The organism is Caballeronia sp. LZ008, from assembly GCF_031451435.1.
In the GTDB taxonomy this organism is placed as follows: Bacteria; Pseudomonadota; Gammaproteobacteria; order Burkholderiales; family Burkholderiaceae; genus Caballeronia; species Caballeronia zhejiangensis.
The window spans coordinates 2,050,333-2,090,891 of the sequence record NZ_JARUXK010000001.1 but is presented as its reverse complement, the minus strand read 5'-3'; the positions used below and the strand labels follow the sequence as shown (position 1 = coordinate 2,090,891).

Sequence of the window (40,559 nt, the reverse complement as noted above, 5' to 3'; positions counted from 1 at the left end):
ACTACAATCACCACCGCATCAAGCTGAAGCTGAAAGGGCTGAGTCCTGTGATGTACAGAACTCAGCCCTTAGCGGCCTAGCCCAAAACTGTCCAACTTTGCGGGGTCAGTTCATGAAGCGGGGATTTTTTATGCGGGAAGCGCCGCAAGCGCCGCCGCGGTGTCGTCGATGACTTCGCGCCATTGCCCCGGCGCGCGCTGACGCACGAGCCGCGCGCCCGGATACCACACGCATTCGGCGCTGCCGATGCCCCAGCGCCAGTCGGCGGCGAACGGCAGCATTACCCAGAGCGGCTTGCCGAGCGCGCCCGCGAGGTGCGCGACGGACGTATCGACGGAGACGACGGCGTCGAGCCGATCGACGATCGCGCCCGTATCGGCGAAGTTTTCGAGCCGGTTTTCCAGCAGATGAATCGATGCCGCGTTCGGATGCGCGCCCAGCAAGTCACGCTCGCGGCCCGTGACGAACGGCTGCAGCACGACCCAGTCGATGCCTTCGAGCGCGAACAGCGGCGCGAGCTCGGCGACAGGGATCGAGCGCGTTTCGCCCGGCTGCATCCGTCCGGACCAGGCGATGCCGATCTTGCGCTTGTGCTGGCCACCGATCGAGCCGCGCCACTTGCGTCGGTATTCGGCGGGCACGACGAGATAGGGCGCGCGCGCCGGGATCGCGTCGAGCGCGGTCATGCCGAGCGCGAGCGGCAGGCTTAACAGCGGACAGAACGCGTCGGCGTGCACCGGGACGCCATCGGACTTGCTCTTCAGTTCCAGGCGCGCGGCATGCGCGGCAGGCGCGAGCAGCGGCACGAGCGTGGGCTGCACTTCGAGCACCAGCTTGCCGGCGAGCTTCGCCGCGAACGGCACGAAACGCGCGAACTGCAAGGTGTCGCCAAAGCCCTGCTCGGCGCGCACGAGCAGCGTGCGGCCCGGCATCGGTTCGCCGTTCCAGCGTGGCAGGCGCGGCGGCGGCTCGCTGCCGGGCGTCTGCAGACGCCACTCGTAACCGGCGAGACCGCGCGCGTAATCGCCGATGGCGAGCAGGGCCAGCGCCCGGTTCAGATGCGCGGCGGGCATCGAAGGATCGATGCGCAACGCTTCGTCGAATGCGCGCAGCGCCGCCTGATGCGCGCCGAGCGCAAGCCGCGCGTTGCCGAGGCACAGCCAGGCGACGCCGTATTTCGGATCGAGCCCGACCGCGCGCTCGAAGTGCGCGATGGCGTCATCGTGACGGCCCAGCTTCGCGAGCGCGTGACCAAGCCCGAAATAGCCCGGCGCGAAATGCGGATGCAAGGCGACGGCTTTCTGCAGCGCTGGCAGCGCGTCTTCCGGATGGCCGTGCGTTTCGAGGAGATTGCCGAGATTGAAGTGCGCGGCGACGTAGTTGGGCTCGGCGTCGAGCGCGGCGCGAAAGTGCGCGATCGCGCCGAGGGTATCGCCGAGCGCGTTCAACGCCATGCCGAGATTGTTGTGCGCGCCGGCATGACGGGGACGCAGCGCGAGCGCGCGCCTGAACGCCTGCGCGGCGTCCTTGAAGCGCTGCAGCGCGGAAAGCGAGTTGCCGAAGTTGTTCCACGCGGCGGCGTCGTTCGGCTGCAGGCGCAGCGCCTTTTCGAACGCGTCGGCGGCGTCTTCGTGACGGCCGGCCGCCGTGTAAGCGTTGCCGAGGTTGTACTGCGCGAGCGGAAAGCCCGGCGCGAGCGTGAGCGCGTTGCGAAAGCGCTCGATCGCGTCGTCGAGACGGCCGAGCGCCTTCAGCGCGTTGCCGAGATTGAGCTGCAGGCCGGCATCGGTCGGGCGCAGGTCGACCGCGCGGCGCACGAGCTCGGCCGCTTCCGCGTGCTGGCCCTGTTGATGGCGCAGCACGCCGAGATAGTGCAAGGCGTCGACATGATGGGGTTCGGCGGCGAGCGCGGCCTGATAGTCGCGCTCCGCGTCGGTCAGGCGACCGACGCGATGGGCCGCGAAACCGCGGGCGAATACGGTGTCCATGACGGGGAAACTGCTGTCCCGGAAAAGCAAACCTCGCATTTTCCCACACCGGCGACAGCGCCCTGTCAAAGCGACGTTGACTTGTTGCGGCGATGGCACTTAACATATGAACATCTATTCATATGTTGACGATGTCCGTGGCTTCCGATCCGGTTTCCGATTCTTCCGCCGCCGTCCCGATCACTTCCGATGACCGCGTCGTGCCGCTCGCCGATCTGTTCCGTCTGCTCGGCGACCCGACGCGCCTGCGCATCGTGCTCGCATGCGTCGAACGCAAGCGCGCGGTGGGGGCGATCGCGGAGTTGCTCGGGTTGTCCGCGTCGCTGGTGAGCCATCATCTGCGGCTCTTGCGCGCGGCGCGAATCGTGCGGGCCGAACGCCAGGGCAAGCAGGTTTTCTACGTGGCGGCGGATCGCCATATCAGCACGATGCTCGCCGAGCTGCGAGAGCACATCGCGGAGCCGCAGGCCGATGCCGCGGACATCGAATGACACTCACCGAACAACGAGCACGCCGATGAGCACGCATCAGCACGACAAACACGAGCATCACGACGGGCACGAGCACGAGCACGGGCACGGGCACGGGCACGGCGGACATGGACATCACCATCATCACGCGCCGCAGGAAGGGCAGGGCCGCACGTTCGCGCTCGCGGTCGGCCTGAATCTGCTGATCGTGATCGTGCAGGCCATCTACGGCTTTCTCGCGCATTCGACCGCGCTGCTCGCCGACGCCGGCCACAATCTCTCCGATGTGCTCGGCCTGCTGCTCGCGTGGGGCGCCGTGTGGCTCGGCAAGCGCCGGCCGAACGCGCGCTATACGTTCGGTCTCGGCAGCTCGTCGATTCTGGCGTCGCTCGCCAACGCCGCGCTCCTGCTGTTCGCGTGCGGCGCGATCGTCCTAGAAGCGATCGAGCGTCTCTTCAACCCGGCGCCCGTCGCGGGCCTCGACGTGTTCATCGTCGCGACGCTCGGCATGGTCGTGAACGGCTTTTCCGCGTGGCTCTTCATGCACGGCAGCAAGGAAGACCTCAACGTGCGCGGTGCGTTTCTGCACATGGCCGCCGATGCCGCCATCTCCGCCGCCGTCGCGGTGAGCGGCCTCATCATCCTGTTCACGGGCGCGAGCTGGCTCGATCCGCTGATGAGCCTGATCGTCGTGTCGGTGATCGTCTACGGCACCTGGGGACTCGGGCGCGACGCGATGCGCCTCGCGATGGCCGCCGTTCCGCCTTCGGTCGACATGTCGCGCATCGAGCGATATCTGACCGGGCTTCCCGGCGTGCGCGACGTCCACGACCTGCACGTCTGGGCGCTCTCGACGACCGAAAACGCGCTCACCGTGCATCTCGTGATGCCGCAAGGCCATCCCGGCGATGCGTTCGTGCAGGACGTCGTCACGACCTTGCGCAGCGAATATTCGATGCATCACGCGACCGTGCAGGTCGAGTTCGGCGAGGCATGCCAGGCGTGCGTGTTCAGCGAGCGCGGCCACGCCCACTGAGCGAGCGGTTCGCGGGCGTACACTAGAGCGCGTGACGTTTCAGGGAGGACCGACTGCATGTTCGCGCCAAAGCTGAATCCGAACGACAAGCTGGACGTGGCGCCCGTTCTCATCGTCGGCGCCGGTCCGACGGGCCTCGCCGCCGCGATGAGTCTCGCGCGCGCGCACATTCCGGTGAGGCTCGTCGACCGCGCGCGCGAGCCGTCGCCGCATTCACGCGCGATCGGCATTCAGGCGCGCACGCTCGAACTCTTCGAACAGCATCGCGTCGTCAAGCCGTTTCTCGAGCTCGGCCATCGCGCGCGCGTCGCGAATCTCTATTCCAACGGCCAGCGCCTCGCGCGCCTCGATTTCGATCCGCTGCAGACGCGTTATCCGTATCTGCTCTTTCTCGAACAGTCCCAGACCGAACGTCTGCTCGCCGAGCATCTGGCGGGCTGTCGCGTCGATATCGAGCGCGGTGTCGAAGTGGTCGATGTGTCGCAAGGCTCCGCCGGTCTGCACGCGACGCTGCGCCATCCGAACGGGCGCGACGAGCTGCTGCGGCCTTCGTATCTGATCGCCGCGGACGGCGCGCACAGTTTCGTGCGGCATCGGCTCGGCATCGGTTTCGACGGCAAGACGTTCGATCAAACGTACCTGCTCGCCGATCTCGATGCGGACTCCGACTGGCCCGACGACGAATTTCACATCTTCGCCTCGGGCGAAGGCTTGGCCGCGCTCTTTCCGATGGGCGGCGACCGCGCGCGCCTGATCGCCGATCTGCCCGCGCCTGCCGCAAGCGCGGTCAACGCGGCCGGCGCGAAAGCCGGCCCGACGCTCGACGAATGCCGCGCGCTCGTCGAGCGGCGCGTGCATCACAAGATCGCGCTGTCGAACATGACGTGGTCGTCGTACTTTCATCTGAATAGCCGCATGGTCGACAAGCTTCGCGTGGAGCGCGTGTTCCTGGCCGGCGATTCGGCGCACGTGCATAGTCCCGCCGGCGCGCAGGGCATGAACACCGGCATTCAGGAAGCGTTCAATCTCGGCTGGAAGATCGCTCGCATGCTCGCGGGCAACGCGCCCGAGCGGCTGCTCGACACTTATCACATGGAGCGGCATCCGATCGAGCGCGACGTGCTGCGCCAATCGAGCATGCTCACGCAGATGGCCGGCGCCGAGCATGGCCCGATGAAGCTGATGCGCGATCACGTGATGCCCGCGCTCGCCGCGATCGGTCCGTTGCGCGACGCGATGCGGCGCACGGTCAGCGAGCTGTCGATCAACTATCGCAAGAGTCCGCTCACGCTGGAGCGTCTGCTCGACGGCGGTCCGCGCGCGGGCGAGCGCGCGCCCGATGCGCGTGTGCATGTCGTCGACGGGCCGCTCGGGCGTTTGCCGGGCGTGGGCTGTCTTTACGATCTGCACGATCCCGGCTGCTTCTCGCTGTTTCTGCTGGTGAATCCGTCGGGCGAGGACGATATCGCGCTCGCGCCCGCGACGATCACCGTCGCCCACGCGATGCGCGATCCCGATCTCGACGGCCTCGCGCAGTCCGTCGAAGCGATCCTGCCGAACGCGGTGCGCGTGTGGCGCATCACCGATACGCAAGGCGACGGCGCGAACTCGCTCACCGACAACTATGGCCGCACGCGCCCCGCGTTCTATCTCGTGCGTCCCGATGGCTATATCGCGGCGCGCGGGCGGGCGCCGTCGGATGTGCACGCGCTCTTGCGTCACTGCGAAACGTGGTTCGGCGCGCAGGAGACGAACATCGAGCGGCAGCCGCAACGCGAGTATCGGGAGGATTGAAAAAGCCCTGCGGTGCAGGGCTTCGAGGAGTTTCAGGCGGTCGCAGCTTTCGGCGTCAGATCTATTCGATGCAGACTGAGCGCCTCGCGCACGATCGGCTCCATCGTCGCGCTCGCTTCCGGATTGTCGAGCGCGGCGAGAATCGCGAGCCGCATGCGCGGCTCCCAGAACCGGCGGATGTGGTCCGCGACGCTATCGACGGCTTCGGGGCGGTCCGGCATCGAATCGAAGAATTCGCCGATGCGGTTCGCCATCTCGATCAGGTTATCGACATCCATTGCTTATTTTCCTGAAGAAGTCGTGGCGAGGTTGAGCAGTTCGAGCTGCTGCGTGTTGAAGCGCGAATACTCCTTCTGCCATTGCGACGGCTGCTCGACCGGCATCACCTGCACCGCCGTCACCTTGTACTCCGGACAGTTCGTCGCCCAGTCGGAAGAATCCGTCGTGATGACGTTCGCGCCCGACTCGGGGAAGTGGAACGTCGTATAGACGACGCCCGGCTGCATGCGCTCCGAGATCTTCGCGCGCAACACGGTCTGCCCCGCGCGCGACTCGATGCCGACCCAGTCGTCCATCTTGATGCCGCGATCTTCCGCGTCGACCGGATGGATCTCCAGGCGATCCTCGTCGTGCCATTGCGAGTTTTCGGTACGACGCGTCTGCGCGCCCACGTTGTATTGCGACAGGATGCGCCCCGTCGTGAGCAGCAGCGGATATTTGCGCGTGACCTTTTCCGGCGTCGCGACGAACTTCGTAATGACGAAGCGTCCCTTGCCGCGCACGAATTCGTCGATGTGCATGGTCGGCGTGCCGTCCGGCGCGCGCTCGTTGCACGGCCACTGGATGCTGCCGAGCTCGTCGAGACGTTCGTACGAGACACCGTGGAACGTCGGCGTGAGACGCGCGATCTCGTCCATGATCTCGGACGGGTTCGCGTAGTTCATCTCGTAGCCGAGCGCGCGCGAAAGCTTGATGGTCACTTCCCAGTCGGAGAAGCCCGCGAGCGGCGGCATCACCTTGCGCACGCGCGAGATGCGGCGCTCGGCGTTGGTGAAGGTGCCGTCCTTTTCGAGGAAGGTCGAACCGGGCAAGAGCACGTGCGCGTACTTCGCCGTCTCGTTCAGGAAGATGTCCTGCACGACGATGCATTCCATCGACGACAGCGCATCGGCGACGTGCTGCGTGTTCGGATCCGACTGAACGATGTCCTCGCCCTGGCAATAAAGGCCCATGAAGGTGCCGTGCATCGCGGCATCGAACATGTTCGGAATGCGCAGGCCGGGTTCCGGCTGCAGCTTCACATCCCACGCTTCTTCGAAGAGCGAGCGCGTCGCAGCATCGCCGATATGCCGATAGCCCGGCAGCTCGTGCGGGAACGAGCCCATGTCGCACGAGCCCTGCACGTTGTTCTGGCCGCGCAGCGGATTCACGCCGACGCCTTCACGGCCGACATTGCCGGTCGCCATCGCGAGGTTCGCGATGCCCATGACCGTCGTCGAGCCTTGCGCGTGCTCCGTGACGCCGAGGCCGTAATAGATCGCGCCGTTGCCGCCCGTCGCGTACACGCGCGCGGCTTCGCGCACCAGTTTCGCGGGCACGCCGGTGACGCTTTCCATCGCTTCGGGCGAGTTCTCTTCCGTCGCGACGAAATCGCGCCATTGGCCGAACGCGCGCTCCTCGCAGCGCTCGGCGATGAAATCGTCCTTCAGCAAGCCTTCCGTGACGATCACGTGCGCGAGCGAATTAACCATCGCGACGTTCGTGCCGGGGCGCAATTGCAGGTGATACTGCGCCTTGACGTGCGGCGTATCGACGATATCGATGCGGCGCGGATCGATCACGATCAGCTTCGCGCCTTCACGCACGCGCCGCTTCAGCCGCGAGCCGAAGACGGGATGGCCGTCGGTCGGATTCGCGCCGATCACGATGATCACATCCGACTGTTCCACCGATGCGAACGTCTGCGTGCCCGCCGATTCGCCGAGCGTCGTCTTGAGGCCGTAACCGGTCGGCGAATGGCAGACGCGCGCGCAGGTATCGACGTTGTTGTTGCCGAACGCCGCCCGCACGAGCTTCTGCACGAGATACGTCTCTTCGTTCGTGCAGCGCGACGACGTGATGCCGCCGATCGAATCGCGTCCGTACTTGTCCTGAATGCGGCGGAACTCGCTCGCCGCATAGTTGAGCGCTTCGTCCCACGACACTTCGCGCCACGGATCGGTGATCTTCGCGCGGATCATCGGCTTCTTGATGCGGTCCTTGTGCGTCGCGTAACCCCATGCGAAGCGGCCTTTCACGCACGCGTGGCCTTCGTTCGCCTGGCCGTTCTTGTTCGGCGTCATGCGCACGACGGTGTTGCCCTTCATCTCCGCCTTGAGCGAGCAGCCGACGCCGCAATACGCGCACGTCGTGATGGCGGAATGCTCCGCCTGGCCGAGCATGATGACGCTCTTTTCCTGCAGCGTCGCGGTCGGGCACGCGGCGACACACGCGCCGCACGACACGCATTCGCTTTCCATGAACGGCACGTTTTCGCTCGCGGCGACGCGCGATTCGAAGCCGCGTCCGGCGATGGTCAACGCGAACGTGCCTTGCGTTTCCTCGCACGCGCGCACGCATCGATTGCAGACGATGCACTTCGACGGATCGTAGGTGAAGTACGGGTTCGACTCGTCCTTCTTGTCCTTCAGATGGTTTGCGCCTTCGTAGCCATAGCGCACTTCGCGCAAGCCGACGACGCCCGCCATGTCCTGCAACTCGCAATCGCCGTTGGCGGGACAGGTGAGGCAGTCGAGCGGGTGATCGGAGATATAGAGCTCCATCACGTTCTTGCGCAGCGATTGCAGCTTGTCGCTTTGCGTGCGTACTTTCATGCCCGCTTCGACGGGCGTCGTGCACGATGCCGGATAGCCGCGCTTGCCTTCGATCTCGACGAGGCACAGGCGGCACGAACCCCACGGTTCGAGCGAATCGGTGGCGCAGAGCTTCGGCACGTTGACGCCGGCTTCGATCGCGGCGCGCATCACGGACGTGCCGGCCGGAACCGTGACGCTTTCGCCGTCGATTTCCAGCGTCACGTCGACATCCGCATGACGCAGCGGCGTGCCGTAGTCGGTTTCGTCGAACGGATCGCGGCGCTGCACCGATGCCGCGCTCTTGCACGCGCAGTTGCCGGAGCCGCAGCCGTTGATGGTGTTGGACATGTTTGTCTCCTTTTCTTTACGCCGCCTTCTGCGCGGGCGTGCGGGGCAAGCCGAAATCTTCGGGGAAGTGATCGAGCGCGGACATCACCGGAAACGGCGTCATGCCGCCCATCGCGCAAAGCGAGCCGGACACCATCGTGTCGCACAGTTCGCGCAAGAGCGTGATCTGCTTCACCGACGTATCGCCCTCGCGAATCTTCGCGATGACTTCCTCGCCGCGCGTCGAGCCGATGCGGCACGGCGTGCACTTGCCGCACGATTCGAGCGCGCAGAAGTGCATCGCGTATTGCGCGAGCTCGGCAAGGTTCGATGTGTCGTCGTGAACGACGAGCCCGCCGTGACCGACCACCGCGCCGACCTTCGCGTACTCCTCGTAATCGAGCGGAATATCCCACTGGCTTTCCGGCAGATACGTGCCGAGCGGACCGCCGACTTGCACCGCGCGCGCGGGACGTCCGCTCGCGGTGCCGTCGCCGTAGGTATAGATCAGCTCGCGCAGCGTCACGCCGAACGCGAGTTCGACGAGTCCGCCTTGCTTCACGTTGCCGGCGATCTGGAAGGGCAGCGTGCCGCGCGAACGGCCCATGCCGAAGTCGCGATAGAAGGCCGCGCCCTTCGCGAAGATGATCGGCACCGTCGCGAGCGTGATGACGTTGTTGATGACCGTCGGCTTGCCGTACAGACCCGTGAGCGCGGGAACCGGCGGCTTCGCGCGCACGATGCCGCGCTTGCCTTCGAGCGATTCGAGCAGCGCCGTTTCCTCGCCGCACACGTACGCGCCCGCGCCCTTTGCGACATACAGCTCGAACTCGTGCGACGTGCCGAGCACGCTCGCGCCGAGCCAGCCCGCGTCGCGCGCCTTGTCGATCGCACGGTTCAGCGTCGCGATCGAATGCGGATACTCGCTGCGCACATAGATGTAGCCCTTGGTCGCGCCGACCGCCACGCCCGCGATGATCATGCCTTCGATCAGCATGTACGGATCGCTTTCCATGACGAGGCGGTCGGAGAACGTGCCGGAGTCGCCTTCGTCGGCATTGCAGACGATGTATTTCTGGTCCGCCAGCGCGCCGCGCACGGTCTTCCATTTGATGCCCGCCGGAAACGCCGCGCCGCCGCGTCCGCGCAGGCCGGAATCGAGCAGCGCTGCGCAGACGGCGTCGCCGTTCATGTCGAGCACGTTGCGCAGGCCATGGAGTCCGCCGAGCGCGACGTAATCGTCGATCGACAACGGATCGGTAATGCCGATGCGCGCGAACGTCAGACGCTGCTGGTTCTTCAGATACGGAATCTCATCGACGATGCCGACGTTCTTTTCATGCGCGCTGCCTTCGTGGAAGCCCGCATCGAAGAGCGAGACGACGTCTTCCACGTCGACGTTCGAATAGCCGATGCGCCCGTCCGGCGTCTCGACCTCGACGAGCGGTTCAAGATAGAAGAGGCCGCGCGAGCCGTTGCGCACGAGTTGGACGTCGAGGCCGCGCTTCAGCGCTTCGCTCGCGATGGCTTGCGCGACGGCGTCCGCGCCCAGCGCGAGCGCGGCGGAATCGATCGGTACATAGATGCGGGTCATGCCGTCACCTCCGCGACTTTCGTCTGCGCCGCTGCATACAGGCGGTCGAACTTCGCCGGCGTCACGCGCGCGTGCAGTTCGCCGTTGATCGTCATCGCCGGGGAGAGCGCGCATTGACCGAGGCAGAACACGGATTCGAGCTCGGTCTCTTCGGCATGGCCGCTGTCGAAGCGGCAACCCGTGTGTCCTTCGATGTGATCCTTCAGCGCTTCCGTGCCCATGCTGCGGCACGCTTCCGCGCGGCAAAGCTGCACGGTCACGCGCGCGGGCGGGGCGGACCGGAAGTGATGGTAATACGTGACGACGCCATGAACTTCTGCGCGCGACAGCGACAGCGTTTGTGCGAGCGGCGCGATCGCCGTCTCCGGCACATAGCCGACTTCGTCCTGGATGGCGTGAAGAATGGTCATCAACGTCGCGCCTTGTACTGCGTGGCGACGCACGATTTCAGCGGATGCAGCGGCGGAAAGCTGCGGATGTGTCATGGGGCTCCTCCAACACTCGGCATATGTTTTGTTGGTACATATTTGGACGGATATAATTACGGGTGCCGAGCCTGTAAAAGAACAATAGGCGTCGTGATATATCTTGGCAATAGGAAGGGGGAGTGCATATGGTGGACGTCGAATGCCGCGCAGAGCTGATCCTGCGCGATGCGGATGGCCGGGAAACCAGTCTCAGCGCGGTTGTGCCGCTTTTGAAGCTCGTCGCGCAGACGGGCAGCATCGCGAACGCCGCGAGCGCTAAGGGTTTGTCCTATCGTCACGCGTGGGGTTTGTTGCGCGAAATCGAAGCGCGGCTGGGCGGTGCGCTCATCACCAAATCGCGCGGTCGCGGCTCGGTGCTGTCCGAACTGGGCGAATCGGTATTGCGCGCGCAGCGCGTGTGCGGCGAGCGGCTCGAAACGCCGTTGCAGGCGGTGGCGAACGATGTGGCCATCGAGCTGAACCGGCGTCTCGCGGGCGGCGTCAGCCAGGTGCGGATTCACGCGTCGCACGGTTACGCGGTCGCGGCGCTCGTGCGCGCGCTGGGCGATCAACGCGTGCCGGTCGACATCAAATATCGCGAGAGCGCCGAAGCGGTGAGCGCCCTCGCGCGCGGCGAGTGCGAACTGGCGGGCTTTCACTTGCCGATCGGCGAATTCCGTTCCACTTGCGCGGACATTTATCGGCCGTTTCTGGACCGGAACAGGCATCAGCTCATCCGGCTCACACGCCGCACTCAAGGGCTGTTTCTGCCGAAGGGCAATCCGAAGCAGATTTCCGGCTTGCGCGATCTCGCGCGCGGCGACGTGCGCTTCGTCAATCGTCAGCCGGGTTCGGGCACGCGCATGCTGCTCGATCTGTCGTTGCGTAGCGTGGGCGTCGATCCCGATCAAATCAACGGCTACGCGACCACCGAGCTCACGCATTCGGCGATCGCCGCGTTCGTCGCGAGCGGCATGGCCGATCTCGGCTTCGGCGTGCAGCCCGCCGCTCATCATTTCGCGCTCGATTTCATCCCGATCATCGACGAGGATTACTTCTTCGCGTGCGAGCGCGCCCGGCTCGACGAGGCGCAGCTCGCGTCGGTGCTGCGCATTTTGCGCAGCGACGGCTTCACGGAGAGCGTCGCTCATCTGGAGGGCTACGATCCGGCGCACTGCGGCTTGCTCGTCGATGTCGACGAAGGCCTGCACGGCTGAAACGGAAACACGCTGTAAAAGAGCGGGGCGGACGCAAAACTGCCATCGACGGCGAATTGAGCTAACCTAACGCTTTGCTGTCGACTTCACTGCCATGAAACTCTCGTTGCTTGCTTGTTCTTCCGCCGCGCTCGTCGCTGGCGCGATCTATATGGTTCCCGTCGCCTTTGCCCAGAACTCGCCGGGCGTGCCGGGCGGCGTGCTGCAGGACCAATTCCGTTTGAACGAGCATCCGCAGATGCAGTTCGCGGCGTCGGCACCGTCGGCGAAATACCAGCAGGGCAAATCGGCCATGCGCCGCCGTGGCGATAACGGCGATCCGAACGGCTGCAATCTGAAGTGTCCGCAGGACGGTTCGAACTAAGGCAAAAAAAAAGACCTCGCACGGAGCGAGGCCAAGGTACTTGGAATGACACCTGGCCCGCCGCAAACCGCCGACGTTCCGAAGTGCAGCTTCAGAATAGGCTGAGGCTCGGACGGCGAGAATCGGAGTTTTCTGAGTAAACCGGCTTCCGATCTGTTGGTCATTGACACAAAGCAACAGCATTCGGACCGCTCCGATACGAACGCAGCGCGTGGCCGCCTATTCTCTCGGACGTAGCGATGGTTGTCTCTGTCCTCGCTATGTCTCTCAAGGATGTTTGCCCCGCCCCCGTGCGGGGCTTTTTTTTCGTCTGTCGTTGTGCCTGCCGTGCGGCCAAAGAAAAACCCGCGATGCTTGCGCGATCGCGGGTTTCACGGGGGTGTTTTGGTGGAGGCGGCGGGAATCGAACCCGCGTCCAGAAGCGCTCTACGACCAGTTCTACATACTTAGTTCTGTCATTTGATTTAACCGTAACGACGCGGACGAACACGCTGCGTTACGGCGATTCACTAGATTTTCGACTCGGGCGTCGTGACGCCACCAAAGCTTATCTGACGTATATGACCTCTCGTGGTATTGCTACCCTAACCCGTCAGCGAATTAGTGAGAGGACGGCTAGCCCTTAGGCTGCCAGTGCGAACGTATCGTCGTTTGCAGTTACGTTTTTCCCATTGATTAACGAGGTGACGGGTCCTCGGTATGCCCTGACCGCTTCACAACCCCTGTCGAAACCAGGTCGCCCCCAAGCGGAAGAGAAATTATCCCACGAAAAGCCATATGAGGCGAATCGCGGGACTTTCAAGTCAGGCGATGTCACGCAGCAGATGCTGCAACTCCTCAGGCGAATCGACGACGTGATTGGCGTGCCAGCGGCGCGGCGGAATATCGTCGCCGCAATAGCCGTAGGCTGCCGCCACGGTGATCATGCCAGCCGCGAAACCGGCCTGCACGTCGCGCAAATCGTCGCCGACATAGACGATGCGCTCCGGCGCGACATCCAGCAGCTCGGCCGCGTGCAGGAGCGGTGCCGGATGCGGCTTCGAATGCGGCGTCGTGTCGCCGCAGACGAGGCAGCCCGCGCGCGTGTCGAGTCCCAGCAAGGCCACGAGCGGCGCGGCGAACCGCGTCACCTTGTTCGTGACGATGCCCCAGCGCACGCCGCGCGCATCGAGTTGATCGAGTATCTCGGCGATGCCCGGAAAGAGCGTTGTCTCGATGCACAAATCGGCTTCGTAATTGGCGAGGAATTCCTCGCGCATCGACGCGAAGTCGTGATGCTCCGGCCCGATCTCGAACGCGCCGCCGAGCAGACCGCGCGCGCCCCCCGACGCGAACGGCCGCAACGTTTCGAGCGGGCGCATTTCGAGGCCGCGATCGTGCCGCATCTTGTTCACCGCGGCGACGAGGTCGGGCGCGGTGTCGGCGATCGTGCCGTCGAGGTCGAACAGCACGGCCTGGCACAGCCCGAGGCCATCGCCTTCTGCGAGGCGCTGGGGCAGGGGATTCGTGTCTTCCGGAAGGGGCGTGGTATCGATGGTGCCCGTAGACAAGGGATCGTCGTTGGTCATGGCGTCAGGCTTCGCGGCGGCAAGCCATCATGTAGTTGATGCTCGTGTCGTTCGACAGGCCGAAGTGCCTGGAGATCGGCCGATACGTGATGCCCTTGATATCGACGGGCAAGAGCGAGGCGGCGCGCGCGAACGTGGCGAGCTCCGACGGTTTGATAAAGCGCGCGTAATCGTGCGTGCCGCGCGGCAGCATGCGCGCGATGTATTCCGCGCCGATGACGGCGAACAAATACGCCTTCGCGTTGCGGTTCAACGTGGAGAAGAATACCCAGCCGCCCGGCTTCACGAGCGCGGCGCAAGCGGCAACGGTGCCCGCGGGATTCGGAACGTGCTCGAGCATCTCCATGCAGGTGACGACGTCGTATGAGCCCGGTTCGCGCGCGGCGAGCGCTTCCGCCGAGATTTCTTCGTACGCGACCTCGACGCCGCTTTCGAGGCTGTGCAGATCCGCGACGCCGAGCGCGCTCGACGACAAGTCGATGCCTTTGACGTTCGCGCCGCGCGTGGCCATCGACTCGGACAAAATGCCGCCGCCGCAGCCGATGTCGAGAACGCGTTTGCTCATCAGATGCGCGTGCGCGTCGATCCAGTCGAGCCGAACCGGGTTCAGTTCATGCAGCGGCTTGAACTCGGCGTTCGGGTCCCACCAGCGATGCGCGAGCTCGCTGAATTTCTGCAGTTCGTGGGGATCGACGTTGGTCATGTTCGGGAGTGCCTTGTTTGAGTCGTGAATCGATTAGGACCGAGTATATAGGCGACGCAATGGGCGGGCAAAACGCGCCATAGCCGAAGCCTACCTGAATCGGCGGCCCATTAAACGAATGCGCGAAATGCTTCGGGCATAAAAAAACCCCCGCCGAGGCGGGGGTTTGATCTGCGGCAATCCTGCTTGCTATTACTGCTGCGGCTGACGCGTCGTGCCGACAACTTCGACTTCCACGCGACGATCCGGTGCGAGGCAAGCGATGAGTTGCTTGCGATTCTTCTGTTGGCAGCTACCCTTCGTGACCGGGTCGCGCTTGCCCTTGCCTTCCGTGTAGATACGGTTGGCTTCGATGCCCTTGCTGACCAGGTAAGCCTTCACAGCTTGCGCACGGCGCAGCGACAGACGATCGTTGTACTTGTCCGAACCGATGCGGTCGGTGTAACCCGTTGCAACCACGACTTCGAGGTTCAGCGCGCCGATCTTCGATGCCAGGTCGTCAAGCGCCGTCTTGCCAGCCGGCTTCAGAACAGCCTTGTCGAAGTCGAACAGGGCGTCAGCTTGATACGTGATCTTCTGCGTCGTGATAGCAGGCGGCGGCGGAGCGACCGGCGTCGGCGGCGGTGCAACTTGCGCGACCAGCGCGCCGTCGCACTTCGCGTTTGCCGTAGCCGGCGTCCAGAATGCGTCGCGCCAGCACAGTTCGTTCGTGCCGTTCATCCACACATACTCGCCCGTACCGTTCACCCAGTTGTCATTCACGGCTTGTCGCGAGGCCGGCACCGACTGTGCCGAGGCCGATGCAGCCATAACTGCGGTAGCTGCAATGAACGCGAGCTTTGAAAGTTTATTCATATTTCTCCTCTCGAAATTGAGATTACCGCAGGTTTACTGCGAGCCTGTAGACGAAGACAAGTCATACATTGCTCGAAGTATAACATTCCCTACGGAACAAAACGCGCTGTATAGACTTCGAGCAGTGTCTAAGTTTGTGCGTTGGCATTTTGCCATATCGTTCCCTTGCAACGATAAAAATATCCCCGCACGCTGCACGCCCGCAACCTTATGTGGTGCATGCGCAACAAGAAGGGGACAGGAGACGGTCAGGCCCGAAGAAGGCGCGAAATGCGCGCATATTGCGTGCCTGAATGCCATTTCCTGCGTGTTTTTATCGCGGGTACTTCATCGATCAGCAAAACGACGAGGCGGCATGATAGCCCGCCGAAGTGACGAAAGGACGGAAATCGTTCCCCGGCTTTTGTAAGTAATTGGTACGACGTTGCGCAATGCGAACTCGGTGGGCACATTCTGGCTGGACGCGCGCAACACACTGTATGTATACAGCAGTCGTCCGGGCGCCAATGTCGCGCATGGTAGAATCTCCTGATGCGCTGCGTTCGCACGCATAAATATGACATGCGCAGCATATGCACCCTACGCAGCGCTCAGAGGCGTGCGCCGCATATGGGGCGCGCAGCGTACGCCGGCTACGCCCCGCGGCAGCCTCATGTCGTGCGGCTGACGGGCGAGTTTCGCGAAATCGTCGCGCGCTGCCGTGTCGCCGCTGCATAGTTCAAGACACGGATAATGGATCAATTCGCCAAAGAGACTCTGCCAATCTCCCTCGAGGAGGAAATGCGCCGCTCGTATCTCGATTACGCGATGAGCGTGATCGTCGGGCGGGCGCTTCCCGATGTACGCGATGGCTTGAAGCCGGTGCATCGTCGGGCGCTCTACTCGATGCACGAGCTGAACAACGACTGGAATCGCGCGTACAAGAAGTCGGCGCGTATCGTCGGTGACGTCATCGGTAAGTACCATCCTCACGGCGACGCGTCCGTCTACGAGACGATCGTTCGGATGGCGCAGCCGTTCTCGCTGCGCTACATGCTGGTCGATGGCCAGGGCAACTTCGGTTCGGTCGACGGCGACAACGCCGCGGCGATGCGTTACACCGAAATCCGCATGGCGAAGATCGGCCACGAGCTTCTGGCCGACATCGACAAGGAAACGGTCGACTTCGGGCCGAACTACGACGGCAGCGAAAACGAGCCGCTCGTTCTGCCGGCGCGCATTCCCAATCTGCTGATCAATGGCTCGGCCGGCATCGCGGTCGGCATGGCGACCAACATTCCGCCGCACAACCTGCGCGAAATCGTCGACGCCTGCCTGCATCTGCTGAATACGCCCGAGGCCACCGTAGACGAACTCATCGAGATCGTGCCGGCGCCGGACTTCCCGACCGCCGGCATCATCTACGGCGTGGCGGGCGTGCGCGACGGTTATCGCACGGGGCGCGGGCGCGTCGTGATGCGCGCGGCCACGCACTTCGAAGAGATCGACCGCGGCCAGCGCATGGCCATCATCGTCGACGAAATTCCGTATCAGGTGAACAAGCGCACGCTGCTCGAGCGCATCGCCGAACTCGTCAACGAGAAGAAGCTGGAAGGCATTTCCGATATTCGCGACGAATCCGACAAGTCGGGCATGCGCGTCGTGATCGAGCTGAAGCGCGGGGAAGTGCCGGAAGTCATTCTGAACAACCTGTACAAGCAGACTCAGCTGCAGGACACGTTCGGCATGAACCTGGTCGCGCTCGTCGACGGCCAGCCGAAGCTCCTGAACCTGAAGGAGATGCTCGAGTGCTTCCTGTCGCATCGACGGGAAGTGCTGACGCGGCGCACTGTATACGAACTGCGCAAGGCCCGCGATCGCGGGCACGTGCTCGAAGGTCTCGCTGTCGCGCTCGCTAACATCGACGAATTCATCGCGATCATCAAGGCCGCGCCGACGCCGCCTATCGCGAAGCAGGAACTGATGGCGCGTCCGTGGGATTCGTCGCTCGTGCGCGAAATGCTCACGCGCACCGAGACCGAGGCTTCGGGCGGCCGCGCGGCGTATCGTCCGGAAGGGCTGAATCCGGCATACGGCCTGCAGGAAGACGGTCTGTATAAATTGTCGGACGTTCAGGCGCAGGAAATTCTGCAGATGCGTCTGCAGCGCCTGACGGGTCTGGAGCAGGACAAGATCGTCGGCGAGTATCGCGAAGTGATGGCGCAGATCGCCGACCTGCTCGACATCCTCGCGCGGCCGGAGCGGATTCGCCAGATCATCGTCGAGGAGCTGGGCCAGATTCGCGCCGAGTTCGGCGACGACCGCCGTTCTCGTATCGAGATGAACGCGACCGAGCTCAACACCGAAGACCTCATCACGCCGACGGACATGGTCGTCACCATGTCGCATTCCGGTTATGTGAAGTCGCAGCCGCTTTCCGAATATCGCGCGCAGAAGCGCGGCGGTCGCGGCAAGCAGGCGACGCAGATGAAGGAAGACGACTGGATCGACACGCTCTTCATCGCGAACACGCACGATCACATGTTGTGCTTCTCGAATCGCGGCCGCGTGTACTGGATCAAGGTCTATGAAGTGCCGCAGGGCTCGCGCAACTCGCGCGGCCGTCCGATCGTCAACATGTTCCCGCTGCAGGATGGCGAGAAAATCAACGTCGTCCTGCCAGTCAAGGAATTCTCGGTCGACAAGTACGTGTTCATGACGACCGCGCTCGGCACGGTCAAGAAGACGCCGCTCGAAGCGTTCAGCCGTCCGATGAAGAAGGGCATCATCGCGGTGGGTCTCGACGAGGGCGATTACCTCATCGGCGCCGCCATCACCGACGGCCAGCACGACGTCATGCTGTTCTCCGACGCGGGCAAGGCCGTGCGCTTCGACGAGAACGACGTGCGCGCGATGGGCCGCGAGGCGCGCGGCGTGCGCGGCATGCAGCTCGAAGACGGGCAGCAGGTCATCGCGATGCTCGTTGCGGGCGGCGAGAATCAGTCGGTGCTGACGGCGACCGAGAACGGCTATGGCAAGCGCACCCCGATCAACGAGTACACGCGTCATGGCCGCGGCACGAAGGGTATGATCGCGATCCAGACGTCGGAGCGTAACGGCCGCGTCGTCGCGGCGACGCTCGTCGAGCCGGAGAGCGAGATCATGCTGATCACGACCGCGGGCGTGCTTATTCGCACGCGAGTTTCGGAAATCCGCGAAATGGGCCGTGCAACTCAAGGTGTTACACTCATCAGCCTTGACGAGGGAACGAAGTTGTCGGGACTGCAGCATATCGCCGAAGCGGAAGCCGAGGCCGAACTCGAGGCAGACGCCGGTTCGGAAGATTCTGCAGCGAAACCGGGCGACGCGGAAAATGGTGAAGGCGAAGAAAACGCCTGATATTTTTTGTGTCTCAACGCTCTCGTTATCGCTTTTGAAAGCTCGGATTGGTTAAGCTGCGCGACGTGACATGAGCGGGTTGCCGGCGTCGAAACGACAGGCAACGCTCGTCGCCAGTGCTGAACTGGATATTTTTTACAGGGAGTAATAATGCAAGGACGTTTCAAGCAGTGGATGTTGCTGGCCGCTTTCGTGCCGACCTTCGCGATGGCTCAGTCGCTTCAGAATCAGGCGCCCGCGCAAACGGCCGCACCGGCAGCCGCAGCAGCACCGGTTGATCCGGCCAAGCAAGCCGCGATCAAGGACCTGCTCGACGCGATCGACGCGCAGAAGCTGGTCGGTGCGATCGGTAACAGCGCGCAGATGCAATCGAAGCAACTCGTGCCGGCGATCCTCTCGGACGCGCTGTCCGAGAACAAGACGATGAACGACAAGCAGAAGCAAGCCGCCGTTCCGACGCTGCAGAAGAACGCAGTGCCGAAGCTGGTCGACTCCGCCGGCCAGGTTTTCGCCACCGACGCCTTCCGCAAGGACGCGATGCAAGCTCAGTACGACGCATACGCGAAGTACTACTCGACGGACGAGATCAAGGATCTGACCAACTTCTACAAGAGCACGACTGGCCGCAAGTTCATCCAGGTTCAGGACCAGGTTGGCCGCGACGTGGTGAATGGCCTGATGCAGAAGTACATGCCGCAAGCCATCAAGGCAACGCGCACGCAAGCCGATCAGGAAGTGGCGAGCGTCAAGCCGAGCGCCAAGTAAGCTCGATGACGTCGGCCTGACGGGAATCCGCCGGCGGGGCTCACCGCCCCGTGCATTGGCGGGTTTTCAGGACAGTGCGATAATGGCTGTTTGCGCGCGAGCGCAAGCAGCCATTTCTTTTTCGGGCGCGAAAACGGTGATTGCGCGGTCTTCGCTGCATTTGCCGCGCAATTCGCGCCTGCCGAATCGGATTTCCGGGACCTCCAGATGCGCGTGTTCAATTTCTCCGCCGGCCCAGCCGCCATGCCAGAAGAAGTCCTGAAGCAGGCAGCCGATGAAATGCTCGACTGGCAAGGCAGCGGCATGAGCGTGATGGAAATGAGTCACCGCGGCGCGGAGTTCATGTCGATCCACGAGGCCGCGCTCACCGATCTGCGTGAACTGTTGGACGTGCCGGCGTCGCATCGCATTCTGTTTCTGCAGGGCGGCGGCATCGGCGAAAACGCCATCGTGCCGATGAATCTGCTCGGCAAGCGGCAAACCGCCGACTTCGTCGTCACCGGTTCATGGTCGACGAAATCGTTCAAGGAAGCGCAGAAGTACGGCACGCCGCATCTCGCGGCGAGCGGCAAGACCGAAGAAGGCTTCACGCGCGTGCCGGCTTTCAGCGAATGGAAGCTGTCGGACGATCCGGCCTACGTGCATCTGTGCAGCAACGAAACCATCGACGGCGTCGAAGCCTTCGAGATTCCCGATCTGGGCGACATCCCGCTCGTCGCCGACGCGTCCTCGCACATCCTCTCGCGCCCGATGGACATCGCGAAGTTCGGCGTGCTCTTCGGCGGCGCGCAGAAGAACATCGGCATGGCGGGCGTGACCGTCGTGATCGTGCGCGAAGACCTGCTCGACCGCGCGCTATCCATCTGTCCTTCGGCGTTCGAGTGGAAGACCGTCGCCGAGAACAACTCGATGTACAACACGCCGCCCACGTATGCGATCTACATCGCCGGTCTCGTGTTCAAGTGGCTGAAGAAGCAGGGCGGCCTCACGGCGATCGAAGCGCGCAACGTCGAAAAGGCGAAGCTGCTGTACGACACCATCGATTCGAGCGATTTCTACGTCAACAAGGTCGAGCGCCCGAACCGTTCGCGCATGAACGTGCCGTTCTTCCTCGCCGACGAATCGCGCAACACCGATTTCCTGGCCGGCGCGAAGGCGCGCGGGCTGTTGCAACTGAAGGGCCACAAGTCCGTCGGCGGCATGCGGGCATCGATCTACAACGCGGTGCCGATCGAGGGCGTGAAAGCGCTCGTCGATTACATGAAGGAATTCGAGCGCGAAAGCGCTTAAACCTGGCTTCAAACATCAAGCACCGCATGGACGACGATCTCAATTCAAGACTCAAACCGCTGCGTGAGCGCATCGATGCGCTCGACGCGCAACTCATCGCGCTGCTGAATCAGCGCGCTTCCGTCGCGCTCGAAGTCGGCGAAGTGAAGAAGCATTTCAATGCGCCCGTGTTTCGTCCGGAGCGCGAGATGCAGGTCATCGCGCGCCTGCAGGAAATGAGCGACGGGCCGCTCGCCGACGAGCACATCGCGTCGATCTGGCGCGAGATCATGGCCGCGAGCCGCGCGCTCGAACAGACGATCAGCGCTGCGTTCCTCGGCCCGGTCGGCACCTATAGCGAACAGGCGATGTTCGAATACTTCGGGCATTCGATTCAGGGCGTGCCGTGCCCGTCGATCGATGAAGTGTTCCGCGCCGTCGAGGCGGGCGCGGCGCAGTACGGCGTCGTGCCGGTCGAGAATTCGGCGGAAGGCGCGGTGTCGCGCACGCTGGATCTGCTGCTGCAGACGTCGCTCTTGATCGGCGGCGAACTCGCGTTGCCGATCCATCACAATCTGCTGACCGCGTCCGGCATGCTCGACGGCGTGAAGCGCGTATGCGCGCATCCGCAGGCGCTCGCGCAGTGCCAGCGCTGGCTGTCCGCGAACGCGCCGCATCTGGAACGGCAAGCGGTGTCGAGCAACGCGGAAGCCGCGCGCATGGCGGTCGAAGATCCGACGGTCGCGGCCATCGCGGGCGATCGCGCCGCGACGCATTACGGCCTCGGCGTCGTGTTCTCGATGATTCAGGACGATCCGCACAATCGCACGCGATTCGTGATCGTCGGCAAGCAGCCGACGGATTCGAGCGGCCACGATCAGACGTCGCTCATCGTCACGGTGAAGAACGAATCCGGCGCGGTCTTCAAGCTGCTCGAGCCGCTCGCGAAACACGGCGTTTCGATGACGCGCTTCGAGTCGCGTCCCGCGCGTTCGGGCGCGTGGGAGTACTACTTTTATATCGATATCGAAGGCCATCGCGACGATGCCGCGGTTGCGGCCGCGCTCGACGAACTCGGGCGCAAGTCCGCGTTCCTGAAGATTCTCGGTTCGTATCCGCGGGCGCGTTGAGCGGCCGCTTCGTTTTCAGCTTCAGGCTGCATCGATGTTCTCTTTCAATAAACTGGTTATCTTCGGCGTCGGCCTGATCGGCGGATCGCTCGCGCGCGCGTTGCGTGAGCGCGCGGGGCTCGAAGGTCGCGTCGTCGGCGTGGGTCGGTCGCGTGCGTCGGTCGAGCGCGCGATCGAACTCGGCGTGATCGACGAAGCCGCCGCGCTCGACGACGACGCCGCGCTCGCCAAGGCGCTCGAAGGCGCCGACGTGGTATTGCTCGCCGCGCCCGTCGCGCAGACCGAGCCGCTGCTCGTGCGCATCGCGCCGTTTCTCGACGCGCGAACCATCGTCACCGACGCCGGCAGCACGAAAACCGATGTCGTCGCGGCGGCGAAGCGCGCGCTCGGTGCGCGCGTCGCGCAGTTCGTGCCGGGACATCCGATCGCCGGGCGCGAGTCGAGCGGCGTCGATGCGGCATTGCCCGATCTGTACGTCGATCGCAATGTGGTGCTGTGTCCGCTGCCGGAAAATGCGGCGGATGGCGTCGAACGCATCGCGTCGATGTGGCGCGCGAGCGGCGCGTGCGTGCGTCAGATGAGCGAGGCGCAGCACGATCGCGTGTTCGCGTCGGTGAGTCATTTGCCGCACGTGCTCTCGTTCGCGCTCGTCGATCAGATTCTCGACACGCCCGATGCCGATCTGAAATTCTCGTTCGCCGCAGGCGGCTTTCGCGATTTCACGCGCATCGCGGCGTCGAGTCCCGAAATGTGGCGCGATATCTGTCTCGCGAACCGCGCCGCGCTGCTCGCCGAGCTCGACGATTACACCGCGGTGCTCGCGCGTTTTCGCGCGGCGATCGACGCATCGGACGGCGCGGCACTCGAAGCGGCGTTCGCGCGTTCGCGCGTCGCCCGGAAAGAATGGCAGGAACGCGGCGGCATCAAGCCTTCGAACGACATCGCCGCCAAGTAAGCCGCGAAACAAGGAAACAACATGGAACATCTCGATCTCGGACCTTTTTCCCGCGCGTCCGGCACCGTGCGCCTGCCCGGCTCGAAGAGCATTTCGAACCGCGTGCTGCTGCTCGCGGCGCTTGCGCACGGCGAAACGTCGATCACGAATCTGCTCGATTCCGACGACACGCGCGTGATGCTCGCCGCGCTCCGGAACCTGGGCGTCGCCGTGCGCGACGACGGCGAGCGCGTGATCGTCGGCGGGACGGGCGGCGCGTTTCCGTCGAAATCGGCGGAGCTGTTTCTCGGCAACGCGGGTACGGCGGTGCGTCCGCTGACCGCGGCGCTGGCCGTGAACGGCGGCGAATATCGCGTCCACGGCGTGCCGCGCATGCACGAGCGGCCGATCGGCGATCTCGTCGACGGGCTGCGCCAGATCGGCGCTGCGATCGATTACGAGCTCAACGACGGCTTCCCGCCGCTCAGGATCCACGCCGCGAAGATCGCCATCGACAAGCCGATCCGCGTGCGCGGCGACGTGTCGAGCCAGTTTCTCACCGCGCTCCTGATGAGCCTGCCGGTCGTGGAAGGCCGTAACGGTCCCGTTACGATCGAGATCGAAGGCGAACTCATTTCGAAGCCGTACATCGAAATCACGATTCGTTTGATGGAGCGCTTCGGCGTCACGGTCGAGCGCGACGGCTGGGCGCGCTTCACCGTTCCCGCCGGCGTGAGCTACAAGTCGCCGGGCGCGATCATGGTGGAAGGCGATGCGTCGTCGGCCTCGTATTTCCTGGCGGCGGGCGCGATCGGGCATGGACCGGTGCGCGTGGAGGGCGTCGGTCGTTCGAGCATTCAGGGCGATGTCGGCTTCGCGGACGCGCTGAACCGCATGGGCGCGAACGTGATGATGGGCGAGGACTGGATCGAAGTGCGCGGCGTCGAATCGGACGATGGCAGGCTCGCGCCCATCGACATGGATTTCAACCTGATTCCCGACGCCGCGATGACGATCGCCGTGGCCGCGCTCTTCGCCAGCGGCACGACGACGCTGCGCAATATCGCGAGCTGGCGCGTGAAGGAAACGGATCGCATCGCCGCGATGGCGAACGAGTTGCGCAAGGTCGGCGCGACCGTGGAAGAGGGTGCGGATTATCTCGTCGTCACGCCGCCGGCGAAACTGACGCCGAACGCCGCGATCGACACCTACGACGATCACCGCATGGCGATGTGCTTTTCGCTCGTGAGCCTCGGCGGCGTGCCGGTCCGCATCAACGATCCCAAATGTGTGGCTAAAACCTTTCCGGACTACTTCGACCGCTTCTCGACGCTCGTGAAAGCGTAACGGGAGCGCTGTACCGTGAAACGCGATGACTTCGACTTCCATGACCGTAATAACGGGCCAGAACGGCCAGACTCAATGAAACCGACCCGTCCTTTCGACCCAACACCAGTGATTACCATCGACGGGCCGACGGCGTCGGGCAAGGGCACGGTCGCGGCGATCGTCGCGGCGACGCTCGGCTTCCACCTGCTCGACAGCGGCGCGCTCTACCGGCTCGCGGCGCTCGCGAGCATCCGCTACGAAGTGGACAAAGACGACGCCCCCGGCCTTGCAAAACTGGTCGAGGCGCTCCATATCACGTTCCGCGAAGGTTGCGCGCAGCTCGATGGCGCCGATGTCTCGGGCGAAATCCGGCAGGAAGAAGTCGGCAACCGCGCCTCCGCGATCGCCGTGCATCCCGAAGTGCGCCAGGCGCTCGTCGCGCGCCAGCGGGCTTTTCGCAAGCGCCCCGGCCTCGTCGCCGACGGCCGCGACATGGGCACGGTCATCTTCCCCGACGCCACGCTGAAGGTGTTCCTGACTGCAAGCGTCGAGGCGCGCGCGGCGCGGCGGTATAAGCAATTGATGCAAAAAGGTTTTTCTGCTAATATGGATGACTTGCTGCGAGATTTGCGCGCACGCGATGCCCGGGACATGAATCGGAGCGCCGCGCCGCTCAAGCCCGCGGCGGATGCGAAGACGCTGGACACCTCCGGTTTGTCGATCGATCAAGCGGTCGAGCAGATCATCGGCTGGTTCAGCGAGATTCGTGTAGTGCAGTAGAAGTAAGGTGCTCTGCCGGGAGGCAGGGCGTGTGTTAAACCATTTAACCCCGTATGGCGTTGCGCATCTGGGTAAAACCCGCCGGTTCATTCTGAATCACCGCGCAAAGGCCGTGCAAATATCGATTTTTATGTCCGACCTGCAAACCTCCACCCCGAATACCGAATCCTTTGCGGCTCTGTTCGAAGAGTCGCTGACCAAGCAGGACATGCGCGCCGGCGAAGTGATCTCCGCCGAAGTCGTGCGTGTCGACCACAACTTCGTGGTCGTCAACGCTGGTCTCAAGTCCGAAGCCTATATTCCGCTCGAAGAATTCCTGAACGACGCGGGTGAAGTGGAAGTGCAGGCGGGCGACTTCGTTTCCGTCGCGATCGACGCGCTGGAAAACGGCTATGGCGACACCATCCTGTCGCGCGACAAGGCGAAGCGCCTCGCTTCGTGGCTGTCGCTGGAAAAGGCGCTGGACAACAACGAACTCGTGACCGGCACGATCACCGGCAAGGTCAAGGGCGGCATGACCGTGATGGTCAACGGCATCCGCGCGTTCCTGCCGGGTTCGCTCGTCGACACGCGTCCGGTCAAGGACACGACGCCGTACGAAGGCAAGACGCTCGAATTCCGCGTCATCAAGCTCGATCGCAAGCGTAACAACGTGGTGCTGTCGCGCCGCGCGGTCATCGAAGCGACGCAGGGCGAAGAGCGCGCGAAGCTGCTCGAGACGCTGAAGGAAGGCGCGATCGTCGAAGGCGTGGTCAAGAACATCACCGACTACGGCGCGTTCGTGGACCTCGGCGGCATCGACGGCCTGCTGCACATCACCGACATCGCATGGCGCCGCGTGCGTCACCCGTCGGAAGTCCTGTCGGTTGGCCAGGAAGTCACCGCCAAGATCCTCAAGTTCGACCAAGAGAAGAACCGCGTTTCGCTCGGCATCAAGCAACTGGGCGACGATCCGTGGGAAGGCATCTCGCGCCGTTACCCGTCGGGCACGCGCCTGTTCGGCAAGGTCACGAACATCACCGACTACGGCGCATTCGTCGAAGTGGAATCGGGCATCGAAGGCCTCGTCCACGTGTCGGAAATGGACTGGACCAACAAGAACGTTGCGCCGTCGAAGGTTGTTCAACTGGGCGACGAAGTCGAAGTCATGGTTCTCGAAATCGACGAAGACCGCCGCCGTATCTCCCTCGGCATGAAGCAGTGCAAGCCGAATCCGTGGGATGACTTCAGCCGCAACTTCAAGAAGGGCGACAAGATCAGCGGCGCCATCAAGTCGATCACCGACTTCGGCGTGTTCATCGGTCTGCCTGGCGGCATCGACGGTCTGGTTCACCTGTCGGATCTGTCGTGGTCGGAAACCGGCGAAGAAGCCGTTCGCAAGTACAAGAAGGGCGACGAAGTCGAAGCCGTGGTTCTGGGCATCGACGTCGACAAGGAACGCATCTCGCTCGGCATCAAGCAGCTCGAAGGCGATCCGTTCAGCAACTTCGTGGCGATCAACGACAAGGGCGCTATCGTCGACGGCGTTGTGAAGTCGGTCGATCCGAAGGGTGCGGTCATCACGCTGTCCGGCGAAGTCGAAGGCTACCTGCGTGCTTCGGAAATCGCGCAAGACCGCGTGGAAGATGCGCGCAACGTGCTGAAGGAAGGCGAGAAGGTCAACGCGATGATCATCAACATCGATCGCAAGTCGCGTGGCATCAACCTGTCGATCAAGGCGAAGGATTCGGCCGAACAGCAGGAAGCCATGCGCAGCCTGCAGGGCGACTCGAACGCCGCCGCGACCGGCACGACCAACCTCGGCGCGCTGCTCAAGGCCAAGCTCGACGGCCAGAACAGCTAAGCCCTTAACGGCACAGCTGCAGAATGACCAAATCGGAATTGGTCGCCCAGTTGGCGTCGCGATTTCCGCAACTTGTCCTCAAGGATGCGGATTTCGCGGTGAAGACGATGCTGGATGCGATGTCGGAGGCTCTGGCCAACGGTCATCGCATCGAGATTCGCGGCTTCGGCAGCTTCGGGCTCAATCGTCGTCCGTCGCGCGTCGGGCGCAATCCCAAGTCGGGTGAAAAGGTGCTGGTGCCGGAGAAATTCGTGCCGCACTTCAAGCCGGGCAAGGAGTTGCGCGAACGCGTCGACGGCCGCGCGGGCGAGCCGCTGAAAGCTTCGAATGACGACGATGCCGACGAGCTCTGTGCGGCGCGCATCGGGCCTGCGGGGGCTTCAGGATTTTCGGTTCGCGGCGTCGGCCTGCGAGGCAATCGACCAGAAAAGCACCCTTCGGGGTGCTTTTTTTATGCGCGGCGTTTCGATAGCAGCGATCCAGCGCGATGGGTGCGTTGTTTGCTAAAAATTCATGCGTCGAGCGGGCGACTGCCGGCGCCCGGGAGCATCAATTACAATACCGGTCACTTTGACCTGGGTGTTCAACCGCGCAGGCCCGGCCGAAACGGAAGGGCCGTCTGGTGCAACCGCTCTTGCGAGACCCTACATGAAATTCATCGTCTGGCTGATCCGCGTTCTGGTATTCGTGCTGTTGCTGGTGCTGGCGCTCGCCAATACCCAGCCCGCGACGCTGAACTTTCTCGCGGGCTACGCGTGGCAGGCGCCGCTTATTCTGATCGGCCTCGCGTTTTTCGTGGTGGGATTGCTCGCGGGGCTCGTGTCGGCTGTGCCGGCCAGGGTGCGTCTGCGCATGGAGAACGGGCGTCTGAAGCGCGAGCTGCGCGTCGCTCGCGAGACGCCGGTGGTGAAGGAAGAACCGCCGATGCCGCCGCTCATCTGACCTTTCGCGCAGACATCTGACACTCAACGACTAATCGCATGGATCTAGACTTCTGGTGGCTGCTTGTCATCCCCGTCGCTTTCGCGCTGGGGTGGATGGCGTCCCGCTATGACTTGAAAGCGCTGTTGTCCGAAAATGCGAATCTGCCGCGCTCGTATTTTCGCGGCCTCAACTTTCTGCTCAACGAGCAACACGACAAGGCGATCGATGCGTTCATCGAAGTCGCCAAGCTCGATCCCGAAACGATCGAACTGCATTTCGCGCTCGGCAATCTGTTTCGGCGCCGCGGAGAGACCGATCGCGCGATTCGCGTGCATCAGAATCTGTTGAGTCGCGCCGATTTGCCGGTCGCGGAACGCGATCACGCGCTCTACGAACTCGGACAAGATTTTCTGAAGGCGGGCCTGCTCGATCGCGCCGAGGAAACGTTCAAGTCGCTCAATGCCGGCGAATATTCGCTCGGCGCGCAGCGCGCGCTGCTGACCATCTACGAGATCGAAAAGGACTGGCCGAAATCGATCGCGACGGCCGAGCAGATCGAAAAGATGGGCGCGCCCTCGCTGCATATGGAAATCGCGCATTTCCACTGCGAGCTGGCGCAGGAAGCGCTTCAGCGCAAGAATCCAGATGGTGCGCGCGCCGAACTGAAGCTCGCGCTGGCATCGAACCCGGACAACGTGCGCGCGACCATCCTGGCAGGCGATGTCGAAGCGGCCGCCGGCAACGTCGATATCGCTATCGCGCACTGGAAGCGCGTCGAGGAGCAGAACGAGGCGTATCTGCCGCTCGTCGCCGAGAAGCTGATGAAGGCGTACGCCGCGCTCGGGCGCAAGGAAGAGGGCGTCGATCTGCTGATCGATTACGCGACGCGCTATCCGTCGAACGATCTGCTCGATGTCGCCTACAAGCACGTTCAAGAGTTGCGCGGTCTCGAAGCCGCGCACGAGCTGGCACGCAAGCAGATGCAAAGCGCGCCGAATCTCGCGGGCATGACGCGTCTGCTCGAGGCGCAGGAGGCGACGGCCGACGAGCCGCGCCGCGGCGAGCTCGAACTGATGCGTAATCTGGTGAAACAGCGCACTAAGAATCTGCCGCGTTATACGTGTCAAACTTGCGGGTTCCGTGCGCGTCTATTCTATTGGCAATGCCCCGGCTGCAGCGGCTGGGAGACGTACGCGCCGCGTCGCGTCGAGCCGATCACGAGCTCGGCCTGAGCCAGCGCGGCGAGCATGACATCGGGCGGCGCGCGAATGCGCCGCTTCTGCCACCGGCATTTCAGGAACAACCGGAAAGCGTATGAAAGTGACCATCGTCGGCACGGGTTACGTCGGTCTTGTAACCGGCGCGTGCCTTGCCGAAATCGGCAATGACGTGTTTTGCGTGGACGTCGATCCGCGCAAGATCGAAATTCTCAACAATGGCGGCGTGCCGATCCACGAGCCGGGCCTTCAGGAAATGCTGAGGCGCACGCGCGCGGCAGGCCGCATCCAGTTTTCCACCGACGTGAAAGCGAGCGTCGAGCACGGCGACATTCAATTCATCGCGGTCGGCACGCCGCCCGACGAAGACGGCTCAGCCGATCTGCAATACGTGCTCGCCGCCGCGCGCAATATCGGCAAGTATTCGAACGGCTTCAAGGTGATCGTCGATAAATCGACGGTGCCGGTCGGCACGGCGCTGCAAGTGAAGCGCGTCGTCGAGGAAGAGTTGCGGGCGCGCGGGCTCGGCGAGTCGGAGAAGCACGGCTTCTCGGTCGTGTCGAATCCTGAGTTCCTGAAGGAAGGCGCGGCTGTGGACGACTTCATGCGCCCGGATCGCATCGTGATCGGCATCGACGACGACCGCGCGGGCAACCTCGCGCGCGAGAAGATGAAGCGCCTCTACACGCCGTTCAACCGCAATCACGAGCGCACGCTGTACATGGACGTGCGTTCGGCCGAGTTCACGAAGTACGCCGCCAACGCGATGCTCGCGACGCGCATCTCGTTCATGAACGATCTGTCGAATCTCGCGGATACCGTCGGCGCCGACATCGAATCGGTGCGGCGGGGCATGGGCTCGGATCCGCGCATCGGCTATCACTTCCTGTATGCAGGCTGCGGCTATGGCGGCTCGTGCTTCCCGAAGGACGTGCAGGCGCTCGCGCAAACCGCGCGCGAAAACGGCCACACGCTGCGCGTGCTCGAGGCGGTCGAAGCGGTCAATAACGATCAGAAGGAAGTGCTCGTCAACAAGATCGTGAAGCGCATGGGCGAGGATCTGCGCGGGCGCACGTTCGCCGTGTGGGGCCTCGCATTCAAGCCCAATACCGACGACATGCGCGAGGCGTCGAGCCGGCGCATCATCGAGGCGCTGCTGCAGCGCGGCGCCACGGTGCGCGGCTACGATCCCGTCGCGCGCGACGAGGCAGAGCGCGTGTTCGCGCTCGATCTCGCGGATCGCCCCGACGACTTCCAGCGCCTGCATCTCGTGAACACGCAACAGGATGCGCTGACGGACGCGGACGCGCTCGTCATCGTGACCGAATGGAAGGAATTCAAGAGCCCGGATTTCTGGCACTTGAAGAGCGCGTTGAAGACGCCGGTGATCTTCGACGGCCGCAATCTGTATGAACCGGAAGCGATGGCCGAAATGGGCATCGACTACTTTGCAATAGGACGTCCCCATGTCGAACTCGACCGCAACGGCAGCCACAACTAACGCCGATATTCCCGTCGTCCCGCTTGCGCGCGTTTCGGCGGCGCGCGTGCTCGTGGTCGGCGACGTGATGCTCGACCGCTACTGGTTCGGGGACGTCAACCGCATCTCGCCCGAAGCGCCCGTTCCGGTCGTGCACGTGCAGAAGAAGGAAGACCGCCTCGGCGGCGCGGCGAACGTCGCGCGCAACGCGGCGGCGCTCGGCGCGCAGGCCGGCCTGCTTTGCGTAGTGGGACATGACGAGCCGGGCGAGCGCATCGTCGAGTTGCTCGGCGAAAGCAAGGTCGCGGCGCATCTCGAGCGCGATCCCGAACTGCTCACGACCATCAAGCTGCGCGTGCTGTCGCGTCAGCAGCAGTTGCTGCGCGTCGATTTCGAGAACACGCCGAATCATGAAGTGCTGCGCGCGTGTCTCGAACGGTTCACCGAGATCCTGCCGCAGCACGACGTGATCCTCATGTCCGATTACGCGAAGGGCGGCCTCACGCACGTCACGCAGATGATCGCCGAAGCGAAACGCGCCGGAAAGCCCGTGCTCGTCGATCCGAAGGGCGACGACTGGGACCGTTATCGCGGCGCGACGCTCATCACGCCGAATCGCGCGGAGCTGCGCGAAGTCATCGGCCAGTGGAAATCGGAAGAAGATCTGCACGAGCGCGTGAGGAAACTGCGTGCGGAGCTCGATCTTTCAGCGCTGCTCCTCACGCGCTCGGAAGAGGGCATGACGCTCTTCACCGAGGACCAGGTGCTGCACACATCGGCCGAAGCGCGCGAAGTGTATGATGTCTCGGGCGCCGGCGACACCGTCATCGCAACGGTCGCGACCATGCTGGGCGCGGGTGTGCCGCTCGTCGACTCGATCGTCTATGCGAACCGCGCGGCGGGCATCGTCGTGGGCAAGCTCGGTACGGCGACCGTCGACTACAACGAACTCTTCGCCTGACCTTATCTGAAATAACGCCATGACCATCATCGTTACCGGTGCAGCCGGCTTCATCGGCAGCAATATCGTCAAGGCGCTCAACGAGCGTGGCGAGAATCGCGTGATCGCGGTCGACAACCTCACGCGCGCCGACAAGTTCAAGAATCTCGTCGATTGCGAAATCGACGATTACCTCGACAAGACCGAGTTCGTCGAGCGCTTCAAGCGCGGCGATTTCGGCCGCGTGCGCGCGGTGTTCCACGAAGGCGCCTGTTCGGACACGATGGAAACCGACGGCCGCTACATGATGGACAACAACTTCCGCTACAGCCGCGACGTGATGGACGCGTGCCTCGCGCAGGGCGCGCAGTTCCTGTATGCATCGTCGGCGGCGACATACGGCGGATCGAGCCGTTTCGTCGAAGAGCGCGAAGTCGAGAAGCCGCTCAACGTGTACGGTTATTCGAAGTTCCTCTTCGATCAGATCGTGCGGCAGGTGCTGCCGAAGGCGGAAAGCCAGATCGCCGGCTTTCGCTATTTCAACGTGTACGGCCCGCGCGAAACGCACAAGGGACGCATGGCGTCGGTCGCGTTCCACAACTTCAATCAGTTCCGCTCGGAAGGCAAGGTCAAGCTCTTCGGCGAGTACAACGGCTATGCGGCCGGCGAGCAGGCGCGCGACTTCATCTCGGTCGAAGACGTCGTGAAGGTGAATCTGTTCTTCTTCGATCATCCGGAGAAGTCGGGCATTTTCAATCTCGGCACCGGGCGCGCGCAGCCGTTCAACGACATCGCGTCGACGGTCGTGAACTCGCTGCGCGCGCTGAACGGCGAAGCGGCGCTCTCGCTCGCCGAACTCGTGCAGCGCGGGCTGATCGAGTACGTGCCGTTCCCCGACGCGCTGCGCGGCAAGTACCAATGCTTCACGCAGGCGGACCAGTCGAAGCTGCGCGCAGCCGGTTACGACGCCTCGTTTCTTACGGTTCAGGAAGGTGTCGATCGCTACGTGCGTTGGCTATTCGGCCAGCTATAAACGCGCTTCGAGCCTCTCTAAACTGGGTCTCACGGTTGGCGCTGGTGCCGGCCGGTTCTTCACGGAGACTCAGTCATGTTCAAGCAAGCACTCTCGTCGATCGCTGCGTTCGCGCTCATCTTTTCCATCGGTAGCGCGTTCGCGGCCGTCGACGTCAATACCGCCAACTCCGACGCGCTGCGCGGCATCAAGGGCATCGGTCCGGCGAAGGCGAAAGCCATTCTCGATGAACGTCAGGCGCACGGTCCGTTCAAGGACGCGAGCGATCTCGGCACGCGCGTCAAAGGCATGGGCGGCAAGACCGTCCAGCGTCTGGAAGCGGAAGGACTGACAATCGGCGCAACGACGAAGACCGCGGCCGTCGCCGCACCGCCTGGCGGCGCGAACTCGGCTGTCGCGACGCCGGTTTCGGCGTCCGCATCAGCTAAACCGGTCATTGTGAAGAAATAAGCACGGCCCGGAGGCGCGCCCTGGTGCGCGGCGCGCCATCGGTCTCCTTCAGCCTTCGGATGTCTTGGGCTCCCCGCGGACGGCCTCCTCGCGGGGCTTTTTGCATGCGCGGACGGCGCGCGCGAGCGGCATTCCATCCGTGCATCAGGGATGCGCCGGCATCGGCGGAACCGGTGGGCTACAATCGACGAATCCCTATATCAAAATCCGCGCGGAAAGGCAGTGTCGTCCGCGGGGAATCCGAATCGGCTCCGCATATGGCTTACATGACTATCGAAGACACGATCGGCAATACGCCGCTCGTGCAACTCGTCCGCATCGTCGACGATGAAATTCGCAGCCGCAACAACGTCGTGCTGGGCAAGCTCGAAGGCAACAATCCGGCGGGATCGGTGAAGGACCGGCCGGCGCTGTCGATGATCAGGAAAGCTGAAGAGCGCGGCCGCATCAAGCCGGGCGACACGCTCATCGAAGCGACGAGCGGCAACACCGGCATCGCGCTCGCGATGGCCGCCGCGATGCGCGGCTACAAGATGGTGCTGCTGATGCCGGAAGATCTGTCGATCGAGCGCCGCCAGAGCATGGCCGCGTATGGCGCCGAAATCGTGCTGACGCCGGTGACGGGCGGCATGGAATACGCACGCGATCTCGCCGATCAGATGCAGCGTGACGGCAAAGGCATCATTCTCGATCAGTTCGCGAACCCGGACAATCCGCTCGCGCATTACGAAGGCACGGGCCCGGAGCTGTGGCGTCAGACCGAAGGCCGCCTTACCCACTTCGTCTCGTCGATGGGCACGACCGGCACGATCATGGGCGTGTCGAAGTATCTGAAAGAGCAGAACGAAAAGATCGAGATCATCGGCGCTCAGCCGGAAGAAGGCTCGCGCATTCCGGGCATCCGCAAGTGGCCGGAAGCCTATCTGCCGAAGATTTTCGATCGCAGCCGCGTGGATCGCGTGGAGAACGTAAGTCAGGCGGCCTCCGAAGCGATGGCGCGACGCCTCGCATCGGTCGAAGGCATTTTCGCGGGCATTTCGTCGGGCGGCGCGTGCGAAGTGGCGCTGCGCATCGCGCGCCAGGTGGAGAACGCGACGATCGTGTTCATCGTCTGCGATCGCGGCGATCGTTATCTTTCGACGGGCGTGTTCCCGGCGTGATGCCGCGCATCCTGATCGCGCAATGAGAGAACCCCGGCGAGCCGGGGTTTTTTACGTCTGTAGCGGACAAACGTCACTGCGAATTCGCGCCCGTGTCGCCCGCGACCATGCGCGCCTTGACCGCTTCGCCAAGCTGATACACCGCGAGCGCGTAGAAGAAGCTGCGGTTGTAACGCGTCAGCACGTAGAAGTTCTTCAGCCCGAGCGTGTATTCGGTCGCGCGGCCGGGCGTGGGCAAATCGACGACGGTGAGCGGCGTCGGCGCTTCTGCGTCGATATTCAAGCCCGGCTCGTTGAGCAGCATGCCGGCCTTCGTCAGTTGCGCGAGCGACCATTTCGGTTCCGGCGCGCCATCGGCGGCGGCCTGCGCGATGCCCTGACTGCCGACATCGCCGGCGATGCGCCACACGACCGGCCGGCCCGGTTCCCAGCCGTTCTGCTTCAGATAGTTCGCCACACTGCCGATGGCGTCTGCCGGGCTCGTGCGCAGATCGATGCGGCTGTTGCCGTCGTAATCGACCGCGTATTGCACGATGCTGCTCGGCAGGAACTGCGGAATCCCGATCGCGCCCGTGTATGAACCGAGGACGGTCGTCGGATCGATCTGCGAATCGCGCGTCCACACGAGCAGGTCTTCGAGATTCTTGCGGAACGTCGCCATGCGCTCGACGCGGTTCGGCGTGTTCGGGTAATCGAAGGTGAGCGTGGTCAGCGCGTCGAGCGCGCGGAAGTTGCCCATGTACTTCCCGTAGATCGTCTCCACGCCGATGATTCCGACGATCACCTCCGGCGGTACGCCGAACTGCTCGGACGCGCGCTGCAGCGTCGCCTGATTCGCGCGCCAGAACTTCACGCCCGCGTTGATGCGAACCGGCTCGATGAAACGCCCCTGGTACGCGCGCCAGTTCTTGGCCTGCGGCGTGGGCGAAGGCAACACCAGTTTCGCCGCGGTCGCCGAATAGCTCACGCGCGCGAACAGGTCGTGCAGCGCGGACGAATCGAAGTCGTAGCGCGCGACCATGTCATTGATGAACGCATCGACATTCGGATTGTTCGCGTAGCGCTGCGGCACGATCTCTTCTTCGAACACCTGCCCTTGCGGCGTCGCGGCCTGCGGCTGCTGCGACTGCGCAAAGGCACTGTTCCCGGAGAGAAAGCCGAGCGCGCAGACGAGGGAGGCAACGAGTGCACGCTTTGCCGGCCTGGATGAAGCCGTGAAGACGAACGGAGCAAACTGGAAAGTCATAGTGTGCGTGGTTGGGGGCGGTTGGGGCGATGCCGGATGCGCGAGTGGCCAAAAACGCCTGTGAAGTCGAATCGATGCAACGATTCTCAACGGAACGCAACAGCCTGCAACATGCCGCGCGCAATCGCTCGGCCGGCAAGGCGTCGGGGCAGTATAACCGACGCTTCGCGCCCATATCGGCCATGTGCCCGGGCGAGGGCGGCCGTGCCGGACGGTGTGGTAACTTAACGTCAATTGCGCGACAAGTGGTCGCGTATGACGAAAAAATACGAGACGAGAGCCGACGACAAGCGGCATTGCGAGACATCATGGCCACCGGCTTCTACTCCCACCCCGACTGCCTCCAGCACGACAACGGCCAATGGCATCCCGAGTGTCCGGCGCGCCTGCAGGCGATCGAAGACCAGCTGATCGCGAGCCGGATCGATTCGCTCATCGAGCGCGAGGAAGCGCCGCTCGCCGACGAAGCCGACCTTGCGCGCGTGCATACGCAGGCGCACATCGACTACATCAAGAGCCGCACGCCGGAATCGGGCCGAAGCGAACTCGACCCCGATACGTCGATGTGCCCCCAGTCCTATCGCGCGGCGTTGCGCGCGGCGGGCGCGGCGGTCGCGGCCACCGATGCCGTCATCGAAGGCCGTTACGACAACGCGTTTTGCAGCATCCGGCCGCCGGGCCATCACGCCGAGCCCGCGCGCGCGATGGGCTTCTGCCTCTTCAACAACGTCGCGATCGCCGCGCGGCATGCGCTGGAAGTGCACGGCCTGCAGCGGGTCGCGATCGTCGATTTCGACGTGCATCACGGCAACGGCACCGAAGCCGCGTTCAGCGGCGATTCGCGCGTGCTGATGTGCAGTTTCTTCCAGCATCCGTTCTATCCGTTCTCCGGCGCCGACAATCACGCGGCGAACATGGTCAACGTGCCGCTCGCCGCGCGCACTAAGGGCATGCAGGTGCGCGAGGTCGTCGACATGATGTGGCTGCCGCGGCTCGAAGCGTTCAAGCCGCAGATGATCTTCGTCTCGGCCGGCTTCGATGCGCATCGCGAAGACGACATGGCGAACATGGGTCTTGTCGAGGACGATTACGCGTGGATCACCGAGCAGATTCGCGGCGTCGCGAAGCGCCACGCGCAAGGGCGCATCGTGAGTTGTCTCGAAGGCGGCTATAACCTTTCGGCGCTGGGCCGCAGCGTCGTTGCGCATCTGCGGGTGCTGGCGGAAATCTAGCGGGCGCGAGCGCGCGCGTAGTCCGCGCGCACGAGCGTCCAGTCGATCAGTTCGCGGATCACGCGCTCGCGGTCGAGATCGTTGAGCGTTTCGTGGGCGCTGCCTTCGTGGACGATGAGCGTGGTGTCGGTCGATCCCGCGTTGGCTTCGAACTCGCGGCTGCCGGCGGGATCGCAGATCGCGTCCGCGCTGCCGTGAAAGACGAGAAGCGGCAGCTTGATGTCGCCGCGCTTTTCCGCCACGCGCTCCATGCCGGCGAGAATCTGCGCGGCAGTGCGTGCGCAGACGGCTGCGTGATGCACGAGCGGATCGCGCTTGTACGCTTCGACGACGCCCGGCGCGCGCGACAGCAGCGCCGGATCGATGCTGAACGCGGCGACGCGCGGCGCGACCACGCCCACGATGCGGCTCAGTTTGGCCTTCCAGCGCGGCGTGCCCGTTCCGATCTTCAACGCCGGGCTCGACAGGATCAGACCGGCCAGCTTGTTCGCCTGCGCACGCTCGGCGGCGTAGAGCGCCGCGATCGTTCCGCCCATGCTGTGGCCCATCAAAAAGAGCGGCGTGCCGGCGGGCGGCGTGGCCGCGCACGCTTCGAGCAGGACATCGGTGTCGCGCAGATAGTCCGTGAAGACGCGAACCCACGCCCGTTCGCCCGACGACTTCCCGTGTCCGCGCAGATCGATCGCGATCAGCTCGATGCCCGCCGCGTTCAGCGCGGTCGCGAGCGCGTCGTAACGGCCCGCGTGTTCGCCGAGACCGTGGACGAGCGCGATCCGCGCGTTGAGTTCGATGCCCGGCGCGGGGTGCCAGCGATGCAGAAACAGTTCGACGCCGTGTCGCGTCGTGACGGCGCTCGTCGAATAGATAGTGCGTGACATGGCGCGGTAAATATCTCCACGTTATTAGCCGATCTGAAATCATTATTAAACAGAATGTAACGCGTCCTGTAAAATCCTCGCCACGATACAAACAGCTAAGAACGAGCGGCGGCCGGCGGCGCGGGTGGGTTCACCCGACAAGCCTTCCGCCGTTTGCATTTTCATGATCGAAATACGCAATCTTTCGCAGCGTTTCGCGGGGCCCCGAGGCTGGGTCGAAGCGCTGCACAACGTCAATCTGACGATTCCCGCCGGCGAAGTGTTCGGCATCATCGGGCGCAGCGGCGCGGGCAAGAGCACGCTGGTTCGCACGATCAATCTGCTGACGCGGCCGAGCGAAGGCAATGTGATCGTCGACGGACGCGATCTCACGACGCTCGGCAAGGACGATCTGCGCGCCGCGCGCCGCGACATCGGCATGATCTTTCAGCATTTCAATCTGCTGAGCTCGCGCACGGTGTACGACAACGTCGCGCTGCCGCTCGAACTCGCCGGCAAGAAGCGCGCGGAGATCGAAGCGGCCGTGTTGCCGCTGCTCGATCTCGTCGGCCTCACGACGCACAAGGACAAGTATCCCGCGCAGATAAGCGGCGGACAGAAGCAGCGCGTCGGGATTGCGCGGGCGCTCGCGAGCAAGCCGACAGTGCTGCTCTCCGACGAAGCCACGTCCGCGCTCGATCCCGAAACCACGCGCGCGATTCTCGATCTGCTGCGCAAGATCAATCGCGAGCTCGGGCTCACCATCGTGCTCATCACGCATCAGATGGAAGTGATCAAACAGGTCTGCGATCGCGTCGCGGTGCTCGACGCCGGGCGCGTGGTCGAAGAGGGCAAGGTCGTCGATGTCTTCATGCAGCCGCATCACGAAGTCACGCGCGCACTGATCGGCGACGTGATCGCACACGAGTTGCCGCCCGCATTGAAGGCACGCGTGATCGAGCGGCTCAAGACCGGCAGCGGTCATTTGCTGCGGCTCGCGTTCACGGGCTCGGGCGTCGATCAGCCGATTCTCTCGGAGACGATCCGCCGCTACGAACTCGATTTCAACATCCTGCACGGCCAGATCGACGAGATTCAGGGGCAGGCGTTCGGCTCGCTCGCGGTGCTCGCGGGCGGTCAGCCGGTGAAGATCGCCGAAGCGATCGAATATTTGCGCTCGCAGGGCGTCGTCGTGGAGGAGTTGTCCCATGTTGAGTGAAATGTTCGACATGTTCGTCCAGTCGTTCTGGGAAACGCTGATCATGGTCGGCATCTCGGGACTCGTCGGCGCGGCGGTCGGTTTGCCGCTCGGCGTGCTGCTCTATCTCACCGATCGCGACGGCGTGCTGCAGAACATCGGCGTGAATCGGGTGCTCGGCGGCATCGTGAATGCGGTGCGCTCGACGCCGTTCATCATCCTTCTCGTCGCGGTGATTCCGTTCACGCGGCTCGTCGTCGGCTCGTCGATCGGCACCGCGGCCGCCGTCGTGCCGCTGACGATCGCCGCTGCGCCGTTCATCGCGCGGCTCGTCGAGACGGCACTGCGCGAAGTGGATCGCGGACTCATCGAGGCCGCGCAGGCAATGGGCGCGACGACATCGCAGATCGTCTTCAAAGTGCTGTTGCCGGAATCGCTGCCGGGCGTCGTCGCTGGATTGACGATCACGTTCGTGTCGCTCGTCGGCTATTCGGCGATGGCGGGCGCGATCGGCGGCGGCGGTCTCGGCGATCTCGGCATCCGCTATGGTTATCAGCGTTTTCTTCCTGAAGTGATGATCACGGTCGTCGTGATTCTCATCGTGTTCGTGCAGCTCGTTCAGTCGTTCGGCGACTGGCTCGTTCGTCGTCTCAGTCACAAATAACCACTCAAGAAACCATGCAACGTCGATTCATTCTGAAGTTCGCCGCCGCGCTGCTGAGCGCAACGCTGTTCAACGGTGCCGCGCACGCCGATGAAGCCATCAAGTTGGGCGTGACCGGCGGCCCGCACGCGCAGATCATGGACGTGGTGAAGCAGGTCGCCGCGAAAAACGGGCTGAAGGTCACGGTCGTCGAGTTCTCGGATTACGTGCAGCCGAACGCCGCGCTCGCCGCCGGCGATCTCGATGCGAACAGCTATCAGCATCTGCCGTATCTCGACGCGCAAGTGAAGGATCGCGGCTACAAGCTCGTCAAGGTCGCCGATACGGTGACGTTCCCGATGGGCATCTACTCGAAGAAGCTGAAGTCGCTGTCGGCGCTTGCCAACGGCGCGCGCATCGCGGTGCCGAACGATCCGACCAACGGCGGCCGCGCATTGCTGCTGCTGCAGAAGCAAGGTCTCATCAAGCTGCGCGCGGATGCGGGTCTGAAAGCGACGCCGCTCGATATCGTCGAGAATCCGAAGAAGCTGAAGATCGTCGAACTCGACGCCGCGCAGATTCCGCGCTCGCTCGACGACGTCGATGCCGCCGCCATCAATACGAACTTCGCGATGGAAGCGGGCCTGAAGCCGAAGTCGGACGCGATCGCAATCGAAGATCCGCGCGGTCCGTATGTGAACATCATCGCGGTTCGCGCGGCCGACAAGGACAAGCCGTGGGTTGCGAAGCTGATCGCGGCGTATCACTCGCCGGAAGTGAAGCAGTTCATCGAAGGCAAGTACGCCGGCGCGGTGATTACGGCCTGGTAATCGTTTTCATGGTCGGATTCGGGTTTTCGTGGATATAAATAGAACGATCGTTCGATAAAATTCGGCTCATACCTATTGCACGATCGCCGACCCCACCCGCTTTTGGAGGGGTGATCTTACGCGTCACTCGTATAATGGCGCTGGGTTGACGTAATCGTAACTTTGGAGCGTGTGCATGAAAATTCTGGTGCCAGTCAAGCGCGTGGTCGACTACAACGTGAAGGTCCGCGTGAAATCGGATAACACGGGTGTCGATATCGCCAACGTGAAGATGTCGATGAACCCGTTCGACGAAATCGCCGTGGAAGAGGCGGTGCGTCTGAAGGAAGCGGGTGTTGCTACGGAAGTGATCGCCGTATCGTGCGGCGTGACGCAATGTCAGGAGACGTTGCGGACGGCGCTGGCGATCGGTGCGGATCGCGCGATTCTGGTCGAATCCGCCGATGAACTGCAGCCGCTGGCGGTCGCGAAGATCCTGAAGGCGCTAGTCGATCAAGAGAAGCCTGAGCTCGTCATCCTGGGCAAGCAGGCCATCGACGACGACTCGAATCAAACCGGCCAGATGCTCGCTGCACTGGCGGGTCTGCCGCAAGCGACGTTCGCATCGAAGGTCGTCGTTGCCGATGGCAAAGCCACGGTATCGCGCGAAGTCGATGGCGGCGCCGAAACGCTGTCGCTGAAAT

36 protein-coding genes, 1 other RNA gene and 1 pseudogene are annotated in these 40,559 nt (G+C 63.5%); 27 read left to right on the top strand and 11 right to left on the bottom strand.

From position 1 onward, the window contains the following. A partial coding sequence (locus QCE49_RS09840; protein WP_309806065.1) for an IS3 family transposase occupies positions 1-80 on the top strand: 80 nt, incomplete at its 5' end. 48 nt (positions 81-128) lie between these two features. On the opposite strand, the gene QCE49_RS09835 is transcribed toward QCE49_RS09840, so the two are convergent. Next, a complete protein-coding gene (locus QCE49_RS09835) occupies positions 129-1,988 on the bottom strand; it encodes a tetratricopeptide repeat protein (protein WP_250460409.1) in 1,860 nt (619 codons plus the stop codon). 131 nt (positions 1,989-2,119) lie between these two features. On the opposite strand from QCE49_RS09835, the gene QCE49_RS09830 reads away from it, so the two are divergent. The 3 genes from QCE49_RS09830 to QCE49_RS09820 are packed head-to-tail and all read left to right on the top strand — an operon-like array spanning position 2,120 to position 5,288. Next, a complete protein-coding gene (locus tag QCE49_RS09830) occupies positions 2,120-2,479 on the top strand; it encodes a helix-turn-helix transcriptional regulator (RefSeq protein ID WP_085955275.1) in 360 nt (119 codons plus the stop codon). A 25-nt stretch (positions 2,480-2,504) separates the two neighbouring features. Next, positions 2,505-3,494: a cation diffusion facilitator family transporter gene (locus QCE49_RS09825; protein ID WP_250460411.1), complete on the top strand. Its 990-nt coding sequence runs from the start codon at positions 2,505-2,507 to the stop codon at positions 3,492-3,494. Between the two features lie 57 nt (positions 3,495-3,551). Beyond that, on the top strand, positions 3,552-5,288 hold the full coding sequence (locus QCE49_RS09820) for an FAD-dependent monooxygenase (protein WP_051996560.1): 1,737 nt from the start codon (positions 3,552-3,554) through the stop codon (positions 5,286-5,288). 32 nt (positions 5,289-5,320) lie between these two features. On the opposite strand, the gene QCE49_RS09815 is transcribed toward QCE49_RS09820, so the two are convergent. Genes QCE49_RS09815 through QCE49_RS09800 form a run of 4 tightly spaced genes read right to left on the bottom strand, consistent with a single transcriptional unit; the run spans position 5,321 to position 10,549 of the window. Continuing rightward, positions 5,321-5,566 carry a formate dehydrogenase subunit delta gene (locus QCE49_RS09815; protein WP_008342440.1) on the bottom strand — a complete coding sequence of 82 codons (246 nt, stop codon included), beginning with the start codon at positions 5,564-5,566 and terminating at the stop codon, positions 5,321-5,323. 3 nt (positions 5,567-5,569) lie between these two features. Next, entirely contained in the window at positions 5,570-8,491 is a 2,922-nt protein-coding gene (fdhF, locus tag QCE49_RS09810; protein WP_034472719.1) for a formate dehydrogenase subunit alpha, read from the bottom strand. Between the two features lie 16 nt (positions 8,492-8,507). Continuing rightward, positions 8,508-10,064, bottom strand: coding sequence for an NADH-quinone oxidoreductase subunit NuoF (locus QCE49_RS09805; RefSeq protein ID WP_034472717.1), 1,557 nt, complete (start codon positions 10,062-10,064; stop codon positions 8,508-8,510). Beyond that, entirely contained in the window at positions 10,061-10,549 is a 489-nt protein-coding gene (locus tag QCE49_RS09800) for an NAD(P)H-dependent oxidoreductase subunit E (protein WP_008342437.1), read from the bottom strand. The genes QCE49_RS09805 and QCE49_RS09800 overlap by 4 nt, the downstream gene beginning before the upstream one ends. Positions 10,550-10,677: 128 nt before the next feature. On the opposite strand from QCE49_RS09800, the gene QCE49_RS09795 reads away from it, so the two are divergent. Both QCE49_RS09795 and QCE49_RS09790 read left to right on the top strand, forming a co-directional pair. Further along, the gene (locus QCE49_RS09795; RefSeq protein WP_008342436.1) at positions 10,678-11,748 is read left to right on the top strand and encodes a substrate-binding domain-containing protein; all 1,071 of its coding nucleotides are present in this window, start codon (positions 10,678-10,680) and stop codon (positions 11,746-11,748) included. A 94-nt stretch (positions 11,749-11,842) separates the two neighbouring features. Further along, positions 11,843-12,112, top strand: coding sequence for a hypothetical protein (locus QCE49_RS09790; RefSeq protein WP_008342435.1), 270 nt, complete (start codon positions 11,843-11,845; stop codon positions 12,110-12,112). Between the two features lie 385 nt (positions 12,113-12,497). Here the strand turns inward: QCE49_RS09790 and ssrA are convergent. The 4 genes from ssrA to ompA all read right to left on the bottom strand — a co-directional run bounded on the left by ssrA (position 12,498) and on the right by ompA (position 15,238). After that, positions 12,498-12,856, bottom strand: a transfer-messenger RNA (tmRNA) gene (ssrA, locus tag QCE49_RS09785). Between the two features lie 59 nt (positions 12,857-12,915). After that, positions 12,916-13,680, bottom strand: coding sequence for a phosphoglycolate phosphatase (gph, locus tag QCE49_RS09780; RefSeq protein WP_008342397.1), 765 nt, complete (start codon positions 13,678-13,680; stop codon positions 12,916-12,918). A 4-nt stretch (positions 13,681-13,684) separates the two neighbouring features. Then, entirely contained in the window at positions 13,685-14,383 is a 699-nt protein-coding gene (ubiG, locus tag QCE49_RS09775; protein WP_008342396.1) for a bifunctional 2-polyprenyl-6-hydroxyphenol methylase/3-demethylubiquinol 3-O-methyltransferase UbiG, read from the bottom strand. 192 nt (positions 14,384-14,575) lie between these two features. Then, complete coding sequence (ompA, locus tag QCE49_RS09770; protein WP_033537188.1) at positions 14,576-15,238, bottom strand: outer membrane protein OmpA; 663 nt, start codon at positions 15,236-15,238, stop codon at positions 14,576-14,578. Between the two features lie 732 nt (positions 15,239-15,970). On the opposite strand from ompA, the gene gyrA reads away from it, so the two are divergent. From gyrA to cysM, 16 genes and pseudogenes are all read left to right on the top strand, one after another. After that, a complete protein-coding gene (gene gyrA / locus QCE49_RS09765) occupies positions 15,971-18,616 on the top strand; it encodes a DNA gyrase subunit A (RefSeq protein ID WP_075583528.1) in 2,646 nt (881 codons plus the stop codon). A gap of 150 nt (positions 18,617-18,766) precedes the next feature. Next, on the top strand, positions 18,767-19,381 hold the full coding sequence (locus QCE49_RS09760; protein ID WP_008342389.1) for a DUF2059 domain-containing protein: 615 nt from the start codon (positions 18,767-18,769) through the stop codon (positions 19,379-19,381). Between the two features lie 207 nt (positions 19,382-19,588). Then, positions 19,589-20,671 carry a 3-phosphoserine/phosphohydroxythreonine transaminase gene (serC, locus tag QCE49_RS09755; protein WP_008342388.1) on the top strand — a complete coding sequence of 361 codons (1,083 nt, stop codon included), beginning with the start codon at positions 19,589-19,591 and terminating at the stop codon, positions 20,669-20,671. 26 nt (positions 20,672-20,697) lie between these two features. After that, entirely contained in the window at positions 20,698-21,780 is a 1,083-nt protein-coding gene (pheA, locus tag QCE49_RS09750) for a prephenate dehydratase (RefSeq protein WP_250460413.1), read from the top strand. Between the two features lie 34 nt (positions 21,781-21,814). Further along, entirely contained in the window at positions 21,815-22,735 is a 921-nt protein-coding gene (locus tag QCE49_RS09745; RefSeq protein WP_250460415.1) for a prephenate dehydrogenase/arogenate dehydrogenase family protein, read from the top strand. 21 nt (positions 22,736-22,756) lie between these two features. Further along, a complete protein-coding gene (gene aroA / locus QCE49_RS09740; RefSeq protein WP_250460417.1) occupies positions 22,757-24,061 on the top strand; it encodes a 3-phosphoshikimate 1-carboxyvinyltransferase in 1,305 nt (434 codons plus the stop codon). 75 nt (positions 24,062-24,136) lie between these two features. Then, entirely contained in the window at positions 24,137-24,823 is a 687-nt protein-coding gene (gene cmk, locus QCE49_RS09735) for a (d)CMP kinase (RefSeq protein WP_008342380.1), read from the top strand. Positions 24,824-24,935: 112 nt separating this feature from the next. Next, complete coding sequence (rpsA, locus tag QCE49_RS09730) at positions 24,936-26,666, top strand: 30S ribosomal protein S1 (RefSeq protein ID WP_174447740.1); 1,731 nt, start codon at positions 24,936-24,938, stop codon at positions 26,664-26,666. 23 nt (positions 26,667-26,689) lie between these two features. Further along, positions 26,690-27,004: pseudogene (locus tag QCE49_RS09725) on the top strand (integration host factor subunit beta); the annotation flags it as partial. Positions 27,005-27,314: 310 nt separating this feature from the next. Beyond that, entirely contained in the window at positions 27,315-27,608 is a 294-nt protein-coding gene (locus QCE49_RS09720; RefSeq protein WP_008342374.1) for a lipopolysaccharide assembly LapA domain-containing protein, read from the top strand. 38 nt (positions 27,609-27,646) lie between these two features. Continuing rightward, a complete protein-coding gene (lapB, locus tag QCE49_RS09715; RefSeq protein WP_250460419.1) occupies positions 27,647-28,822 on the top strand; it encodes a lipopolysaccharide assembly protein LapB in 1,176 nt (391 codons plus the stop codon). Positions 28,823-28,904: 82 nt separating this feature from the next. Beyond that, entirely contained in the window at positions 28,905-30,308 is a 1,404-nt protein-coding gene (locus QCE49_RS09710; protein ID WP_034472707.1) for a UDP-glucose/GDP-mannose dehydrogenase family protein, read from the top strand. After that, a complete protein-coding gene (gene rfaE1 / locus QCE49_RS09705) occupies positions 30,274-31,248 on the top strand; it encodes a D-glycero-beta-D-manno-heptose-7-phosphate kinase (RefSeq protein WP_250460421.1) in 975 nt (324 codons plus the stop codon). Before QCE49_RS09710 ends, rfaE1 begins: the two co-directional genes overlap by 35 nt. A 19-nt stretch (positions 31,249-31,267) precedes the next feature. Beyond that, the gene (rfaD, locus tag QCE49_RS09700) at positions 31,268-32,260 is read left to right on the top strand and encodes an ADP-glyceromanno-heptose 6-epimerase (RefSeq protein WP_250460423.1); all 993 of its coding nucleotides are present in this window, start codon (positions 31,268-31,270) and stop codon (positions 32,258-32,260) included. Between the two features lie 75 nt (positions 32,261-32,335). Then, positions 32,336-32,710 carry a helix-hairpin-helix domain-containing protein gene (locus tag QCE49_RS09695; protein WP_008342369.1) on the top strand — a complete coding sequence of 125 codons (375 nt, stop codon included), beginning with the start codon at positions 32,336-32,338 and terminating at the stop codon, positions 32,708-32,710. Between the two features lie 257 nt (positions 32,711-32,967). Next, positions 32,968-33,870, top strand: coding sequence for a cysteine synthase CysM (cysM, locus tag QCE49_RS09690; RefSeq protein WP_034472705.1), 903 nt, complete (start codon positions 32,968-32,970; stop codon positions 33,868-33,870). A 73-nt stretch (positions 33,871-33,943) separates the two neighbouring features. On the opposite strand, the gene mltB is transcribed toward cysM, so the two are convergent. After that, positions 33,944-35,116 carry a lytic murein transglycosylase B gene (mltB, locus tag QCE49_RS09685; protein WP_008342366.1) on the bottom strand — a complete coding sequence of 391 codons (1,173 nt, stop codon included), beginning with the start codon at positions 35,114-35,116 and terminating at the stop codon, positions 33,944-33,946. A gap of 308 nt (positions 35,117-35,424) precedes the next feature. Here mltB and QCE49_RS09680 point away from each other — a divergent pair, with 308 nt between their 5' ends. Further along, positions 35,425-36,348, top strand: a complete 924-nt coding sequence (locus QCE49_RS09680) for a histone deacetylase family protein (protein WP_008342364.1) — start codon at positions 35,425-35,427, stop codon at positions 36,346-36,348. Here the strand turns inward: QCE49_RS09680 and QCE49_RS09675 are convergent. Next, on the bottom strand, positions 36,345-37,226 hold the full coding sequence (locus tag QCE49_RS09675; RefSeq protein WP_250460425.1) for an alpha/beta hydrolase: 882 nt from the start codon (positions 37,224-37,226) through the stop codon (positions 36,345-36,347). The genes QCE49_RS09680 and QCE49_RS09675 overlap by 4 nt on opposite strands. Positions 37,227-37,389: 163 nt before the next feature. Between QCE49_RS09675 and QCE49_RS09670 the strand changes: the two genes are divergently transcribed. The 4 genes from QCE49_RS09670 to QCE49_RS09655 form a co-directional block, all read left to right on the top strand. Then, positions 37,390-38,424 (top strand): methionine ABC transporter ATP-binding protein, encoded by a 1,035-nt coding sequence (locus QCE49_RS09670; RefSeq protein WP_008342360.1) that lies wholly within the window; start codon positions 37,390-37,392, stop codon positions 38,422-38,424. Further along, entirely contained in the window at positions 38,414-39,067 is a 654-nt protein-coding gene (locus QCE49_RS09665) for a methionine ABC transporter permease (protein ID WP_008342358.1), read from the top strand. Before QCE49_RS09670 ends, QCE49_RS09665 begins: the two co-directional genes overlap by 11 nt. 14 nt (positions 39,068-39,081) lie before the next feature. Next, positions 39,082-39,876, top strand: coding sequence for a MetQ/NlpA family ABC transporter substrate-binding protein (locus QCE49_RS09660; protein WP_250460427.1), 795 nt, complete (start codon positions 39,082-39,084; stop codon positions 39,874-39,876). A 175-nt stretch (positions 39,877-40,051) separates the two neighbouring features. Next, positions 40,052-40,559 (top strand): electron transfer flavoprotein subunit beta/FixA family protein (locus QCE49_RS09655; RefSeq protein ID WP_309805921.1); only part of this gene is annotated, 508 nt, incomplete at its 3' end.

Excerpts from the sequence above, each read along its gene's own strand:
- QCE49_RS09835 (WP_250460409.1), bottom strand. The coding sequence starts at position 1,988 with ATGGACACCGTATTCGCCCGCGGTTTCGCGGCCCATCGCGTCGGTCGC.
- QCE49_RS09830 (WP_085955275.1), top strand. The coding sequence starts at position 2,120 with ATGTCCGTGGCTTCCGATCCGGTTTCCGATTCTTCCGCCGCCGTCCCG.
- QCE49_RS09825 (WP_250460411.1), top strand. The coding sequence starts at position 2,505 with ATGAGCACGCATCAGCACGACAAACACGAGCATCACGACGGGCACGAG.
- QCE49_RS09820 (WP_051996560.1), top strand. The coding sequence starts at position 3,552 with ATGTTCGCGCCAAAGCTGAATCCGAACGACAAGCTGGACGTGGCGCCC.
- QCE49_RS09815 (WP_008342440.1), bottom strand. The coding sequence starts at position 5,566 with ATGGATGTCGATAACCTGATCGAGATGGCGAACCGCATCGGCGAATTC.
- fdhF (WP_034472719.1), bottom strand. The coding sequence starts at position 8,491 with ATGTCCAACACCATCAACGGCTGCGGCTCCGGCAACTGCGCGTGCAAG.
- QCE49_RS09805 (WP_034472717.1), bottom strand. The coding sequence starts at position 10,064 with ATGACCCGCATCTATGTACCGATCGATTCCGCCGCGCTCGCGCTGGGC.
- QCE49_RS09800 (WP_008342437.1), bottom strand. The coding sequence starts at position 10,549 with ATGACACATCCGCAGCTTTCCGCCGCTGCATCCGCTGAAATCGTGCGT.
- QCE49_RS09795 (WP_008342436.1), top strand. The coding sequence starts at position 10,678 with ATGGTGGACGTCGAATGCCGCGCAGAGCTGATCCTGCGCGATGCGGAT.
- QCE49_RS09790 (WP_008342435.1), top strand. The coding sequence starts at position 11,843 with ATGAAACTCTCGTTGCTTGCTTGTTCTTCCGCCGCGCTCGTCGCTGGC.
- gph (WP_008342397.1), bottom strand. The coding sequence starts at position 13,680 with ATGACCAACGACGATCCCTTGTCTACGGGCACCATCGATACCACGCCC.
- ubiG (WP_008342396.1), bottom strand. The coding sequence starts at position 14,383 with ATGACCAACGTCGATCCCCACGAACTGCAGAAATTCAGCGAGCTCGCG.
- ompA (WP_033537188.1), bottom strand. The coding sequence starts at position 15,238 with ATGAATAAACTTTCAAAGCTCGCGTTCATTGCAGCTACCGCAGTTATG.
- gyrA (WP_075583528.1), top strand. The coding sequence starts at position 15,971 with ATGGATCAATTCGCCAAAGAGACTCTGCCAATCTCCCTCGAGGAGGAA.
- QCE49_RS09760 (WP_008342389.1), top strand. The coding sequence starts at position 18,767 with ATGCAAGGACGTTTCAAGCAGTGGATGTTGCTGGCCGCTTTCGTGCCG.
- serC (WP_008342388.1), top strand. The coding sequence starts at position 19,589 with ATGCGCGTGTTCAATTTCTCCGCCGGCCCAGCCGCCATGCCAGAAGAA.
- pheA (WP_250460413.1), top strand. The coding sequence starts at position 20,698 with ATGGACGACGATCTCAATTCAAGACTCAAACCGCTGCGTGAGCGCATC.
- QCE49_RS09745 (WP_250460415.1), top strand. The coding sequence starts at position 21,815 with ATGTTCTCTTTCAATAAACTGGTTATCTTCGGCGTCGGCCTGATCGGC.
- aroA (WP_250460417.1), top strand. The coding sequence starts at position 22,757 with ATGGAACATCTCGATCTCGGACCTTTTTCCCGCGCGTCCGGCACCGTG.
- cmk (WP_008342380.1), top strand. The coding sequence starts at position 24,137 with ATGAAACCGACCCGTCCTTTCGACCCAACACCAGTGATTACCATCGAC.
- QCE49_RS09720 (WP_008342374.1), top strand. The coding sequence starts at position 27,315 with ATGAAATTCATCGTCTGGCTGATCCGCGTTCTGGTATTCGTGCTGTTG.
- lapB (WP_250460419.1), top strand. The coding sequence starts at position 27,647 with ATGGATCTAGACTTCTGGTGGCTGCTTGTCATCCCCGTCGCTTTCGCG.
- QCE49_RS09710 (WP_034472707.1), top strand. The coding sequence starts at position 28,905 with ATGAAAGTGACCATCGTCGGCACGGGTTACGTCGGTCTTGTAACCGGC.
- rfaE1 (WP_250460421.1), top strand. The coding sequence starts at position 30,274 with ATGTCGAACTCGACCGCAACGGCAGCCACAACTAACGCCGATATTCCC.
- rfaD (WP_250460423.1), top strand. The coding sequence starts at position 31,268 with ATGACCATCATCGTTACCGGTGCAGCCGGCTTCATCGGCAGCAATATC.
- QCE49_RS09695 (WP_008342369.1), top strand. The coding sequence starts at position 32,336 with ATGTTCAAGCAAGCACTCTCGTCGATCGCTGCGTTCGCGCTCATCTTT.
- cysM (WP_034472705.1), top strand. The coding sequence starts at position 32,968 with ATGGCTTACATGACTATCGAAGACACGATCGGCAATACGCCGCTCGTG.
- mltB (WP_008342366.1), bottom strand. The coding sequence starts at position 35,116 with ATGACTTTCCAGTTTGCTCCGTTCGTCTTCACGGCTTCATCCAGGCCG.
- QCE49_RS09680 (WP_008342364.1), top strand. The coding sequence starts at position 35,425 with ATGGCCACCGGCTTCTACTCCCACCCCGACTGCCTCCAGCACGACAAC.
- QCE49_RS09675 (WP_250460425.1), bottom strand. The coding sequence starts at position 37,226 with ATGTCACGCACTATCTATTCGACGAGCGCCGTCACGACGCGACACGGC.
- QCE49_RS09670 (WP_008342360.1), top strand. The coding sequence starts at position 37,390 with ATGATCGAAATACGCAATCTTTCGCAGCGTTTCGCGGGGCCCCGAGGC.
- QCE49_RS09665 (WP_008342358.1), top strand. The coding sequence starts at position 38,414 with ATGTTGAGTGAAATGTTCGACATGTTCGTCCAGTCGTTCTGGGAAACG.
- QCE49_RS09660 (WP_250460427.1), top strand. The coding sequence starts at position 39,082 with ATGCAACGTCGATTCATTCTGAAGTTCGCCGCCGCGCTGCTGAGCGCA.